We start from the raw sequence: 43,673 nt of genomic DNA on the forward strand, positions 1-43,673 counted from the left end.
GAGCAGGTGCCCGCTTCGGTTTCGGGAGCGGCCTGCCACCACGTGGCAGCTCCGGCTTTGGCCGAGTGAGGCGGTTTCCCCGGCCTTTCCGGCCGGGGAAACCCTTCTCGTTCAGTTCGTGTGCGAGATTTCGATGTAGTGCTTGCCTTTCATGGGAATGCACTCGGCACCGTCGACAGTGGGGTCCGGCGGCAGGGCGCGCAGGGCGTGCACGCAATCGTCCGGGGTTTCGTAAGGCCCTTTGTACTCGAGGTGGCTGGCGAACGCCGTGCCGCTGAGCAGCAGAGAACCGCCGGTGGCGGCGACGCAGACGGCAGCGGTGGCCCAGAATTTCCGCATGGTCATTTCGATCCCTCCGGTTGCGGCGATCATGCCGACCGCCTCCTCCCCATCCCTACCCTCCCGGATTTGCCCCGAACCGGTTCTTGCCTGTTCGGCTAAAAGGAATTGATCGAACGGGCACCGGACGCAACCCCTTGCCGGAACAGCAAGTTTCCGTGCCATCGCCGGGGCGGCCTGGCGAAACTGGGCCCCATGATCACCGCATCCCGGCTGGTGCCGCGCTCTGTCGCGGCGCTTGCCCTGTCCCTCTTGCTCACCATCGGCACCGTGGCCTGTTCCACCCCTCCCGCTGCCGCTCCTTACGCCGCCGCCACCCAGAACGATCCCGCGTTCCAAGGCACCTTCCGGCACGAGTTCGCCGACGTCGACGGCGTCCGCATGCATTACGTGACGGGTGGAAGCGGAAGCCCGGTCGTCCTGATCCACGGCTGGCCGCAGACCTGGTACGGCTGGTGGCCGGTCATGCCCGCGCTCGCGAAGCACCACACCGTCTACGCGATCGACCTCCCCGGGCTGGGCGACAGCACCGGCACCCCGAGCGGATACGACAAAGCCACCCTGGCGCGGTACGTGCACACCCTGATCGCCGAGCGGTTGAAGATCCGGGACGCCGCCGTCATCGGCCATGATTTCGGTGCGGCAGTGGCTTTTCAGTACGCGAGCCAATTCCCTCGCGACACCTCCCGGCTCGGCTATTTCGACCTGCCGCTGCCGGGTCCCGCGATCAACGCGGCTGTTTACCGGACATTGAGCTGGCACATCGCCTTCCACTCCCAGCGCCGGGTCCCGGAAGCGGTTGTCGGGGATGATGTCCGCGAGTATCTCGCGCTGTTCTATCCGCAGGTTTCCTTCGGCGGGACCGCATTCGGCGGCACCTCGGACAAGTCCCCGTTCACCGACGCCGAAGTCAACGAATACACCCGAACCTACAGCCAGCCCGCGGTTCTGTCCGGCGGCTTCGAGCTTTACCGGGCACTGGACAAGGACGTTCGCGACACGGTGGCCGCGGCACCGGTGAAGGCGCCGACGTTGCTCCTGACCGCCCAAGGCCAGCTGGATGCCATCCGGGCGACGGTGGCTCCGCGGGTGACCGACATCGTCCAGGCGGCGGACGTGCCGCACGCGGGGCATTGGCTGGTTGAGGAGAACCCACAGTTCGTTACGGGGGAGTTGGAGCGCTTCCTGAACCGCTAACCGTGCTGCTTGCGGCGGTAGATCAGCGTGGCGAAGACAGATGCGAGGGCGAGGACGCCGATACACCAGCCGAGGGCGGTCCAGATCTCGGTGCTGACTGGCTGCTGGGTCAACAGGCCGCGGATGGCGTTGACGATGGACGTCGTCGGCTGGTGTTCGGCGAAGGCGCGCACCGGCCCGGGCATCGTGCTGGTCGGGACAAAAGCCGAGCTGACGAACGGAAGGAAGACGAGCGGGTAGGAGAACGCGCTCGCACCGTCGCCGGACCTCGCGGTCAGGCCGGGGATGACGGCGAGCCAGGTCAGCGCCAGGGTGAACAGGAGCAGGATGCCGGCGACCGCGAGCCAGGCCGCTATTCCCGCTCCGGAGCGGAATCCCATCAGCACGGCGACGCCGACGACGACCGCGGCGGAGACGAGGTTGGCGACCAGCGACGTCAGCACGTGTCCCCACAGGACAGCGGACCGGGCGATCGGCATGGACCGGAACCGCTCGAAAATCCCGCTCTGCAAGTCCTGGAAAAGCCGGAACGCGGTGTAGGAGATACCGGAGGCGACGGTGATCAGCAGGATTCCGGGCAGCAGGTAGGTCACATAGCTGCCGGAACCGTGCTGGATCGCGCCGCCGAAGACGTAGACGAACATCAGCAGGAACGCGATCGGCAGAACGGCGGTCGTGATGACGGTGTCCGGGCTGCGCGCGATGCGGCGCAGTTAGCGTCCTAACAGGACAGTGGTGTCGGCGAAGAAGTGTTTGGTCATCGGTGCTCCTTGACGATCGCGAAGAAGACGTCTTCGAGCGTCGGCTGTTTCTCGACGTATTCGACCCTGGCCGGCGGCAGCAGTCGCTTGAGTTCGGCGAGGGAGCCGTTCACGATGATCCGGCCTTGGTGCAGGATCGCGATCCGGTCGGCGAGTTGTTCGGCCTCGTCCAGGTACTGGGTCGTGAGCAGCACGGTCGTGCCGTGCCCGGCGAGTTCCTTGACGGCCAGCCACACCTCGGCGCGCGCCCGCGGGTCGAGGCCGGTGGTCGGCTCGTCGAGGAAGACGACCGGCGGGTTCCCGATGAGGCTCATCGCGAGGTCGAGGCGACGGCGCAGCCCTCCCGAATACGTCGCCGCCCTCCGCGCGGCCGCGTCCTCCAAGGAGAACCGGGCGAGCAGATCGTCCGCGACGCGGCCCGGGTTTCGGAGGTGCCGCAACCGGGCGACGAGCACGAGGTTTTCCCGGCCGGTGAGGATTTCGTCCACGGCGGCGAACTGGCCGGTGAGGCTGACGGATTCCCGCACGTCCGCCGAGCGCGCGGCGACGTCGAATCCGTTGACGTGTGCCGTTCCCGCGTCGGCCTTCAACAGGGTGGCGAGGATGCGCACGACCGTCGTCTTGCCCGCCCCGTTTGAGCCGAGCAGCGCGAAGATGCTGCCCCGCGCCACGTCGAAGTCCACGCCGCGCAGCACTGGCAGTGCTTTGTACGATTTTTCCAGGCCTCGCACCCGGATCGCGGGTTCGGAGGTCGCGGGCATCGGAGCCTTCCTTCCTCGGTGCGGATGAACGGCCGGAACTTATCGGCGGTCTTCCGTGCCAGGGAAACCTCGCACCTCGCTGCGTTGAGTTATTTGCGCAGGTCAGGATGGTCTTGTTGGTGCATCAGGACTAGGGTTATTGCAACGAGGAGGTTTGAGATGCCTGGGTCCCGGCTGACTCGCCGCGACCGGCGGGTCATCGCCGCCGGTCTGGCCGACGGGCTCGGCTACGCCGAGATCGCGCGCCGGCTGGCCCGGCCGACCTCGACCGTCAGTCGCGAGGTCACGCGCAACGGCGGACGCGCCGGGTACGCGCCGGACGCCGCACACCAAGCCACGAAACGGCGCGCGCACCACCGCAAACCCGGTGCTGTCCAAAGCCGTCGCACGGAAACCACGGTCGAGCAGCAGTTGGCTGCCACGCTGATCGGCACCGGCGTGCCCGGCATGGCCGGGAGAGTGCTCGCCGCGCTGCTCGTCACGGACGACGCCGGAATGGGCGCCGCGGAGCTGGTCGAGCACCTGCGGGTGAGCCCGGCGTCGATCTCCAAAACGGTCCGGTATCTCGAAGGCGAGGGTTTGCTGCGCCGGGAGCGCACCGGGAAAAGCCGTGCGGAACGGTACGAGGTCGGTCCCGACGCCTGGTTTCAGGCCTTCCTCGCCAGCGCGCAGCGGAATCACCAGCTCGCCGACGCCGCGCGCCGCGGATCCGCTCGCCTCGGCCGGTCGACTCCGGCCGGCGCGCGGCTGCACGCCCTGAGCCGGTTCCACCAGCAGCTCGCCGACGACATCATCGAGCGGGCCCGGCATTGGCGCTCCGTGCTCCACTCGCTGGAGCCGACCCGGTGAGAAGTCAATCGGTCCAGCACTGCCGGATGAGGCGTTCCAGCTCATCCAGATGACGCCGGGCTTCCTGAGCCTGCTCGGCCTCGGCCGTGTCGAAGAGCTGCTCCAGTTCGAGAAGCGCGGCTTGCGCCCGCTGCTCCGGCGAGCGTGAGCCCGCCCAGGGCTCGCTCCACTGGCCGGACCCTTCCCGGCTCACCGCGGACCGGAAGATCAATTCCTCCACGGTATCCGTGGCCAACCCGAGTTCAGCTGCCCATGAGGTCAGCAATCCGACGTACTTCTCGTAAACGGCAGGCCGCCACGCGTCGATCATCAGGTGCTGGCCAGTGTGCGTCGAGACCCACCGGCGGACAACGGCGTCGAGGATCGGGGCTCTGTCCGAGGAACGAGCGGCGGTGACGAACCGCAGGTACTTGGTGCCGAATGCCACGCCTAGGTAGCGCAGCGGTTTCTCCGCCAGATCGCGGAACGCCGCCAACCCGCCGTGCTCACGCGCGACGACAGCTGCCTCCGCCAGCCGATCGACGGCGTGCGGGTTTTCGGTCAGCACGCGGGCGGTGCGCCATGGGCCGTAACCGACGCGTCCGTATCCCCAGATCATCGCGGCCAGGAACGCACGCTCCGCACCCTCCGGGGTCGTCGCGTCCGCCGCGTGGCGAGCGGCTTCGGCTCGGTCGATGCGCTCGGGCAGGGCGTCGAGGAACGCGTGCTGACTTGGGAAGTGCCTGCGCCAGGCCTCGCGAGACCAGCGGATCGGCGGCTGAACCGGCTCGTCCTGGTCCCGCCAGCGTTGGACGGCGCTGGTCAACGCGGCCGGAACCGGCGGCTCGCCTGCAGTGACTGTCATGTGACCCCCTCGCGTAGATGACCGTGGTACTACACGGCAATCCATCTGATCACTGGGCCTCCGCGACAACACGAGCCGGGAACCAGGCAGAGAGCTTGGAACAGGGCTGATCCAAGCCTCGGCGCTCGGGTGAAAGCCGGTCCGCCTCCGCCGATCAGGTCTAGACATCCGATGGATGCCCGACTTAGGCTCCCCGCCGTCACCGTTCGGTCACGGATCCGACAGGAGGACCGCCGTGTCGATTCCCGCGAGCCTGGCGCTTGCCGCGGTACTGGCGGCCGGGGGAACCGCCGCTCCCGCCGTCTCGGACACCACCGGCTGCCACGGGCCGATCCGCCCGGCGGCGATCCAGGCCCTGCAGTCGTGCGACGGCATGGACCGGATCCTCGCCAAAGCCGCCGCGACCGTGCCGCGCGCCGGGCAGGTCGCCTGGCAGCAGCGGCCGGTCACCGCGTTCACGCACTTCGGCATGAACACTTTCACCGACCGGGAATGGGGCTCCGGCGCGGAAAAGGAGTCGACGTTCGCGCCGACCGCAGTCGACACCGACCAGTGGATGCGGTCGATGAAGGCGGCCGGCGTGACGCAGGTGATGCTGACGGCGAAGCATCACGACGGATTTGTCCTTTACCCGACGCGCTACACGAACCACTCCGTCGTCGCGAGCCCGTGGTGGATCACGCCTGGCTGCGCCGACGATGCGGTGGCCAAGGCCCGTGCGGCCGCGCAGGATGGCCGGGCGCAGGATCCGTCCGCATATTGGCAAGTCCGGGCCTCCGGATGCGCCAATCCGCGCGGGGACATCCTGCGCGATTACGTTGATTCGGCACGGAAAGCCGGACTGAAAGTCGGCGTGTACCTGTCGCCCGCGGACGGAGCCGAGTTGCCCGCGCAGTTCTTCGCTGACCAGGTGAAGCGGGTCGAAGCGAAGGTCGCGGCCGGGCAGCCGTTGAGCATCGAGGAGCAGGCGACCTACGACGACCGGGGGAATGCGCCCGCTGGTCAGGGCCGGTACGGGACCGGCAGCGCGGCGAAGGTCCGCACGATCCCGTCGCTGGTCCCGAACGACGACCGGGCGCCGGCGCTCGCGGCTGGGAAACTGCCGAAGTTCACCGTCACTGAGGACGATTACAACACCTACTACCTGAATCAGATCTACGAATTGTTCACGCAGTACGGTCCTATCGACGAGCTGTGGCTGGACGGGGCGAATCCCTGGCGGGGCAACGGAATCAGCGAGAACTACGACTTCACGACCTGGTTCCGGATGATCCACGCGCTCTCGCCGGACACGGTCACGTTCGCCGGACCGGCGGGCGTGCGCTGGGTCGGCAACGAGCAAGGCCAAGCCCGCCAGACGGAATGGAGTTCCCTGCCGACCACCGGCGATCCGAACACCGCGCACAACGAGGAGCTGTTCGTCGGCGGTGCGGAGGGCGCCGACCTCGGTTCGCGGCAGGTGCTCGCCGACCCGTCCGTGCGGTACCTGGAGTGGGCGCCGGCCGAAGCTGATGTGTCAATCCGGCCGGGCTGGTTTTACCACCCGGACGAACAGCCGAAGACACCCGCGCAACTCATCGGCCTCTACCGCGCCTCGGTGGGCCGCAACGCCTCGCTGCTGCTGAACGTTCCGCCAGGACCGGACGGCCGCGTCGCTCCGGCGGACAGCGCGGCGTTGGCGTCCTTCGGGCAGGCTATCGCGAGGACGCAGGCGCGGAACCTCGCCGCCGGTGCGCGGGGGCTGAACGCGGTCACGGATTCCTCGCTCACCACGTCGTGGTCGCCGCCGCGCGGTGCACTCGCCGGGACGATGGACGTCGTGCTGCCTTCGGACGTCGCCTTCGATCAGATCCGGCTGGGGGAGGACATCACCCGGGGCCAGCACGTCGAAGGCGCGACCGTTCAGGCCGAAGTGGACGGTTCCTGGCGCACGATCGCGACTGTCACCACGATCGGCGCCAACCGTCTCGTCACCCTTCCCTCGCCGATCACCGCGCGCCACCTGCGCCTCGTCGTCACGCAGTCGCGGGCGACGCCGTATCTGGCTACCTTCGCGTTGTACCGCACTGTCCCCGCCGCCTGAGAGGAAGTCATGACTCTACGCCGCAGAGCTTGGCTCGCCGCTATCGTCGCGACGAGTGCCCTCACCGTCGTCCAGCCGGCTGCGGCCAGACCGGGCTCGGTGCCGGTCGTTTCCCCGACACCGCAACAGATCAACCGCGACGCCGCCGATGTGTCGTTGCCGTTGTCGGTGACGCTCGCAACGGACAGCACCACGGACGGTCCGGCCAAGGATCTTCTGATTTCCCTGTTGAAACAGCACGGGGTGAAGAAGATCGGCGCCGGCGGATTCGTCGTCCGGCTCGCCAATGGCGGGGATGCGCCGACGCAGGCGGAGGGCTATTCGCTCGCCGTGCGGCGCGGCGGAGTGACGATCAACGGCCGCGACGGTGCCGGACAGTACTACGGCGTGCAGACCCTGCGGCAGCTGTTTGTCCGAAGTGGACAGGGCTGGTCGCTGAGCGGTGTCGCGGTGCGGGACTGGCCGAACATGGCGCTGCGCGGGTCGATCGAAGGCTTCTACGGTCCACCGTGGACTAACGACGATCGGATTCGGCAGCTCAAGTTCCTCGGCGAGACCAAGGCGAACACCTATATTTACAGCGCGAAGGACGACGCGTATCTGCGCGATCGGTGGCGGGATCCGTATCCGCAGCAGGAACTGGACGCGCTCGGCCAGCTCGTGCGTACGGCGAATGCGAACCACGTCGACTTCACCTACGCGTTGTCGCCTGGCGTGTCGATCTGCTTCTCGTCGCCGCAGGATGTCGCGGCGGTGAAGGCGAAATTCCAGGCTGTCTACGACCTCGGCGTGCGGTCGTTCTCGCTGCCGTTCGACGACATCTCGTACACCAAGTGGAACTGCGCTGGCGACCAGACGGCGTTCGGAGCGCCCGGACAGGCGGCCGCGGGCAAGGCGCAGGTCTCGTTGCTCAACGAGATCACCAAGAACTTCGTGAAGAACCACGACGGCGTCCGTCCTTTGCAGACAGTGCCGACGGAGTACAGCGACCTCAAGGATTCGCCGTACAAGACGCAGCTGCGGGAGAATCTCGACCCGTCCGTCGTCGTGCAATGGACCGGCACCGCGGTCGTGCCGCCGAGCGTGACGAACGACGAGGCCCAGCAGGTGTCCACAGTGTACGGACGGAAGGTGTTCCTCTGGGACAACTATCCGGTCAACGACTACGAGCAGTCGGCCGGGCGGTTGCTGCTCGCGCCGTACGCGCATCGTGAAGCGGGGCTGTCGAAATATCTCAACGGAATCGTCTCGAATCCGATGAACCAGGAAGCGGCCAGCGAGGTCGCCGAGTTCGGTGTCGCCGATTTCTCCTGGAACGACGCCGGATACTCGCCGGAGCGGTCGTGGCCGCAGGCGTTGGCGCGGCTCGCGGGCGGCGACCCCCGCGCGACGGCGGCGCTGAAAGTGTTCGCCGACCTCGAACACCTGGCACCGGTCTTCGGGCCGACGCCATGGCAGCCGCAGGCACCGGTTCTCGCGGCTAAGGCGGCCGATTTCTGGCAGCATTGGAACTCTGGCGATCATCGTGCGCTGGACAAGCTGCGTTCGTATGCCGAACAGATCCGCAATGCTCCCACGGTAATCCGGGGCGGACAGGTGCAGAGCGCTTTCGTCACAGAGGCGGGTCCCTGGCTGGACGCGACCGCGCTGTGGGGCGACGCGATGGTGACCCGGTTGGACGCGCTCGCCGCGGCGACCCGCGGTGACGACGCCAAAGCCGAGCAACTGACGGCTGCGGCGGATGCACTGGTCACGCGTGCGGAGGCGGTCAAGACGGGCAACAGCAATAGGTGGGGCGTGCGGCAGGCACTCGTCGGCGACGGTGTGCTCGACGCGTTCCTCGTCCAGGTCCGCGCGGCGACGGCCGGCTGAGCGGGGGAGTGATGGACGTGACCAGGAGGACCTTCCTCGGCGGTGCGGCCGCAGTCGCCGCGAGCACGGTGTTCGCCGGACCGGCGGGCGCGGCCGCCCGGCGCGGGCTGACCGTGTCCGGCGACCATTTTCTGCTGGACGGCAAGCCATTCCAGATCGTGTCCGGCGCGATCCACTATTTCCGGTTGCGCCCAGACCAGTGGCACGACCGCCTGTCGCGGCTCAAAGCGCTTGGCCTCAACACCGTCGAAACCTATGTGGCCTGGAATTTCCACCAGCCGACGCCGGGCCGAGCCGATTTCCGCGGCCCTCGCGATCTCGCGGCGTTCATCCGCTTGGCCGGGGAACTCGGCTTCCAGGTCATCGTCCGCCCGAGTCCCTATATTTGCGCGGAATGGGAATTCGGCGGCCTTCCCGCTTGGCTGCTCGCGGACCGGAACATGGAACTGCGGTGCGCCGATCCGGCTTATCTCAATGCCGTCGACGCGTGGTACGACCAGCTGATCCCTCAGCTCGAGCCGTTGGAAGCGCAGCATGGCGGGCCGGTCGTCGCCGTGCAGATCGAAAACGAGTACGGCAGCTATGGCAATGACACGAGCTATCTCGCGCATTTGCGGGACAGCCTGCGGTCACGCGGAATAACGAGCCTTCTTTTCGTCGCCGACGGTGCTTCCGAGTTCTTCATGCGCTTCGGCGAACTGCCGGGCACGCTAGAAGTCGGAACCGGCGACGGCGATCCGGCTCCGAGCATTGCCGCACTGAAGGCTTTCCGCCCCGGAGCGCCGGTGATGATGGCCGAATACTGGGACGGCTGGTTCGACCACTGGGGCGAACCGCACCACACTACCGATCCGCAGCAAACCGCCGCTCACGTCGACCAGCTGCTGGCGACGGGTGCTTCGGTGAACCTGTATATGGCTTGCGGCGGTACCAACTACGGCTTCGCTGCTGGTGCCAACACGTCTGGCTTGCAATATCAGCCCACCGTGACCAGCTAGGACTACGACTCCCCCGTCGGCGAAGCAGGCGACGTCGGCGCGAAGTTCACCGCGCTGCAGCCTGTGCTTACGAAATACACCAAGCAACCGGTCGTTCCGCCGCCCGCTCGATCGCCGCGCCTGCCCGCGCAAACTGTGCGTCCGGCCGAGTCAGTGTCCCTTTTGGACTCGCTGCCCGCACTGTCCACAGTGGTCCATTCGGCGCAACCGGTGCCCATGGAACGGCTGGGCCAGTCCACGGGCTTGATCCACTACCGCACGACCGTGCAGGGCCCGCATTCCGGCCCGCTGAGCATCCACGGACTTGCGGACCGGGCGCTGGTATTCGTCGACGGTGTGCGGTTGGGAGTGCTGGACCGAAACCGTCCGGACGCGACGCTGAACCTGAAACTCGACAAACCGCGCACGCGCCTGGACATCCTGGTCGACGCCATGGGCCGGGTGAATTACGGGCCGTACCTGGCGGATCGCAAGGGCATTGACGGCTGGGTCGCGATGAACACCCAGCAGAAACTGTTCGGATGGGAGATCCGGCCGCTCCCACTGGACGACCTGTCCCGGCTGCGATTCTCGTCCGGATCGCCCGGCGTCGGCCCGGCGTTCCACCGCGCGACCGCGATGATCGCCGACCCGGCGGACGGTTTCGTGGCCCTGCCTGGGTGGGAGAAGGGCGTGGTGTGGCTGAACGGCTTCAACCTGGGGCGGTATTGGAAGATCGGGCCGCAGAAGACGCTTTACGCGCCGAAGTCGTTGTGGCGGAAGGGGGAGAATGAGTTGGTGGTGCTGGAGTTGGACCAGCCGGGGTCGGAGATCGAGATCCGCCCGGAGGCTGATCTTGGCTGAGGCTGGGGTGGTGGGGCAAGGTCGGGATGGCCGGTGAGGCGTTGTGCGGCAGGCTCGGGCTAACCGGGGAGGGCACTGTGGCGACCTCCGGTTGGCCTGGGAGGGGATAGAGGGGATATGGGACAGGCTCTAGCTGACCGCCGAGAGGCTATGTGCCGTGCGGCGAGCTTCGGCTGGCCGCTGAGAGATTGTGTGCTGAGCGGTCCGGCTGACCGCTGAGGAGCGTGTGGCGAGTTCCGGCTGGCCGGTGCCGGGTTGTGGGACACTCGGGCTCGCCGCTGAGCGGTGGTTCGGCAGGTTCCGGCCGACCGCCGACCGCCGACCGCCGAGGCGTCGTGCGGTAGCCGCGGTCGTGCGGCAAGCCCTGGCCGATCGCTGAGGGTCGGGCGGCAATCTCCGGCTGGCCGCCGAGGGGCCACCTGTGCACCTCTGGCGGCGGCCGGAAAGGCTCGCGTGAGATCCCAGCTGGCGGCCACGCCGTGATCAGCGGAGGACGAGGTGCCGAGCCTCGACGGCCCCCTCGCGGCGTCGGGTCCAAAATGGACTCTCCCATCGCTGTTCCGCCCGGTAGACCTCGCGTCGTTGCCGGAGGTAGGCGTCGAACCGGCGGCGCAGCTGCTGCCGGTGCCGGATCGAGTCGACGTGCCCGGACGCGATCAGGTCTGCCACGGCCAGCCCGGACTCGATCGCCAGCGTGACTCCGGCGCTGCTGAGCGGGTCGAGCGCCATTGCGGCGTCCCCGGCGGCTATCCAGCCCCGGCCCGCGCTCGGGGTGAGCAGATGGGAGCGGGCGTCGCGGACGGTCAGGGACGGTTCGTCCGGCGGCAGGTCGAGGTGCCGGGTTTCGCGGAGTGCCGCCAGCCATCCCGGTGGCCTGGCCCAGCCTTCGCGGCGGACGAGGTCGGCGTCGGACAGCAGGGCGAGCGTGAGCCGGCCGCCGGGTTGCGGGGAGGCGTACCACCAGCCGTTTTCCGCCGACTCGAGGATGACGTGCCTGCGGGCGTCCGGGCCGGGCACGGTTGCGGCGACGCCGACCAGCCGGTCGGCGAAACAGCGCCGGGCCCCTTGCGCGGTGCCGAACGCGGCGCGGCGGCCGGTGGCGTCGACGACGACGTCGGCGGTCAGGCGGGTTCTGTGGCAGGTGAGCGACCAGCCTTCCGCCGTGCGGCGGGCGGACGACCAGCGATCCTGGACCAAAACGGCTCCGGCGGCGACCGCGGCGGCGCGCAGCATCCGGTCGAACCGGGGGCGGTCGAGGTGCCAGCCGGGGCCGAGCCCGTCGTGGAGGTAGTCGCGGTACCGGAGTCCGGGGGCACCCCAGGCTGAGGCGGTGCCCAGCGAACGCAGGTGGTCGCGGTCGAGGGCGGCGGTGCTGAGGCCGAGCCGGGCGAGGGCTCCGGCGATCGGGGGCGGGACGGATTCTCCGGGTGCGTGCGGAGCGCCGTTGCGGAAGGACGGTCCGGCCATCGCGGGAGGTGCGGGTTCTCCAGCGGCGCGGGGGAGATCGGGGTCGAAGGGTGCATCGGCGGACGGGCCGGGTTCTCCGGCCCCGCGCGGCGACCCGGTGCTGAAGGACGCTGCGCGGGAGGAATCGGTGGTTTCGCGATTGCCGCGCGGCCCGACCGCACCGGATGGGCCGGAGGTCTCGGTTTGCGCGAATGAGGATCCGGCGTCCGGACGGCCAGACGGCGCGGTCGCGGCAGCGATGGACCCCCGGCGAGCAAGCGGCTGACCTGCCACACCGGCGGATCCATAGGCAAGGGCCGCGGCACGAGCGAAGCCATTCCCACCGCCGACCGCCGCCCGCGAAGTGCCGAGGCGAACCGCCTCGCCCGTCAAGGAGGAACCGTCCGGGTCGATCAGCACGACCTCGCACCCCGCGCGCCGCAGGGCGATCGCCGTGCTCGACCCGGCCGGTCCCGCTCCCAGCACCGCCACCTTGAGGACCCTAGGCATGCGGCTGGTTGTGGTCGTCGAGGACATACCCCGGCCGGGGCAGTGTCCGTCGTACTTCGATGAATTGCGGTTCCCGCGGCTGGGTGTCGTCGGACGGCCGGAGGCGGGTGTTGCGGGCGACGAAGCCGAGTTCGTGCCAGTGCTGGGCCATGCCGAGGTTGTCGGCGAAAGCCACGTAGCCCTTCACTGTCTGGTCGCGGACCGTGCCTACCCAGCCGACGTGGTTCCAGTCGGCCGGGCCGGGCTTGTCGCGGCGGGCGTAGACGAACATCGGGCGGTGGGCCGGCCACCACCAGAGGTAGTGGTCGTCGACCTTCAGGACCGAGCAGGTGTTGAAATCTCCTTGCCACGGAACGGAAAGGTACTTCGTGACGTCGCCGGGTTCGAGTCCGCGCGCGGGGTCGGCGATCAGGCTCAGCTGTCCTGCTTCGACCGGCAGGTGCGGGACCGGGCGGAGCCGAAACGGTGCCGAGTAGACCGCGGGGACGCGCGAGAGCCACGACATCTCGATTCCGGGCGCGAAGGGCGGGCCGCAGCAGTTGCCGAGTGCGGCTTCGGTCAGGTGGTGGCCCGGCCGGCGTTCCGCCGCGGAGCCGGGGTTCGGGGGCTGGTCGGCTGTCAGGAAGTTCCCGTCGGCCCACTGGCTCAGCAGGAAGTACTGGGTCGCGGTGAGGGAGTGGAACTTCGCGGTCAGCTGGCTGTCGCTGGCGGCGTCTTCCCCGACGATGTAGGGCATCATCCGGTAGCCGGTTTTGGCCGAGGCGAGCGTGTTGGGCGTGGTGGGCGGGCGCAGGACCTCGAAAAGCCGCCGGCGGATCTGGTCGTAGCGCGGGTCCTTGGCGCCGAGCCGGGCCAGGTCGAAGGTGTGCACCTTGGGCGGGACCGCCACGACCCACGGGAGCACGGCCGCCCGGCGCAGGATCGGTTCGATTTCCGTCGGGTAGTGCGGCTGGTAGGTCTCCTGCCACTGGCCGTTGTCGTAGAGGTCCGGGCGCAGGCCGGCGAACCGGACGGCCATGTCGAAGATCGTGTCGTACAGGGTGACCAGGTTGACGATCTCCGGCGCGTAGGCGGGCGGGGCGACGATCGCCCACGCCTTGTCGTCAAGGCGGATCTCCTGCTCCGGGCCGACCACGGCGCCGTGCTGGTCGAGTACGCGCACGACGATCGTCGCGGACACCGGGCCGTCGGAGACGTCGTCCCACCAGCCGTCGTTGTTGTCGTCGTCGGGGATGCCCGGCTCGGCGGCGGTGGAGTAGGAGATTCCGGATCCGCCGAGCAGGAGCAGGCTGCCGTCGGGCCGGACCGCGATCCGGCCGAGCGTGGTGATCCGCTGCCTCGCCGGATCCGGGCTGTCCGGCGGGAACGTGCTCCGGCCGCGGCCGTCGTTCCGGTCGAACTCGCCGATCCTGGTCCCGCGGCCGCTCACCGTGCGCGGGCCGGGGTCGATGATGAGCTTCTTGCGCGCCTCGCCCTGGACGTCCTCGTTGCGCAGCGGGTGCCCGGCCGGATAGCCGGTCTCGCCGATCCGGTCCTGGATTTGGTACCAGGACGGCTTTTTGTTCGCGAGATGCGCCGTCCAGACGATGTCGACGATCGTCGCGGTGCTGCCGTCGGACAGCGGCAGCCGGGTCCCGGTCGCGAGCGGTTCCCGGCGGTCGGCGGCGTAGAGGGCGAAGGTCGCGGCCTGTTTGCGGAGGCGGCCGTGCCGGTCCCGGAAGCCGGCCGGTTCGAAGGGCAGATCGCCCTCGCTTTCGCGGGGCAGCCGGCCGATCCCGTCCGGAGGCAGGTAGTAGTCCTCGGTGCTGTCGCCCGGGCCGGTGTTGCCGAGCCGGGCGACGCCGATCGCCGGGAAGATCGACACCGTGCGGCTGAGCTGCGCCAACGCTTCAGACATGGCCGGCCTCCGTGCTCGTCTCGGGCCGGTTCTCCTGGATCCGGCGCAGGGTGGCGGCGAGCGTCGGCGACCCGCCGGCGGCCAGATCCGCGACGAGCCGGTCGAGTTCCTGCGGTTTCCGGCGGTCTTTCACCGGCAGGTAACGGAAAGCCGGGCCGGCGGTCGGATCGTCGGCGGTGTGGCTTTCGACGGCGATCGGGGTCCGCATCAGCTGCGTGGCGAGCGACGGAAGGGTCACCCGCATCGCGGGCACGACACTGGTGAAGAAGAGATCCCGGTCGCCGCGCAGCGCTTTCTGCAGATCGTCGACCATCGCGCTGTAGGCGTGGTCGAACAGGTCGCTGAGCGCGGCCGCCGTCTGGTTTTCGTACTTGGCCTTGGCCGGATTGGCGATCATCGGATACGTCGGGGGCAGCGGGACAGTGCCGTCGGCGATCGCCTTGAACTTGAAGTAGTGCGACATTTCCAGCGGCGTGCCCAATACCGGTCCGTAGGTGCCGTCGGCGCGCGGGCCGTAGTACTCGTACTGGCCCCACGGCTCGCGAACGCGGTATTTCGGATCGTCCAGTTCGCCGCTGAGGTCGGCGCCCTCGCCCTGTTCGACGATCTCGTTGACCGCTTTCTTCGCGGACTCGAGATCCTTCACGAGGACGACCGTTCCGCCGCTGTTGCCGAAGTTCCACTGGTCGCTTTGCCGGGAGACGTCGTAGGCGCGTCCGGGCGTGCGGTCGTATTCCTCGAGTTTCTTCAGGATCGCCGAGTACAGCTGGCCGATGGTCGAGAAATCCTCCTCCTGCGCGACCGCGTCCGGCTGGGCCGGCTGTTCGATCCGCATGAAGGTGCTGCGGAACAGCTCCGGCGACGCCGCCATGAGCTGCAGATACGGCCCGCCGTCCTCCGCGTCCTCGGAAAGATGGGTGGGATAGCTCGGCGGAAACGGAGACGCGGCTCCTGGCTCGGCGACCAGGGTCGGTGTGCCGCCGACGGCATTGAGCAGGTTCGCGGCCAGATTGAGGTGGAGCATTTCCTCGAGCGCGACCCCGCGCACGAATTGGTAGGCCGGGGAAGCTTTGTCTTTGATCGAGTACATCGCGGTGAGATAGGGCGGAATGGTGGCGAACTCCACTCGCAGCGCGATGTCCAGAAGTTCGTGCAGTGTCTTGCGGTGGGGCTGGGACGGAATGAGATAGCGATGCACGGCGACAGCGGTCATGCCGACTCCCTCGGGAACTCGATTGCGCCAGTGGCTGTTCCGGGCAATTTCGCGCGACGGCGACCCCCTGCCCGTGCTGGCGACACTAGCAGCGGCCGGATCGGCCACCCAGCGTCCGAACGGGCGCACTTCGGCATGGGGAAACAGGTAAAGAATCGCACCCGACCTAATGGTCAGGGAAGCTCTAAGGTGTTCTTATCGGGAAAGCATTTCCGCGAGGTGGGTATCTTTTGGCGCGGCGGATTAATTGGTCTTTACGAAATATTGGCGACCGGCGACGCCCGGTCACTGCTCCCCGGCGAGGTTTTCGATCGCCCGCTTGCGGCTGTGGTCGAACACGATCGAACTGCGGAACTGCACGACTTCCTTGCGGCTGCTGAGATCCTCGACGAGGAACGTGTGCAGCCGGGCGACGTCCGGGACCGCGACGTGCAGCAGGAAATCGTCGCCGCCGGCGAGGACGAAGACGGCCATCACCTCCGGCATCGCGAGCGCGTCGCGGCGGAAACGGTCGATGACCGGCCGGCTGAGCGGGCGGATCTGGGCGAACACCATGGCCTGCACCGACCTGCCCAGCGCGGGCAGGTCGACCTCGGCGTGGAATCCGGTCAGCACGCGGCGGGCCTGCAGCCTGCCGATGCGCTCGGAACAGGTGGACGCGGCGACGCCGACGCGTTCGGCGAGGTCGCGCATCGGGATCCGGGCGTCCTGCTGGAGTTCGTGGACGATGAGGCTGTCGATCCGATCCAGGTTCGGAAGTTCGGGCATTTTCCGAACATATCACTGTCTGCGGGCTAGCAAGGGCGACGGAAGGGGCAGGCTTGCGGCCGTGAACCGAACAGAGAGTTTTGAAGGGGAAGTACTGCGGGTTGTTCGCGGCACCCGGTCGGGGGTCCCGATCGCCGTCGCGATTCATTCGACGGAGCGGGGGCCCGCGATCGGCGGGTGCCGGATCAAGCCGTATCCGACGTGGCGGGACGGGGTGGACGACGCGCTGCGGTTGTCGGCGGCGATGACGATGAAGTGCGCCCTGGCCGGACTTCCTTACGGGGGCGGCAAAACTGTCGCGGTCCTGCCCGCGGAGGGAGCGCGGCGGCGCGACCTGATCGCCGACATCGCCGAGGCGATTTCCGCGCTGGGCGGGCGATATCGCACCGGGCCGGACATCGGGTCGACATCCGAGGACATGGCGGAGATCCACCGCCTCGCGCACGGCTGGGCGTTCTGCCGTCCGGAGGCGCAAGGCGGCAGCGGGACGTCGAGCGCGGCCACCGCGCGGGGAGTCTTGGCGGCGCTTCGGGCCGGGGTCGCGCCGGGTTCGGTCGCGGGGTCGCGGGTGGGCGTGATCGGGTTCGGGAGCGTCGGGCGGCTCGTCTGCGAATCGCTGCTCGCCCAGGGCGCGGACGTCGTCGTGACGGACGTCGACGGCGAGCTCCGGCCGGTGGCGGAACAACTCGGGGCGAGCTGGACGACGGCGGATCTGGTGCGGGAGCGGCTGGACGTTCTCGTGCCCGCCGCGACGGGCGGACTGCTGACGGCGGAGTCGGCCGCGGCGTGCGGCGCGTCGCTGATCGTGGGTCCGGCGAACAACCAGCTCGTCGCCGACGAGGTCGCGACGGTGTTGCGGGACCGGGGAATCACGTGGATTCCGGATGTCGTCGCCAGTGCCGGCGGGATCATCCACGCGGTCGGCCGCGAGGAACTCGGCTGGGACGAGGCGGCGGCGAACGCGAAGGTCGACGCGATCGCGGACACGACGAGCGCGGTGCTGTCGCGCGCCCGCGAACGGGGGTCGACGACGGTGCGGGCCGCACGGGAACTGGCGGCCCGGCTGACCGGAACGGGCTGAGGCTCCGGGATTCGTCCCGGAGCCTCAGCCAGCGGTTTCCGTTTCCGGCGACCAGTACTGGGATCAGTACCAATGGGCACGGCCGCCGATTCGGCGCCCGGTCCCGCCGAGCACCGCCAGTATCGCGCCGATCACCACGAGGGCGATCCCGATGCTCCACAAAATCTGGATCGAGGCGACGAACCCGATCACGAGCAGAATGACGCCGAGAACAATCACGGGGAGAACCTCGTCTTCCTTCTCTCAGTGGGGAATGAGGCGTGCTCACCGTCGGATACCCTCACTCGGTCGAGTGAAACATGGGATCGGCGGGCAATTCTTCGGGGCCGTGCCCGTTTCCTGATCGCCCGGTGTGAATTTGTCACCGCATTGATCGACGGGAAGGCAAGGGATCAGGCAAACGGCGTAAGGACGAGCGTCGGCGTTAATGCTTCGGCGGAACCGGGCGGAGCGGATCGACCGCCGCTCGCCTGCGTCGTCGCGGAGGGACGGGCATCATGGTGAGGTGCCTCCCGCCTGCCCGGCCGGGCAGGGGCGACCGACGACGGGACCATGACGATGGACGAGCCGACCGATCCCGGCAGCGACCCGGTGCGCGAGTTCCGCGTCGAGCGCGACGACCGTCCTCCGGTCGCGGTGCTGACGGTCTACGGCGAGGTCGACATGGTCACCGCGCCGCTGCTGACCGCGGCGGTCGAGGAGGCGCTGGCCGCGGCTCCGCCGGTGCTGGTGGTGGATCTCGCCGCGGTGGAGTTCCTGGCCTCGGCCGGGCTGACCGCGCTGGTGACCATGACGCAGGACCGGGCGTCGCGCGCCAGCCTGCGCATCGTCGCGTCCGGCCGGGCGACGGTGCGGCCCATCCAGCTCACCGGCCTGGAGCGGAGCCTCCCGCTGTACCCGACGGTCGAGGCGGCGCTGGCCGGGTCCTGACGCCCCGGAGTCTCTTTCGGACAGACGCGACGGGTGAACCGGGCCGGGACAGGGTAACCGGGCGGGGAGAAAGAGGTTCCGGGGCGTACGCGCCCTGCGAAGAGCCCGTCGAACGGGGAGAACATGCGCATCGGCTACACCTTGATGACTGAACAGACCGGGCCGCGCGAGCTGGTCGGCTGCGCGACCGCCGCCGAGGAGGCCGGATTCGATTTCGCGGCCTGCAGCGACCACTATTCGCCGTGGCTGGCCGAACAGGGGCACGCGCCGTACGCGTGGAGCGTGCTCGGCGCGGTGGCGCAGGCGACCGAGCGGATCGAACTGATGACGCTCGTGACCTGCCCGACCATGCGGTACCACCCGGTAGTGGTCGCGCAGAAGGCCGCGACCGTGCAACTGCTGTCCGAGGGCCGGTTCACTCTCGGGCTCGGCTCGGGGGAGAACCTGAACGAGCACGTCGTGGGCCGGGGCTGGCCGTCGGTGTCGGTGCGGCACGACCGGCTCGCCGAGGCGGTGCAGATCATCGGCGGCCTGTTCGACGGCGGCACGTTCACCTATACCGGCCAGCATTATCGCGCCGACGGGGCGAAACTGTGGGACCTCTCGCCGACGCGCGTGCCGCTCGCGATCGCGGTGTCCGGCCCGAAATCGGTGCAGCGCTTCGCGCCGGTGGCTGACGCGATGGTCGCGGTCGAACCGAACGCGGAACTCTGCACTGAATGGGACCACGCTCGGCTCGGGCCGCCGACGCGCAAGATCGGCCAGCTGCCGGTCAGCTGGGACCCGGACCGCGGGGCGGCGATCCGCCGGGCGCACGAGCAGTTCCGGTGGTTCGGTTCGGGGTGGCCGGTGAACGCGGAGTTGCCGGGGACGCGAGCGTTCGACGCGGCGACGCAATTCGTGCGCGAGGACGACGTGGCGGCGGGGATCCCGTGCGGTCCGGACGCGGGGCCGATTGTGGACGCGGTGAAGGAGTTCGCGCAGGCGGGGTTCACCGATGTGGCGTTGGTGCAGATCGGCGGTGCGGAGCAGCAGCCGGGGTTCGTGGAGTTCGCGGAGCGGGAGTTGCTGCCCGCATTGCGCTGAGAGTCCACTGTAGACACGAGCTGGGCCCGGGTGTCGAGGCACCCGGGCCCAGCCATGCGCGTCACGGATGGCGCAGCAGGGCACCGAATCCGTCGGCCAGGTCGAGCCGTTCGTCCATCACCACGACATCCGCGCCGACTGCCACCGCCGCGTAGGGCAGAGCCTCGTCCGCGCGACGGCGGGCTGGGTCGTCCGCTCCGAGTGCGTCCAGGCGGGGCCGCGCTACGCCGATCTGGGTCGGTTCCGGGCCGGTGTACACGCTGGCCTCGCCGGAGTCTCCCACCAGCAGCGTCGCCACGTTCGCCTCCGCCAGCGCGGCGGTCACGGCGGACAACCCGCTCACCGCCAGCGCCGATTCGCGGGCGGCTTCGGCGCGGAAGCGTTCGGCGAGGTCGTCCAGCTCGCGCAACCGTTGCCCGGTCAGCAGTTCGTGCACGGCGCGGTCCAGTTCGGACCGATCGGCGCCGGAGGCCCGGCCGCCCGCGTCGACCTCCGCGGCGAGCGAGCGCGCCGGTTCCGGCAGGCGCTCGTGCAGTTCGGTGCGGGCCTGGACTTCGCCGGCCAGGACGATCGCTCGCGGACGCACGCGTTCGGCGGCCTTCGCGACGTGCTCGGCGACTTCCGAGAGATTGCGGTGTGCGGTCTGCTCGGCGTGCGACTGGATGTCGCGGTGCGCCGGACCGCCGCCGCGGACCTTGTGCACCGGGTGTTCCTGCCCGCGCACGGTTTCGGTTTCCACGCTGCCGTCCGGTCGGTGCACCTCGATGTCGGCGCCGGTCCGGTCGACGAGCACCACCAGATGGGCGGGCGCTTCTTCGAGATGGCTCACCGTCGGCAGGAAGTACGGCAGCGCGGAGTAACGCGCTTCCTGCGCCGGCGGCGGAGCGGCGAGCCGCCGGTCGAGCAGGACGGTGCCGTGCGCGGCGACGATGGTGCGGCCGGCCCGTCCGACCGGCGGAGGGCTTTCCTCCACGGCGCGGAGGACTTCGCCGACAGTCGGCCGGTCGGCGCCCTGGCCTTCGAGCGCGGCCTCGATTTCCTTGAGCCGCAACCGCAACTGCTTGGCCGCGTCCTCGGTGTCGTGCGATTCGTCGAAGTGCACCGAGACGAACGGGCCGTCGGTCAGCAGCGCGCGGAGTTCGTGCGTGTCCATTTCTTCCTTCCAACGTTCGGGAAAGCCTCACCGGGTCCGAGGCAGCTCGGGCGACGCGGTGTCCAGCGGGACCGCGCCCGAACGGACGAGCCCCAGCTGCACGGTCTGGCGCCGCCCGATCTTCTGCAGCGCCCAATCGGCGGCCGTGCGCAGCCGGTTTCCCGGCAGGGACAGCAGGTGATAGCCGCGGGTCACCAGCCGGGCGGGTAGGCCGGCCAGCGGGATGTGCAGCGGGTTCGCCGCGCCCTGGCCCGAGCCGAGGTCGACGGCGAAGCCGAGATCGTGGTGCCGGTACCGGCGACGGCGGCCGACACCGAGCGAAGCGGCGACGTTGTTCCCGGCGAGTTTTCCTTGCCGCTGCGCGTGTTGCGCGGTCATCGGGGTGGTCTCGCCGGGACGGGTCAGATCCGGCACCGCGGCCGCGTCGCCGCAGGCGTACACGTCGTCGCGGCCGGGCACGTTCAGCTCCGGCGTGACGATCAGCCTGCCCTTCACGGTTTCCAGGCCCAGGTCGGAGACCAGCGGATCGGGGCGGACGCCCACGCACCACACGAGCGTATGCGTCGGCACCGCGTCGCCGGTGGTCAGCGTCACGCCTTCGACGTCCGCCCGGTCCACCGACGTCTTCATCCGGACCTCGACGCCGCGTTCGCGCAGCACCCGGTCGGCGGTGGCGCCGAGCCGAGGGTCCAATTCGGGCAGTACGCGGTCGGCGATGTCCAGCAGCAGCCAGCGAATCGGCTGTCCGTCGAGTTCGGGATGACGGCGCGCGAGGGCGGCGGTGAACTCCGGGCCCTGCGCGGCGACCTCGGTGCCGGTGTAGCCCGCGCCGACGACGACGAACGTGCACCGGGCGTCGCGTTCGGACCGGTCGTCGGTCGCGGCGGCCAGCTCGATCTGCCGAGTGATGTGGTCGCGCAGGTACAACGCTTCGGGCAGGCCGCGGAAACCGTGCGCGCATTCGGCGACCCCGGGGATCGGCAGCAGCTTGTTGACGCTGCCCGCCGCGAGGATCAGCCGGTCGTAGTGCAGTTTCCGCTGCTGGTCCTCCGGGTCGGTGAAGGTCACGGTGCGGGCGTCGAAGTCGACCGACTCCGCGGTGCCCAGCACCAGCCGCACGCCGCGCAGAGTGTCCGGAATGGACACCGCGACGTGCCGGGGGTCGACGATCCCGCTGGCCACCTCCTGCAGCAACGGCAGGTACAGGAAATAGTCGGTCGGGTTCAGCACGACGATCTCGGCGCGGTCGCCGAGGGTGCGCAGCAGTTTCCGCGCGGCGTGGTATCCGGCGAACCCGCTGCCGACGATCACGACTCGCATGGGCGCCTCCTTTCCGCTGAACGGGTACCCGGCGCGCGGCCGGGCAATCGCGCCGGTTTCGCCCCGCCGCGCCCCGGGCACCCGGGGCCGGTACCCGCTTGCGAGGAGGAGTGGATGAGCAGCACGATCACCGAAATCGTGGACGTCGACGTCCCGGTGTCGACCGCGTACAACCAGTGGACGCAGTTCGAATCGTTCCCCGAGTTCATGGAGGGCGTGGAGGAGATCCGCCAGCTCGACGCGACGCACACGCACTGGGTCACCCGGTTCGGCGGCGTCGGCCGGGAGTTCGACGCGACCATCACCGAGCAGCACCCGGACGAACGGGTCGCCTGGCGCTCGGATTCCGGGCCGGACCACGCCGGGGTGATCACGTTCCACCGGCTGGCCGACACCAAAACGCGGGTCACCGCGCAGATGGAGATCGACCCGGAGGGGCTCGCCGAGAACGCCGCCGACAAGCTCGGGATCCTGGACCGGCGCGTGAAGGGGGACATGGTGCGGTTCAAGCAGTTCATCGAGCAGCGCGGACGCGAAACGGGGTCGTGGCGCGGGGACGTCGAACCTCCGGGCTGACGCGGTTTTCCCCGCGGTTCCAAGGCGCTTTTCGTCGTGGGACCGCGGGGCTGCCGTGGGACACCGCACAAGCGGCATGGCCCGGCCGGACGGCGGGTAACCGGGCGGCAACGGACGCCGTTCAGAAAGGAGACCAGCATGGCCCGCGTGGCAGTGCTCGTGGACGAGATGACCGAAGACGACGAATTCCTGGTGCCGTGCGAGCGGTTGCGCGCCGCCGGGCACGAGGCGGTGGTCGTCGGCCTGGAGCGGGGCAAGAAGCTCACTGCCTTGCACGGCACCGAAATCACCACCGACCAAGCCGCGGACGAGGCCGTCGCGGCGGACTTCGACGCGGTCGTGGTGCCCGGCGGGTATTCGCCGGACAAGATCCGCACCAGCGAGCCGATGGTCGCGCTGGTCCGGGAAACGGCCGCCGCGGGCAAGCCGGTCGCGGCCGTGTGCCACGGGCCTTGGCTGCTCGCCGAAGCCGGGCTCGCGCGCGGCCGGACCGTCACTTCGTGGCCGTCGCTGCGAACCGACCTGCGCAACGCGGGCGCGGAATGGGTGGACCGCGAGGTCGTGACGGATGACGGCGTCATCACGTCGCGCAATCCCGACGACCTGCCGGCGTTCTGCGACGCGCTGCTCGAGCGGTTGAAGTAAGCCTCAGGACAGGGCGAACCGGATAGCGAAGTGGTTCGGCGTCGCGGGGAGCCGTCCCGGCCGAAGGTCGGCGGCGGTGCCTCGCGGCGCTGAACTAGCTTGCTGCGAGAGCGCGGGCGTCGTGGGCCAGAGGACGCTATTGGCGAGTTTCCGCAGCGTTGGCGCAGGTCGAGTCGCGGCTTCTGAGCGGCGGCCATCGCGCGCGGACGTCGGCCGGGGCAGATCGGACACGTCCGGGCTCGCGGTCGTGCGGGTGGGTCACCGTCTTGTTCGGGTACCCGAGCCGGTTCGGGCGAAACCTGGGCGGGAGTGCCCGCTCCCGTTCCGGCGGCGCGGCTCGTTCAGTCCATTATGGACTTCGGATAATTGCTGGCATGGAAAGGTTTCGTCGTTGCGGCCGGGGTGTCCGAGACTGTCCATTGTCCACAGTTCCTCCGGCGAGATCGATGCTTCGGCAGGCGGCGGGCAGTGCGTCGGACCCCGTGCTGCGGTAGGGTCTTGCCAGGAGCGGTTCAGCCCACGTGCCGTCGCCTGATCCCGTGTGGCCCGTTCCTTCGGGCCCAGGGCCGGGCCGCGAACGCGGGCCCGGTCTCGCATCTGCGAGGAGGGCTCCATGGTGCATGAAACGCTTTCGTGTCTGCCGGGAACGCCGGCGAGAACCCTGATCACCACTACCGCGGGCGAGACTGTCGTCGCGGTTTCCGCCGAACTGGACCTGCGCTCCACCGATCGGCTGCGCGAGGTGCTGGCCGACGAAACGGCGCTGCGCCCGCTCGCTTTGATCGTCGACGCCACCGAAGTCACGTTCTGCTCGGTCAGCGGGCTCGAGGTGCTGACCGGCGCCGCGCGGGCGGCGGACGCGGCGGGCGTCGCGTTCGCCGTGGTCGCCGCGGGGCGCGCGGTGCTGCGGCCGCTGCGAGTTCTCGGGCTCGACCGGGAGATGCGGGTGGTCGAACGCCTTGCCGACGCCGTCGAAGCAGGCTCCGCCGCGCGGAACCTGGCGGCCGAGGTCGGCTAGCGGTTCCCGGCTCGTCCGGCCCTCCCGGTTTCCGGAGGGGCCGGGCGAAAGCCGTGCCCTCGGGCCGGATCGCGGCGGCTGTTCCCCAGCACGCGCACCTGGCTTGCACAGCCCTCGACCCGAGTAAGTTGGCAGGAACGACTGCTGGTGAACCGGGCTGGCGGGGAGGGAAACGTGGAAGCGTCGATCGACTATTCGGCCGTGGTGCGGCTGAGCGGCGACCCGGCCGGATTGCGCGCCGAGGTGGGCGAGGTGCTGGCCGCGGAGCCGCGGATGGTGGTTTTCGAGCTGAGCGAGCTGACCTCGTTCTCGAGCCAGGACCTCGCCGCGCTGCGCAAGACGGCCCGGCCGAGCGAAGCGGTGTTCGCCTGCCGGGAGGGCGGGGTGGCCCGCCGGGTGCTCGAAGAGGAGGGCGTCCCGGTCGCCGATTCCGCGTCCGCGGCGCTGGCCTTCGAGGACGAGTCGCCGCGGCCCTCGGGCGAGCAGTTCCGGACGCTCACCGAGATGCTCCTGGCCGCGCGGACCGTCGGCGAGGTCCTGCAGCTGATCGTGGACGCGACCGCGTCGCTGGTGCCCGCGGCCGAACTGGTGTCGATCACGCTGCGCGCGCCGGACGGGCATTTCCACACCGCCGCCTACACCGACCCGAAGGCCGCTGACCTGGACCGGCTGCAGTACACGCTGGGCGAGGGCCCGTGCCACGACGCCGCGATCCCCGACCGGCCCGAATTCCTCGAGAGCGCCGACCTGCGCAGCGACGAGCAGTGGCCGCGCTGGGCCCCGGCGGTGGCCGAGGCGGGCTGGCGCGCAGTGCTGGCGACGGCGCTGGCCGACGACGCCGTGGCGCGGTTCTCCGGCGCGCTCAACCTCTACTCCCGCACTCCCGGCGGCCTGGCCGACGCAGACCGCGACGTCGTGCTGCTCCTGGCCAGCCACGCGACCCTCGCGGTGGCCGAAACGGACGCGGTGACGAGGAGCGAACTGCACCAGGCGCAGCTGCGGCGCGCGCTGGACAGCCGGGACGTGATCGGCCAGGCGAAGGGCATCATCATGGCCCGCCGGGGCCTGGACGCGGAAGCGGCGTTCGACCTGCTGCGGCGGACTTCGCAGCAGTTGAACGTGAAGCTGGTGCATCTGGCGGGGACGCTCGCGGCTCGGCATGAGGAGCTGGACGGGCCGGTGGAGCAGCTGGGGGAGCCGGACCCGGTGTGAGGGCGGCTGGGCTGGCGGGGTTCTGGCCCGGCTGTCGAGTGGTGCCTGGGCCGGTGGAGCAGATCGGGGCCGGACGCGGTGTGCGGGACGGTTGGGTTCGCCCAGGGTTCGGGCCCGGCTGTCGGGTGGTTGGCAGGGTGGTGCCCGGGCCGGTGGAGCAGATCGGCGCCGGACTCGGTGTGACGGGCCGCCGAGCTGCCGAGGTTCAGGCCTCCCCGTCGAACGCCCCGGCGCGGAGGAGCCCGGGCGGCCGCGTCCGTGCCGCATCGCGCACCTCGGCCTTGTGCCTGCTGAGCAGCGGGTCACCGAGCCTCCGCCGGAACCGCCCGTGCCGCCCGAACCCCGCTGACCAGCGCGGAAGCCGCCGGACCGGGCAGCGCCCGATTGCCGTGCCAGGCGACCGGGTACCTAGCGGGAAAGCGTCGCGCGCGAACGGAGGCGGGTGATGGACGAGGAGAACCGGGCCGAGCCGGGAGTCGTCGTCGGGGACGACGGTTCCGAGGGCGCCCGGCTGGCCGTGGACTGGGCCGCCGCCGAGGCGGAGGCGCTCGGGACGTGTCTGGTCCTCGTGCGGACCATGACGTTGCCGATGCCGAACGTCGACTTCGTTCCCGGCGTGATCACCCCGGTCGCGGGCGAGATCGTGGCCGATCAGTCCGTGGTGGACTACGCGGAGAAGGAGCTGGCCGGAGTCGCCGCCGAGGTCGGCCGGAAGCGGCCGGGGCTGCCGGTGCGCACCCGGGTCCGGTTCGGGCGGGCGAGCTGGGAGCTGGCCGACATCGGGCGGCAGGCGGAGCTGATCGTCGTCGGCGCGTCCGGGCGCGGCGGGCTGCCCCGGCTGCTGCTCGGGTCGACGGCCTCGCAGGTGGTGCACACGAGCGCGCGCCCGGTCGTCGTGGTGCGGCCGGGGAGGGAGAAGGCCCGGCGGGTCGTCGTCGGGGTGGACGGGTCGCCGGCCAGCGTCGCGGCGGTCCGGTACGCGTACGACTTCGCCGACCGGCACGGGTGCGGCTTGCACGCGGTGCACGTGTGGTCGGAACCGCCGGAGGACGTCTTCGGCCCGGCCCGCTCCGGTGGCGAGGGGCAGCAGAGCCCGCAAGACGAGGGCGAGCGGCTGCTCGCGGAGTCGCTGACCGGTCTCGGCGAGCTGCATCCGGACGTCGTGGTGCGACGGGAAGTGGCGCTGGGCAGCGTGGCCGAGGTGCTCCTGGACCACGCGGAGGCGGCGACGCTGCTCGTGGTCGGCGGGCACGGCCGCGGTGCGCTGCGGGGCGCGTTCCTCGGGTCGGTGAGCCACGCGATGGCGTACCACGCGCCGTGCCCGGTGGCGATCGTGCGCGAGGGCGTCGAGGAGCACCCGGGCTAACGCCGCAGGCTTCGTCGTACCAATGCTGCCGCGAGCCTGGCCAGATCGTCGCCAGGAACCAGCTTCGCCAGCCGTTGCGGATCGTCGGGCAGACCGGCTTTCTTCGCACCGGCTAAGGCTTTGCGGTCGAAATACGGGCGCAGCCACGGCCAGACCGCCTGTGCTTCCCGGCAAAAGATCTGCGCGCCGGTCGGGCCGATCCGCGGGAACTCGGCGAGGAGTTTCTCCAGCCGTCGCGGATCTCCGTCGGCGTCGTCGGCCATCCGGCGCAGGTCGTCGCCGTAGCGGTCGCGGAGGAAATCGGCTCCTTCGCCGAGGTGGTGCGAGGTGCTTTCGTCGTACCGGACGTAGTGGGCGCGGCCGAGCGCGTCAACGCGTTGCTGCCATGTGGAATCGCGCATCGCCGCCGGGGAACGCCAGCCCGAACGCGAGAGTTCCCGCGCGGCGGCGACGGCCAGGTCGGCGCTGATTCGCGTGGACAGGAGTGTGGCGAGGACCAGCAACCGGTAGAGCGGCTGCGGTTTGTCGGCCAGCTTGATGCCCGCCTCTTCGGCGAAAGTCGTGCCGTGCTCGGCGAGAAGTTCGTCCACTCGGCGCATGCGAGCCGGATTCCCGTTCGGACGGAAGCGAAACTCAGCCCAGCGCGGGGTACGGCTCCTTGGTGAATTCGACGCACAGCCGCCAGCCGTCCGCGCCGGGCGCGGGTTCGGTCCACGCGGCGAGCGAATCGGTGAGCGCGCGCAGGATAAGCCAGCCGACCTCGTCCGGCCCGGGCGGGAACTCCGACGACGACGTCGTGGTGACGGTGACCGTTATCCGGCTGGCGCAGCGGAACGCGCATTCCAGGACCGCGCCGTCGTCCGCCCGCCGTGCCTGCGCCGCGACGGCTTCGTCGACTGCCAACCGGAGGTCGGCGACCTCGTCGAGCCGGAATTCCGCCGAGGAAGCGAGGTCCTCGGCCACCAGCCTGGCGAGGAACAGCAGCTCCCCGTTCGCCGGCAGGCGCAGCTCGACCACTGGCGCAGCCGCGGTGAGCGTGCCTCTTCCGTCCTCTTCGCGCTGAACCATGCGGTGCGGGTTACCCGGCCCCGGGCCGAGCCAATCATCACCCGCCGGACGCATCGGCGGCACCCGAAAGGCCCCGTTTCCGGCGCCGCGCCGCGGGTAACCAGGGAACGGGAGCACGGCAGGGAAAGGAGCACCCGGCATGAGCACCAACGCCTACCTCTCGTTCCTCGCGATCGGGATCGCGCTGGTCCTGGTGGACGGCCAGATCATCTACCGCAGCGGCCGCCGCTACCTCGCGAACGCCTACGGGGACCCCGGAGCCGGCGCCTCGATGACCCGCCTGGTGACCGTGCTGTTCCACCTCGGGACGCTGGGCATCCTGGCCTTGATCTCGACCGTCGACATCGGCGGGAGCGACCTGCCGGGCGTCGTCGGCCGGGTGGGCGTGCTGCTGCTGATCCTGGCGCTGGCGCACGCGGCGACGCTCGGCGCGCTGGCCCGGATCCGCGGCGAGCAGGACGTGGCGGACGCGATCGCTCATCGGGACGAGCGGCTGGCGCGGAGGTCGGAGACGGATCTGCAGGCTCCGACGGTCACGCCGGTTCCTGGTCAGGAGGGGCGGCATCCGGACGTGAGCCCGTCGTTGGAGCAGCGGTCGCCGTATACGGCGTAAGGACGGGAAACCGGTGCGTTTTCGCAGTATTCGCGAAAACGCACCGGTTCACGAGCGCCGCCGGGACCAGCTACAAGCGAGGGTCCACCGGCTCGGATTCCAGTGCCAGCACGGCGAAAACGCACTCGTGCACGCGCCACATCGGCTCGTCGCGGGCGAGCCGGTCCAACGCTTCGAGGCCGAGGCTGTACTCGCGCAGCGCCAGGGAGCGCTTGTGGCCGAGGCCTCGTTGCCGCAGCCGGGTCAGGTGGCGTTCCTCGGTGTAGTCGGGGCCGTAGATGATCCGCAGGTACTCGCGTCCGCGGACCTTCAGCCCCGGCTGCACGAGGCCGTGCGATCCCCGCACCAGGTTGGCGGCCGGTTTGACCACCATGCCCTCGCCGCCTTCCGCGGTGAGTCCGGTCCACCAGTCGACGGCCGCCGCGACTGAGGCGGGATCGGTGGTGCTGACCGAAATCCGGCCGGTCGGGGCGAGGAAGCCGTCGCTGCTTTCGACGAGCCGGTCGGCCAGCGCCAGGTGCCAGTCGTGGTTTTGCCGGTGATGCGCGCGACCAGCCGACGCCAGCACCTGGAAGGGCGCGAAGCGCACGCCGTCGAGGCCGTCGGTCGGCCAGCAATAGCGTCGGTACGACTGGGCGAACGCGTCCGCGTTGGCTGCGCGGGAAGTCGTGCGCTCCAACAAAGCCGACACGTCGAGGCCGGACGCATCCGCGGCGGCCAGCGCGCTCGCGGCGGCCGGGAGCGCGGACCGGGCGGCAGCGCCGACAGCCGCGTACTGCTCGCGCAGCAACTGCTCGGCTTTGACGCTCCACGGCAGCAGTTCGCCGTCGAGCAGCAACCAGTCCGAGCCGAGTTCGTCGAACACGCCCGCCTTTTCCGCGGCAGCACGGATCCGGTCGACTACTTCGGCGGTCAGCGTTTCGGCGAAGAAGCGCCGTCCGGTCCGGGTCCACACCGCGCCGAGCGCGTCGCCAGGCGCGCCGAAGCGGGCGCGGGCCGCGTCGAGCGAGCGGCACACGAGCGCGACCGCGCGCGAACCCATGTGCTTTTCCTCGCACACCACGGAATCCACGCCCTCCGCGCGGAAGTAGTCGAACGCTTGGGTCGGATGCTCCAGCAGCCCGTCGGCCGTCGCGGTGGCGACCGGCGACATGGTCGGCGGCAGGTAGACCAGCCAGCGCGGGTCGATCGCGAACCGCGACATCACCTCCAGCGCGGCGGCGGCGTTCTCTTCTCGGACGCCGATCCGCTTCTGATAGGCGGTCTCGATCACGCGGCGGCCCAGGACGTCGGTGACGTCCAGCACGCCCGGGTCGCGGTGCGCCACCGGCTCCGCGGCCGACGGGTTGGCCGGGAACGGTTTGGCCGGCTCGTAATAGACCTCGGCCGCCGGGACGGAGACGATCTCCTTTTCCGGATACCGCAACGCGGTCAGGGTTCCGCCGAAGACGCAGCCGGTGTCCAGGCACAGGGTGTTGTTCACCCATTCCGGCGAGGGCACCGGGGTGTGGCCGTAGACGACCATGGCACGGCCCCGGTACTCGTTCGCCCACGGATAACGCACGGGCAGGCCGAATTCGTCGGTCTCGCCGGTGCTCTCCCCGTACATGCAGAAGCTCCGCACGCGCCCGGACGCACGGCCCTGGAACCGTTCGGTGATCCCGGCGTGCGCGACGACCAGCCGGCCGCCGTCGAGGACGTAGTGGCTGATCAGCCCGTCCATGAAGTCCTGTGCCTCAGCACGGAATTCGGCCGGTTCGGCGGCGAGCTGTTCCAGCGATTCCGCGAGCCCGTGCGTGACTTGCACATTCCGCCCGCGCAACGCGCGCAGCAGCTTGTGCTCGTGGTTTCCGGTGACACAGAAGGCATTTCCGGCGCGCACCATGCCCATCACGAGCCGCAGCACGCCCGGCGTGTCCGGGCCGCGGTCGACGAGATCGCCGACGAACACCGCCCGCCGCTCCGGATGCTTCGCCCCGATCGCGCGGCCCTGCTCGTCGCGGTCGATGGCGTAGCCGAGTTCGGCGAGCAGCGCTTCGAGTTCGACCCGGCAGCCGTGGATGTCGCCGACGATGTCGAACGGCCCGGTCTCGTGCCGCAAATCGTTGTACAGCGGGACCCGCGTGATCGTTGCTTCGGCGGCCTCCTCCGGGGTGCGCAGCACGTGCACCGTCCGGAAGCCCTCCTTCTGCAGGCTGCGCAACCCGCGACGCAGCTGGTCTCGCTGCCGCCGGATCACCTGCGCGCCGAAGGTCCGGTCCGCGCGGCTTTCGTTGCGCGCGACGCAAAGCGACTCCGGCAGGTCCAGCACGATCGCTACCGGCAGCACGTCGTGCTCCTTGGCCAGAGCGACCAGCGATTTGCGCGCGTCGGGCTGCACGTTGGTCGCGTCGATCACGGTCAGCCGCCCGGCGGCGAGCCGTTTGCCGACGATGTAGTGCAGGACGTCGAATGCGTCCTTGGTCGCCGACTGGTCGTTCTCGTCGTCGGACACCAGGCCGCGGCAGAAGTCCGACGAAATGACCTCCGTCGCCTTGAACCGCGCGCTGCCGAACGTCGATTTGCCCGACCCGCTCGCACCGATGAGCACGACAAGACACAGATCAGGGATTTCCAGCGTGCTCATGCCGCACCGCCTTTCGTGAACAGAGCCAGCTGCGTCGCCGGGCCGACTTCGGGGTCGTCAGAGCCGACGGGCAGCATTCGCACGCTGTAGCCGTGGTTGTTCGCGACCCGGTCCGCCCACTCGCGGAACTCGGCGCGAGTCCACTCGAAACGGTGGTCCCGGTGCCGCAGCTTGCCTGCGGGCAGCGTCTCGAACCGCACGTTGTACTCGCGGTTGGGCGTCGTCACGACGACCGCGCGCGGGGCGGCGAACTCGAACACCGTCCGCTCCAGCGCTTCGAGCCGCGGCGGGTCGACGTGCTCGACGACCTCCATCAGCACGGCCGCGTCGAGCCCGGCGAGCCGGTCGTCGCGATAGGTGAGCGAGGACTGCAGCAGCTCCAGCCTGGCCCGGTCCCTTTCGGACATCCGCTCCAGCCGCAGCTTCCGCGCCGCGACCTGCAACGCGCGAGCCGACACGTCCGCGGCCACGATCCGCTCGACCGACCGCTCGGCCAGCAGGTCGCGCACCAGCGCGCCCTCGCCGCAGCCGAAATCGCCGACCGAGCGGACGCCCAGCGACCGCAGCACGGCCATGATCGTGCCGCGCCGCTGTTCGGCCAGCGGCACCGGACGGTCCGGCGCCTCGAGGACGGCGGGCGCGGCGAGCGCGTTGTCGATCTCCTCCGGCTCCGCATCGTCCACTTCGGCCAGCCGGGTCAGCGCGGCGGTCGTCAAGGCACGACGGTGCGCGAGATAGCGGCGGGTGATGAGCTCCTTCTCCGGATGCCCGGCGAGCCAGTCGCCGCCGGCCCGCAGCAGTTTGTCGATCTCCTCTTCGCTGACCCAGTAGTGCTTCGCGTTGTCCAGCACCGGAAGCAGCACGTAGACGTGGTTGAGGGCGTCGGCCAGCCGGAGTTCGCCGGTGAGCCGGAGGTCGACATAGCGCGAATCGCCCCACTGCGGGAACTCCGGATCCAGGGGGAGCTCCGTCGCCTCGACCGTCCAGCCGAGGGGCTCGAACATCCGGCGCACCAGTTCGATGCCGCCCGGGCACGCGGGCACCCGGATGTCCAGCGGGATCGGCCGGGCCGCCAGCTCTGGATGCGACTTGCACCGGCCGGTGAGCGCGGTGCGGAAAACTTCCTTCAACGCCACCGAAAGCAGGCTCGACGCCGCGTAGGGGCGGTCGTTCACGTACTGGCCGAGGGTGAACCCGTCGCCGGAACCCGCCTTGCCGCGCACGAGGGCGACTGGGTCGACTTCGAGCAGCAGGGCGGCGGTGCACCGCTCGTCGGACGCCTCGGGGTAGAAGACGTGCGCTTGCCCGGCGGAAAGCTCGAACGACTGCACCCGGCCTGGGTGCTTGTGCAGCAGGAATCCCAAGTCGGAGGCGGGGCGGTGGGTCGTGGTGACTGTCAGGAACACGAGAGAGGAGTATTCCGTACGGCTTTTGTCCGTGTCGCGGGAGTTTCGTGCTTACTGCCGTAACGGCGGGGTCCCCGTGCCCGATAACCGGGAACTGTATTCAGGCGAACACGGAATTGGGAAACGTGATGAACGACCGGGACACCGGTGCGGACAATGAGCCCGAGAACCCCGAGACGACAGCCCCGCCGCCGGCCGCGCCGCCGCGCGTGGCTCGCTGGTATCGGCTGGCGATCGCGGCCGTCGTGCTGGCCGCCGTCGCCGTGCTGGGCGCTTCGGGCTGGTGGCTGTTCAACGGGCGCGCGATGGACGGGTACGCGTTGCCGGACGGTGCGATACCGCTCGGCACCCACGACGTCTGCGCCCGCACCGTGACCGTCAGTCTCAAAACCGACGCCGAGATGGCGGACGTCGCCCGGGCGTTGCGCGGTGATCCCCGGGTCCTGCGGTCCTACACCGAGACTCAGCAGGAGGCTTACGCGAGGTTCCGGCGGATCTTCGCGAACCAGCCGGAGTTGTTGAGCACGACGGGGGCGGACGCGATGCCCGCCTCGGTCATGGTGGTGCCGACGGACCAGAACGCCACCGCGCGCATCGCCGACCAGTTCCGCGTCCAGTTCCCCGCGGCGCGGAAGGTCAGCGACGACAACGAAGTCCGCAGCAGGTTCACCGGGCCGGGCTACCGGGATCCGAACTGCCTGCCCAACGGCGAACACAGCCCGGACGGCACCGCCGGTCACTGACGGACGCCTCCGCTCCGCTCCGCACACAGCCAATCACCGGGAATAAACTTCCCATTAACTGGGAATACCCGCTAGGAACCCGCCCGGCCGCGACGTAGCGTGCGCGCCATGACAAGCGCGGATGCCAACCGGAAGGCCGGGACCAGGGCGGCGCGGATCCTGGCGGTGTTCGCCGAACGGGAGAGCGCCACGGCGGAGGAGATCTCCGTCGGCACAGGCATTCCGTCCAGCGCCGTTTACCGGTACCTGACGACGTTCGTCGAGATCGGCCTGGTCCATCAGGCGCGCACCCGCGGCCGGTACTGCGCGGGCTCGCTGACCGTCCAGATGGCCGAAAACTACCGCCGCGAGGCGCTCGGCCAGGGCGGCGTCAAGCGGCGGCTGCGGCAGCTCGCGGCCGACACCGACGAGCTCGCCGCGTTCCTCATCGCCCGCGACAACGACGTGCTCTGCGTCGAAGCGGCCGAGGGGACCCGGGTGATCCGGTGCAGTTTCTCGCCGGGGCTGAGCAAGCCGCTCGTCTTCGGGGCGAGTGCGCAGGCCTTGCTGGCGTATCTGCCGGAGGACCGGGTCGCGGCGACGGCCGAGGCGCACGGGCTGGACGGCGAGCAGGTCGGGAAGCTGGAGAGCGAGCTGCGCCGGGTGCGCGACCAGGGGTTCGCGGAGAGCGTCGGCCAGGTCGACCCCGGGGTGTGGGGCGTGAGCGTGCCGGTGCTGGACCGGCACCGCAAGCTCGTCGGCGCGGTGAGCACGATGGCCCCGGATTTCCGCGTGCGCCCGCGCCGCGACTCCCTCGTCACGCTCACCCACGCCGCCGCGCAGGACATCAGCCGATTGCAGGAGCACGTGTGAGCACCATCCCATGGACCGGCCGCGAGGACGGCAACGGTCCGGAACATCGCCGATGGCACCACGCCGTCAACGAATTCTCCAGCGGCCGCGGCGTTTCGCTGGTCGGGTTCGCCAGCGACGCCGGGGTCCGGCGCAACGGCGGACGGCCGGGAGCGCAGGCGGGGCCCGAAGCGATCCGCAAGGCGCTGGCGTCGTTCGCGATCCAGCCCGAGTTCGTCATCAGAGACGCGGGCGACGTCTCCGTCGAGGGCGACGCGCTGGAAGCGGGGCAGGAAAACCTCGGCGAGCTGGTCGCGAAGCAGCTCGCCGACGGGCATCTGCCGCTTGTGCTCGGCGGCGGCCACGAAACGGCGTACGGCTCCTACCTCGGCCTCGCCCGCAGCGGTCTGCTGGACGGCCGACGCCTCGGCGTCCTCAACCTCGACGCGCACTTCGACCTGCGGACCGCCGACCGGGCGTCCTCGGGCACCCCGTTCCGACAGATCGCCGCCAGGGAAGCCGAGCGCGGCGCGGAATTCGCCTACGCCGTGGTCGGGATCAGCGAACCCGGCAACACCGCCGCGCTGTTCGAGACGGCCGCCGAGCTGAACGTCCGCCACCTCCTGGACGTCGACTGCCAGGAACGCCGTCTCGAGCCAGTTCTCGACTTCGTCCGGGCCTTCGTCGCGGACGTCGACGCGCTGTACCTGTCGATCGATCTCGACGTGCTCCCCGCCGCGCAGGCGCCAGGGGTCAGCGCTCCCTCGACCCTCGGCGTACCCGCCGCGGTCGTCCTCGAGGTGTGCCGGCTGGTCGCGAGAGACCCGAAGCTCGCCCTCGCCGACATCACCGAACTGAACCCCGTCTACGACGTCGACACCCGCACAGCCCGGATCGCGGCCCGCCTCGCGCACACGCTCGTGACGAGCCGTCCGGTCCCGGAAGGACACTGAAATGCCCCCTCAGCGAATCTGGCCGCGGCTCGGCGCCGTGCTGCTGGCCTGTCTGCTCGCGTTCTTGCCGACGAGTGTCGCGACCGCGGCCGAACAACAGGGCGGGAAGCTCGCCGCGCTGCGGTCCGGGCAGACGACGCTCCGGGTCGGCACCGACGCCACGTTCCCGCCGTTCGAGTTCACCGACGCCAAGGGCGGCCAGCTCGGCTTCGACATCGACCTCGTCCGGGCCCTCGCGCAGCGGGCGGGCATCAAGAAGGTCGACTTCGTCCAGATGCCGTTCGGCAACATCGTCCCGGCGCTGCAGGCGAACCAGATCGACGTCGGCGCGTCGGCGATCTACATGAGCCCCGCGCGGGAGAAAGCCGTCGACTTCTCGGACATCTACTACCCGGGCGGCCTCGCGGTTTTCGTGTCCGACAAGGACAACTCCGTCGGCTCGCTCAAGGATCTCGCCGGCAAGCGGGTCGCGGTCCAGGTGGGCACCAAGTCCGTCGACTGGCTCACGCAGCACCAGCCCGCCGCGCAGCTGATCACGGCGCAGACCAACGAGCAGATGTTCTCGTCGGTCAAGCTGGGCCAGGCCGACGCCGTCGTGACCGGGGCTCCGGCCGGGAAATACTTCATCGCGCAGCAGGGCGGCCTCAAGCAGGTCGGCGACCGGCTGACCGAGGAGAACTACGGCTACGCCTTCCAGAAGGCCGACACCGAGCTGCGGACCGCGTTCAACACCTCGCTCAAGCAGATGCACGACGACGGTTCGTACAAGCAGGCCACCGAAAAGTGGTTCGGCGCGGAGAGCACCGCGGCGAAATCGGGCGGGCATTCGCTGTTCAACTTTTCCACCATCGTCGATTCCTCGGGACAGCTTTGGCAAGGCCTGCTGGTGAGCCTCCAGGTGATTTTGCTGGCGCTGGCATTGAGCCTGCTGCTCGGCACGCTCGGCGGATTCGCCAAGCTCAGCAAGATCGCACCGATCAGGTGGATCGGCAACGTCTACGTGTCGGTGATCCGCGGGACGCCGTTCGTGGTGCAGCTGTTCTTCATCTACTTCGGACTGCCGCAGCTCGGCGTGCAACTTCCGCCGATGACCGCGGGCATCATTTCGCTCGGCCTCTACAGCGGTTCGTACGTGACCGAGATCTTCCGCGGCGCAGTGCAATCGATCGACCGCGGACAGCTGGAAGCGGCGCGATCGTGCGGCATGTCGCAGGTGTCGGCGATGCGGCATGTGATCATTCCGCAGGCGTTCCTGCGGATGCTTCCGCCGCTGGGCAACGAATTCGTGTCGCTGACGAAGAACTCGGCGCTGGTGTCCTTCGTGACCATTCACGAGCTGTTCCTGGTGGGGCAGACCATCATCTCCCGCACCTTCGACGCGCTGACCGTGTACCTGTTCATCGGCCTGCTGTATTACCTGCTCACCAACCTGATCAGCTTCACGACGCGCACCCTCGAGAAGAAGATGGCGGTGTACATCTGATGGCGCTCCTGGAAGTCCACGGGCTGACTAAGTCCTACGGCGACGTCAAGGTGCTCGACGGCATCGACTTCGCGATCGAGCCCGGCCAGGTGGTCGCGGTGATCGGCCCCAGCGGCGGCGGGAAGTCCACCTTCCTGCGCTGTCTCAACCTGCTGGAGACCCCGACGTCGGGCAGCGTCTCGTTCGACGGCGAGGAACTGACCGGCCGCGGCGTCGACCTCGACCGGCTGCGGTCCCGGATGGGCATGGTGTTCCAGCACTTCAACCTCTTCCCGAACATGACCGCGCTGCGCAATGTCGTGCTGCCGCAGATGAACGTGCTGAAGCGGAGCAAGGAAGAGGCCGAGGCGAAGGCGCGCGCCCTGCTGGAGCGCGTCGGCATGCTCGAACGCGCTGGTGCTTATCCGAACCGGTTGTCCGGCGGGCAGAAGCAGCGCGTGGCGATCGTTCGTGCGGCCGCGATGGATCCGAAGCTGATGCTGTTCGACGAGCCGACGTCGGCACTGGACCCCGAGGTGGTCCAGGACGTCCTCGACATCATGTCCGAGCTGGCCAAGGACGGCATGACGATGCTCGTGGTCACGCACGAGATGGGGTTCGCTCGCAAGGTTGCCGACCGGGTGGTGTTTGTGGACGGCGGGAAGATCGCGGCCGACCTGCCGCCCTCGGAGTTCTTCTCTGACAGCAACGAGAATCCCCGCGCTCAGGCTTTCCTGAAGAAGGTGCTCTGACGAACGCGCGCTCGCGGGCAGCTTGACGCCCGCGAGCGCGCCGCTTAATCTTGCGTTCTCAGACAGGCACAGACGAAGAGCCACTGTCAGCGGTCTTCGTCGTGTCTGTTTTTTCGTATGCCGGGATCGCTGACAGCCAGCGCAGAAAGTTGGCGGTCCATGAGTTCTCCCACGGTCGCAACGCCGCGATCGATCGCGAATGTTTCGCAGGTCACCGCGCTGATCAACACGTTGTCGAAGTTGCCGCGCAAGGCGAACCTGCTGTGGTACCTGGTCCTGGGCGGACTGTTCCTGGACGCCTACTCGAACGCCGCGCTCGGCGCCGGCCTCGCGCCGATGACCAAGGAACTGGGGCTCGGCGCGGGCCAGGTCGGCCTGCTCACCGCGACCGCGCCCGCGGTCGCCATCCTGTTCAACCCGGCGGGCGGCTGGCTGGCCGCCCGGATCGGCCGGGTCAAACCGCTGATCGCGGCGAAGGCGATCGCCGGGCTCGGCGCGGTGCTCACTGCCACCGGCGGCAGTTTCGAGGCGGTCTGGGCCGGGCGCGGCCTGGTCGGCGTCGCCTACGGCATCGACTTCGCGGTGGCGATGGCCCTGCTCGCCGAGTACACCCCGGCGAAGCTGCGCGGACGGCTGAACCTGTGGCAGTCCGTCTGGTACGTCGCCACCACGGTGAACCTCGCGCTGACGCTGGCGTTCTACCAGGCCGGGGTCTCGGTGGAGATCTGGCGCTGGTCGGTCGGTTCGGCCGGGGTCTTCGCGCTCGCGCTGCTGGTGCTGCAGATCGCCTTCCTCGCCGAAAGCCCGTCGTGGCTCGCGGCCAAGGGACGGCTGCCGGAAGCCGCGCGCAGCCTTCGCCGGATCTACGGTTTCCAGGTGACGCCGGGAACCGCGAGCGACGAAGCGGCCGAGGAACAGAAGATCGGGTTCCGGCAGGCGGGCGTGCTGTTCCGCAAGCCGTACCTGCAGCGCACCTTCCTGTCCACGGCGATCTCGCTGACCCAGGCGATGCAGTACTTCGCGATCGGCTGGTACCTGCCGGTGATCAGCCTCGCGATCTTCGGCGACAAGTTCGAGACGGCCACGCTCGGGTCGATGATCTTCAACGTCGCCGGGATCGCCGGCGGCGCGCTGTCGGCCTACTTCGGCCGGAAGATCGGGCTGCGGGTCAGCTCGGCGATCGGCTACGCCTTCGCGTTCGCCATCCTGCTGGTGATGGGGCTGGGCTTCGGGAAGCTGCCGATCGCGATCGGGTTCCTGCTGCCGTTCCTGTTCATCTTCTTCCATTCGGCAGGCCCCGGCGCGAACGGCAAGTCGATCGCGGCGCTGTCCTACCGCAGCGACATCCGCACCCTCGGCACCGGCGTGACCGGCATGCTCGGGAGCTTCGGCAGCGTCGTCGGGCTGTACGTGTTCCCGCAGATCAAGGAGGCGATGGGCCTCGGCCCGACGATCGCGCTGCTCGCCGCGGTGCCGCTGCTCGGCCTGGTGTCCTGCCTGATCGTGCGCTGGGACCCGACCCGCAGCGGCGTCGACCCGGACGACGAGGAGATCTCGCTGCCGGGGAGGCCGGCGTGACGCGGCGCGGGATCCTGGCCGTCGACGAAGGTTCGACCGGCACGCGGGCCGCGGTGGTCGGCGAGGACGGCGGGTGCGGGCCGTCGTTCTACACCTCGGTCGACGTCGTCCATCCCGAACCGTCGCGTGTGGAGCAGGACGCGGCGCAACTGCTGGAGCGCACCGTCGACGTCGCCCGCCAGGCGATCGCGTGGGCGGGGGAGAACGGCGTCGAGATCGTCGGGATGTCGGTGTGCACGCAGCGCGCCACCGCGATCCTGTGGGACCGCGAGACCGGGCAGCCGCTGGCTCCGGCCGTGGTCTGGCAGGACACCCGGTACGCGGACGAGCTCGCGAAGCTGTCTCCGGATTGGGATCCGGTGCTGTGGGAGCGGACCGGCCGCCCGGTCGGTACTCGCGCCCCGTTCCTGTGGGCGGCGCGGCAGCTCGACCAGCTCGACGTGCCTGCCGAGCGGGTGCTGTTCGGTTCGGTGGACACCTGGCTCGTGTGGCATCTCAGCGGACGCACCAGATATGTCATGTCGGCGACCAACGCGGTCGCGTTCGGCGGGTACCGGCTGCGCGAACACGCGTGGGACCAGGAATGGCTGGCAGCGCTCGGTTTCCCGCCTGAGCTGGCCCCGCCGCCGGTCGACGACGATGGCGATTTCGGCTACACCGACGAGAAGCTGCTCGGCATCGAGGTGCCGATCGCGGCGGTGATGGGCGATCAGCACGCCTCGCTGATCGCGCTCGGCGCGCTGACTCAGGGGCAGGGCACGTGCGTGCACGGGACCGGCACCTTCGTCGGCGCGCTGGCCGGTGACGAACCGCCGGACGGGCTCGGCAAGGTCGACGGTGTGCTGTGCCTGGTCGGCTGGCGCAGTGCGGGCCACAGCCGGTTCAGCCTGGAGGCCTACACCTCGACCACCGGTTCTGCCTTGCGGTGGCTCACCGAGGACCTCGGGCTGTTCCGCTCCGCCGCCGAGATCAGCGAACTGGCCGCGGCTCAGCCGAGAAGCACTTCGACCTGGTTCGTGCCGACGCTGGCCGGGCTGCGCACACCGGTGCAACGGCCCGGCGCGCGTGGGGTGCTGACCGGGCTGAGCCTGGCAACCACCCGCGATGTGGTGGCGCGTGCGGTGCTCGACGGGATCGCGCACGCGGTGAGCGACACCGTTGACGCGCTGCGGACGACGATGAACCGGCCGGTGACCCGCCTGCGCGCCGGCGGCGGATTGGCCGCCAGCGACGTCCTCCTGCACAGCCAAGCCGATTTCGCCGGTGTCGAGATCGAACGAGTAGCCGATTCGGCGACCGCCAGCCTGCGAGGCGCCGCGTATCTCGCGGGCGTCCGGCTGGGCGTGTGGCCGTCGCTGGCCGAAGCCGTTGCGCACCTGGGGAAAGGCGAGGTCTTCGAGCCTCGGCTGCCCGAGGACGAACGGCGCGAACTGCGCGCACGCTGGCAGGACGTGCTCGCGGTGTCGCTGTCCTGACCGTCCTTTGTGGACGTTTTCAACTTTGAGTGGAGAGACAAGCTCATGTTCACACTGCCGTCCCGACGGCCGAACGCCGTCGCCGCGAGGGCGACCCTGTCCGCGCCGCTGCGGCTGGACCGCCGCGCGGCACTCGCCGACCTCGAAACCGGCACGTTCGACGTGCTGGTGATCGGCGGCGGCGTCACCGGCGCCTACACCGCGCTGGACGCCGTCTCCCGCGGCCTGAAAGTGGCGCTGGTGGAGCGCGACGACTTCGCGTCCGGAACCTCGTCCAAGTCGTCCAAAATGGTGCACGGCGGCCTGCGCTACATCGAGCAGGGCAACCTCGACCTGGTCCGGCATTCGCTGCTGGAGCGGCAGCGGTTCCGCCGCAACGCCCCGCATCTGGTGCAGCGGCTGCCTTTCCTGTTCCCGATCCTGGCGAAGGACGGAGTGTTCGACGCCCGGATCGCCAAGGCCTTCGAGAGTCTCTTGTGGACCTACGACCTCGCGGGCGGCTGGCGGATCGGGAAGCTGCACCAGCGGCTCACCGTCGACGAGGTGCTCTCGCACGCCCCGACGCTCCGTGCGGAGAACCTCAAGGGCGGCCTGATGTATTACGACAGTCGCGCTGACGACGCACGGCTGACGCTGGCGATCGTGCGCAGCGCCGCCCGGCACGGCGCGGTGGTCGTCAACGGCGCCGAGGTGACCGGGCTGCGCACCGCCGGCGGACGGGTCACCGGTGCGACGGTGCGGGCCGACGGGGAGGAGATCGACATCCGGGCGCGCGTCGTGGTCAACGCGACCGGCGTGTGGGCCGACCGGGTCGAGGGCATGGCCGATCACGGGCATCAGCCGCAGGTTCGTCCGGCCAAGGGCGTGCACATCGTGCTGCCGTGGTCGAAGATCCGCAACGACTGCACGGTCACCGTGCCGATTCCGGGCCGCGCGCGGCGGGCCACCTGCACGCGGTGGGGCGACGTCGTCGTGGTCGGCACCACCGACACCGACTACACCGGCTCGACCGACGACGTGCACTGCACCCGCGAGGAAATGGACTTCCTCCTCGAAGGAGCCCAGATCGCCTTCGACACCAAGCTGGACGCCAGCGACGTGCTGGGCAGCTACGCGGGCCTGCGCCCGCTGGTCGGCGGCAAGGAGGGCGCGACGCTCGACATGCGCCGCGACCACCACATCACGGTGTCCGCGGGCATGGTCACGGTGACCGGCGGCAAGCTCACCACGAGCAGGCACATGGGCGAGCTGGTCGTGGACAAGGCACTCGGGCTGCTGGGCCGGAAAGCCAAGTGCCGCACCAAGAACCTGCCGCTCATCGGCGGTGCCGGATACGACGCGGAGGCGACGGCCGCGACCGGCGGCGTCGCCGCGCACCTCGGCGGCCGGTACGGCACCGAGGCGCGGTTCGTGAGCGCGCTGGTCGACGAGAACCCGGAGCTGGGGGAGCCGCTCATCGACGGGCAGCCGTTCCTCAAGGCCGAGGTCGTGTTCGCGGCGCGTTCGGAGATGGCGCGCTCGGTGGACGACGTGCTGTCGCGGCGGACCCGGCTGCGGCTGTTCGCCCGGGACGCGTCGGTCGAGGCCGCGCCGCTGGTGGGCGAACTGCTCGGCGCGGAACTCGGCCTCAGCCCGGAAACCGTTGCGGCGCAAGTGGAGCAGTACCGGGCGGACGTCGCCCGGGAGAAGTCGATCCTGTTCGGAGACAACCTGTTGGGAGCCAACGCATGATCAGCCGCCAGACCGTCACGCACCCGTTCAACCGGGGCAATTACGTGGTCGGCGCGCCGACGCCGCCGCGCTGGGGCGGACGCACCGAACCCGGCAAGGGCGACGCGTCGCTGCAGACGGCGGCCGTGGCCGTGCCCGCCGCGCTGACCGAGGCGCTGCGCGAACTGGCCGACTCGGTGCACACCGAACGCGACGAGGTCGTGCTGCGCACCCGCGACTGGTGGGCAGGCTCGATGATCGGTGAGACCGCGGGCGCCCCGGCGACGCCGGACGCGGTGATCGCCGAGGTGAGCACCGTCGAGCAGATCCAAGCCGCGGTCCGGCTGTGCGGCGAGCACCGGGTGCCGCTGACCGTGTCGGCGGGCCGCAGCAATGTCACCGGTGCCGCGCTGCCGGTGTACGGCGGGGTCGTGCTGGATGTGTGCGGGCTCAACAAGATCGTGTCCTTCGATGCCGAGTCGCAGATCGTCGAAGTGCAGGCGGGCATGTTCGGCGACCTGTTCGAGAAGGAACTGCAGGAGACGCACGGTGCGACCACCGGGCACTGGCCGTCCGCGTTCGCGATCTCGACGGTCGGCGGCTGGGTGGCCTGCCGCGGCGCCGGTCAGCTGTCCACTCGGTACGGGAAAATCGAGGACATGGTGGTCGGCCTCGACGTCGTCCTCGCCGACGGCACACTGGCCCGCTTCGGCGACTACCCGCGCGCCGCGACCGGCCCGGACCTGCGGCAGCTGTTCGTCGGCTCGGAAGGCACGCTCGGCGTGATCACCTCGGTGCGGCTGCGCACGCACCCGCTGCCGACGTACTCGAAGGCCATCGCCTACGGCTTCGAGACCTTCGCCGCCGGGCTCGACGCCTGCCGCCGGATCATGCAGCGCGGCGCGACTCCCGCCGCGATGCGGCTGTACGACAAGCACGAGAGCGGCACGCACTTCGGGCAGCCGGACACCAACCTGCTGCTCATCGCCGACGAGGGCGACCCGGTGCTGGTCGACGCGATGATCAAGGTCAGCGCGGAGGAATGCGCGGCCGGCGGGTCCGAATTGGACGGTCAGCCGGTGTTCGAACGCTGGCTGGACGAGCGGATGCTGGTCGGCAAGTCCGCCGATGGGTTCACGCCCGGTCCAGGTTTCGTCGCCGACACTCTCGAAATGGCCGGTTCGTGGTCCGCGCTCCCGGCGATCTACGACGAGGTAGTGGCCGCTATTCAGGCGGTGCCGGGGACTCTGGCTGCTTCAGCGCACCAGTCGCACGCTTACACCGATGGAGCTTGCCTGTACTTCTCGCTGCGCGGTGATGTCGAGCCGGAGAAGCGCCGGCACTGGTACCGGTCGGCGTGGGACGCCGCGAACGCGGTGCTGGTGCGGCACGGGGCAGCGCTGAGCCACCACCACGGGTCAGGGCTGCTGCGGGGGCCTTACCTGGCGGACGCACTCGGCACTGGGTTCGGCACGTTCGTCGACGTGAAGCGCGCTCTGGACCCCGCAGGCTTGCTGAACCCCGGCAAGCTCGGCCTGCCCACCGACCTGGGCCCGAACCCGCTGGACTCGGCCAGCTGACCGGTCCCCGAGGTCCGTGAAGGGCTCCTTGAGGGAATCAGATTCCCTCAAGGATCCCTAAACCCACGGTCCCCGCCGCTATCCCCCTGCCAGGCCGAGCCGGCGCGG

The 43,673-nt window shown here is 69.8% G+C and carries 40 protein-coding genes (1 of these 40 cut by a window edge); 25 read left to right on the plus strand and 15 right to left on the minus strand.

Annotation, left to right across the window (positions count from 1 at the left end):
• Positions 1 to 69 carry the 3' end of an ABC transporter ATP-binding protein gene (locus tag ACFXI3_RS20025; protein ID WP_378401144.1) on the plus strand. It extends 921 nt beyond the left edge of the window, so the window shows 69 of its 990 coding nt (coding positions 922–990); its start codon lies off the left edge, out of view; it ends in the stop codon at positions 67 to 69.
• Between the two features lie 42 nt (positions 70 to 111).
• Here the strand turns inward: ACFXI3_RS20025 and ACFXI3_RS20030 are convergent, their stop codons facing one another.
• Positions 112 to 372 (minus strand): hypothetical protein, encoded by a 261-nt coding sequence (locus tag ACFXI3_RS20030; protein WP_378401146.1) that lies wholly within the window; start codon positions 370 to 372, stop codon positions 112 to 114.
• Positions 373 to 534: 162 nt separating this feature from the next.
• Here ACFXI3_RS20030 and ACFXI3_RS20035 point away from each other — a divergent pair, with 162 nt between their 5' ends.
• Entirely contained in the window at positions 535 to 1,536 is a 1,002-nt protein-coding gene (locus tag ACFXI3_RS20035; RefSeq protein ID WP_378401148.1) for an alpha/beta fold hydrolase, read from the plus strand.
• Here ACFXI3_RS20035 and ACFXI3_RS20040 read toward each other — a convergent pair.
• Complete coding sequence (locus ACFXI3_RS20040) at positions 1,533 to 2,249, minus strand: ABC transporter permease (RefSeq protein WP_378401209.1); 717 nt, start codon at positions 2,247 to 2,249, stop codon at positions 1,533 to 1,535. The two genes, ACFXI3_RS20035 and ACFXI3_RS20040, sit on opposite strands and share 4 nt — an antisense overlap.
• Before the next feature lie 44 nt (positions 2,250 to 2,293).
• The gene (locus ACFXI3_RS20045) at positions 2,294 to 3,058 is read right to left on the minus strand and encodes an ABC transporter ATP-binding protein (protein ID WP_378401150.1); all 765 of its coding nucleotides are present in this window, start codon (positions 3,056 to 3,058) and stop codon (positions 2,294 to 2,296) included.
• 159 nt (positions 3,059 to 3,217) lie between these two features.
• Here ACFXI3_RS20045 and ACFXI3_RS20050 point away from each other — a divergent pair, with 159 nt between their 5' ends.
• Positions 3,218 to 3,907, plus strand: a complete 690-nt coding sequence (locus tag ACFXI3_RS20050; RefSeq protein ID WP_378401152.1) for a helix-turn-helix domain-containing protein — start codon at positions 3,218 to 3,220, stop codon at positions 3,905 to 3,907.
• Positions 3,908 to 3,911: 4 nt separating this feature from the next.
• Here the strand turns inward: ACFXI3_RS20050 and ACFXI3_RS20055 are convergent, their stop codons facing one another.
• On the minus strand, positions 3,912 to 4,751 hold the full coding sequence (locus ACFXI3_RS20055) for a hypothetical protein (RefSeq protein WP_378401154.1): 840 nt from the start codon (positions 4,749 to 4,751) through the stop codon (positions 3,912 to 3,914).
• A 235-nt stretch (positions 4,752 to 4,986) separates the two neighbouring features.
• On the opposite strand from ACFXI3_RS20055, the gene ACFXI3_RS20060 reads away from it, so the two are divergent.
• From ACFXI3_RS20060 to ACFXI3_RS20075, 4 genes are all read left to right on the plus strand, one after another.
• Positions 4,987 to 6,834, plus strand: a complete 1,848-nt coding sequence (locus ACFXI3_RS20060) for an alpha-L-fucosidase (RefSeq protein ID WP_378401156.1) — start codon at positions 4,987 to 4,989, stop codon at positions 6,832 to 6,834.
• Between the two features lie 99 nt (positions 6,835 to 6,933).
• The gene (locus ACFXI3_RS20065; RefSeq protein WP_378401158.1) at positions 6,934 to 8,706 is read left to right on the plus strand and encodes a beta-N-acetylglucosaminidase domain-containing protein; all 1,773 of its coding nucleotides are present in this window, start codon (positions 6,934 to 6,936) and stop codon (positions 8,704 to 8,706) included.
• A gap of 17 nt (positions 8,707 to 8,723) precedes the next feature.
• The gene (locus tag ACFXI3_RS20070; RefSeq protein ID WP_378401160.1) at positions 8,724 to 9,704 is read left to right on the plus strand and encodes a beta-galactosidase family protein; all 981 of its coding nucleotides are present in this window, start codon (positions 8,724 to 8,726) and stop codon (positions 9,702 to 9,704) included.
• Between the two features lie 153 nt (positions 9,705 to 9,857).
• Positions 9,858 to 10,547, plus strand: coding sequence for a hypothetical protein (locus ACFXI3_RS20075; RefSeq protein ID WP_378401162.1), 690 nt, complete (start codon positions 9,858 to 9,860; stop codon positions 10,545 to 10,547).
• A 483-nt stretch (positions 10,548 to 11,030) separates the two neighbouring features.
• Here ACFXI3_RS20075 and ACFXI3_RS20080 read toward each other — a convergent pair whose 3' ends face one another.
• The 4 genes from ACFXI3_RS20080 to ACFXI3_RS20095 form a co-directional block, all read right to left on the minus strand.
• Entirely contained in the window at positions 11,031 to 12,485 is a 1,455-nt protein-coding gene (locus ACFXI3_RS20080) for a tryptophan 7-halogenase (RefSeq protein ID WP_378401163.1), read from the minus strand.
• Positions 12,486 to 12,495: 10 nt separating this feature from the next.
• Entirely contained in the window at positions 12,496 to 14,400 is a 1,905-nt protein-coding gene (locus ACFXI3_RS20085; RefSeq protein WP_378401165.1) for a LodA/GoxA family CTQ-dependent oxidase, read from the minus strand.
• Complete coding sequence (locus ACFXI3_RS20090) at positions 14,393 to 15,613, minus strand: ferritin-like domain-containing protein (RefSeq protein ID WP_378401167.1); 1,221 nt, start codon at positions 15,611 to 15,613, stop codon at positions 14,393 to 14,395. The genes ACFXI3_RS20085 and ACFXI3_RS20090 overlap by 8 nt, the downstream gene beginning before the upstream one ends.
• A 285-nt stretch (positions 15,614 to 15,898) precedes the next feature.
• Entirely contained in the window at positions 15,899 to 16,381 is a 483-nt protein-coding gene (locus tag ACFXI3_RS20095; protein ID WP_344272890.1) for an Lrp/AsnC family transcriptional regulator, read from the minus strand.
• Positions 16,382 to 16,442: 61 nt separating this feature from the next.
• Here ACFXI3_RS20095 and ACFXI3_RS20100 point away from each other — a divergent pair, with 61 nt between their 5' ends.
• Positions 16,443 to 17,462 (plus strand): Glu/Leu/Phe/Val dehydrogenase dimerization domain-containing protein, encoded by a 1,020-nt coding sequence (locus tag ACFXI3_RS20100; RefSeq protein ID WP_378401170.1) that lies wholly within the window; start codon positions 16,443 to 16,445, stop codon positions 17,460 to 17,462.
• 63 nt (positions 17,463 to 17,525) lie between these two features.
• On the opposite strand, the gene ACFXI3_RS20105 is transcribed toward ACFXI3_RS20100, so the two are convergent.
• Positions 17,526 to 17,681: a hypothetical protein gene (locus tag ACFXI3_RS20105; protein WP_344272896.1), complete on the minus strand. Its 156-nt coding sequence runs from the start codon at positions 17,679 to 17,681 to the stop codon at positions 17,526 to 17,528.
• 333 nt (positions 17,682 to 18,014) lie between these two features.
• Here ACFXI3_RS20105 and ACFXI3_RS20110 point away from each other — a divergent pair, with 333 nt between their 5' ends.
• Complete coding sequence (locus ACFXI3_RS20110) at positions 18,015 to 18,392, plus strand: STAS domain-containing protein (RefSeq protein WP_344272899.1); 378 nt, start codon at positions 18,015 to 18,017, stop codon at positions 18,390 to 18,392.
• A gap of 123 nt (positions 18,393 to 18,515) precedes the next feature.
• Positions 18,516 to 19,478 carry a TIGR03557 family F420-dependent LLM class oxidoreductase gene (locus ACFXI3_RS20115; RefSeq protein WP_344272903.1) on the plus strand — a complete coding sequence of 321 codons (963 nt, stop codon included), beginning with the start codon at positions 18,516 to 18,518 and terminating at the stop codon, positions 19,476 to 19,478.
• A gap of 61 nt (positions 19,479 to 19,539) precedes the next feature.
• On the opposite strand, the gene ACFXI3_RS20120 is transcribed toward ACFXI3_RS20115, so the two are convergent.
• Positions 19,540 to 20,631 carry a Vms1/Ankzf1 family peptidyl-tRNA hydrolase gene (locus ACFXI3_RS20120; protein ID WP_378401172.1) on the minus strand — a complete coding sequence of 364 codons (1,092 nt, stop codon included), beginning with the start codon at positions 20,629 to 20,631 and terminating at the stop codon, positions 19,540 to 19,542.
• 27 nt (positions 20,632 to 20,658) lie between these two features.
• Positions 20,659 to 21,951, minus strand: coding sequence for an NAD(P)/FAD-dependent oxidoreductase (locus ACFXI3_RS20125; protein WP_378401174.1), 1,293 nt, complete (start codon positions 21,949 to 21,951; stop codon positions 20,659 to 20,661).
• Between the two features lie 114 nt (positions 21,952 to 22,065).
• Here ACFXI3_RS20125 and ACFXI3_RS20130 point away from each other — a divergent pair, with 114 nt between their 5' ends.
• From ACFXI3_RS20130 to ACFXI3_RS20150, 5 genes are all read left to right on the plus strand, one after another.
• On the plus strand, positions 22,066 to 22,527 hold the full coding sequence (locus ACFXI3_RS20130; RefSeq protein ID WP_378401176.1) for an SRPBCC family protein: 462 nt from the start codon (positions 22,066 to 22,068) through the stop codon (positions 22,525 to 22,527).
• Positions 22,528 to 22,665: 138 nt separating this feature from the next.
• Positions 22,666 to 23,172: a type 1 glutamine amidotransferase domain-containing protein gene (locus ACFXI3_RS20135; RefSeq protein ID WP_344272915.1), complete on the plus strand. Its 507-nt coding sequence runs from the start codon at positions 22,666 to 22,668 to the stop codon at positions 23,170 to 23,172.
• 613 nt (positions 23,173 to 23,785) lie between these two features.
• Entirely contained in the window at positions 23,786 to 24,190 is a 405-nt protein-coding gene (locus tag ACFXI3_RS20140) for an STAS domain-containing protein (protein WP_378401179.1), read from the plus strand.
• 174 nt (positions 24,191 to 24,364) lie between these two features.
• On the plus strand, positions 24,365 to 25,402 hold the full coding sequence (locus ACFXI3_RS20145; protein ID WP_344272921.1) for a GAF and ANTAR domain-containing protein: 1,038 nt from the start codon (positions 24,365 to 24,367) through the stop codon (positions 25,400 to 25,402).
• A gap of 445 nt (positions 25,403 to 25,847) precedes the next feature.
• The gene (locus ACFXI3_RS20150) at positions 25,848 to 26,768 is read left to right on the plus strand and encodes a universal stress protein (protein WP_378401181.1); all 921 of its coding nucleotides are present in this window, start codon (positions 25,848 to 25,850) and stop codon (positions 26,766 to 26,768) included.
• On the opposite strand, the gene ACFXI3_RS20155 is transcribed toward ACFXI3_RS20150, so the two are convergent.
• Together ACFXI3_RS20155 and ACFXI3_RS20160 are read right to left on the minus strand one after the other, a co-directional pair.
• Positions 26,765 to 27,367: an endonuclease gene (locus ACFXI3_RS20155; protein ID WP_378401183.1), complete on the minus strand. Its 603-nt coding sequence runs from the start codon at positions 27,365 to 27,367 to the stop codon at positions 26,765 to 26,767. The genes ACFXI3_RS20150 and ACFXI3_RS20155 overlap by 4 nt on opposite strands.
• Before the next feature lie 34 nt (positions 27,368 to 27,401).
• Positions 27,402 to 27,836 (minus strand): hypothetical protein, encoded by a 435-nt coding sequence (locus tag ACFXI3_RS20160; protein ID WP_378401185.1) that lies wholly within the window; start codon positions 27,834 to 27,836, stop codon positions 27,402 to 27,404.
• Between the two features lie 139 nt (positions 27,837 to 27,975).
• Here ACFXI3_RS20160 and ACFXI3_RS20165 point away from each other — a divergent pair, with 139 nt between their 5' ends.
• Positions 27,976 to 28,449: a hypothetical protein gene (locus ACFXI3_RS20165; protein ID WP_344272932.1), complete on the plus strand. Its 474-nt coding sequence runs from the start codon at positions 27,976 to 27,978 to the stop codon at positions 28,447 to 28,449.
• A gap of 70 nt (positions 28,450 to 28,519) precedes the next feature.
• On the opposite strand, the gene ACFXI3_RS20170 is transcribed toward ACFXI3_RS20165, so the two are convergent.
• Complete coding sequence (locus tag ACFXI3_RS20170; protein WP_378401187.1) at positions 28,520 to 31,075, minus strand: polynucleotide kinase-phosphatase; 2,556 nt, start codon at positions 31,073 to 31,075, stop codon at positions 28,520 to 28,522.
• Positions 31,072 to 32,481 carry a 3' terminal RNA ribose 2'-O-methyltransferase Hen1 gene (locus ACFXI3_RS20175; RefSeq protein ID WP_378401189.1) on the minus strand — a complete coding sequence of 470 codons (1,410 nt, stop codon included), beginning with the start codon at positions 32,479 to 32,481 and terminating at the stop codon, positions 31,072 to 31,074. The genes ACFXI3_RS20170 and ACFXI3_RS20175 overlap by 4 nt, the downstream gene beginning before the upstream one ends.
• 128 nt (positions 32,482 to 32,609) lie before the next feature.
• On the opposite strand from ACFXI3_RS20175, the gene ACFXI3_RS20180 reads away from it, so the two are divergent.
• The 9 genes from ACFXI3_RS20180 to ACFXI3_RS20220 all read left to right on the plus strand — a co-directional run bounded on the left by ACFXI3_RS20180 (position 32,610) and on the right by ACFXI3_RS20220 (position 43,565).
• A complete protein-coding gene (locus ACFXI3_RS20180) occupies positions 32,610 to 33,224 on the plus strand; it encodes a permease-like cell division protein FtsX (RefSeq protein ID WP_378401191.1) in 615 nt (204 codons plus the stop codon).
• Between the two features lie 108 nt (positions 33,225 to 33,332).
• Positions 33,333 to 34,076, plus strand: coding sequence for an IclR family transcriptional regulator (locus tag ACFXI3_RS20185; RefSeq protein ID WP_378401193.1), 744 nt, complete (start codon positions 33,333 to 33,335; stop codon positions 34,074 to 34,076).
• Positions 34,073 to 35,008: a formimidoylglutamase gene (gene hutG / locus ACFXI3_RS20190; RefSeq protein WP_378401195.1), complete on the plus strand. Its 936-nt coding sequence runs from the start codon at positions 34,073 to 34,075 to the stop codon at positions 35,006 to 35,008. Before ACFXI3_RS20185 ends, hutG begins: the two co-directional genes overlap by 4 nt.
• A 1-nt stretch (position 35,009) precedes the next feature.
• The gene (locus ACFXI3_RS20195; protein ID WP_378401197.1) at positions 35,010 to 36,491 is read left to right on the plus strand and encodes an ABC transporter substrate-binding protein/permease; all 1,482 of its coding nucleotides are present in this window, start codon (positions 35,010 to 35,012) and stop codon (positions 36,489 to 36,491) included.
• Positions 36,491 to 37,222 (plus strand): amino acid ABC transporter ATP-binding protein, encoded by a 732-nt coding sequence (locus ACFXI3_RS20200; protein WP_378401199.1) that lies wholly within the window; start codon positions 36,491 to 36,493, stop codon positions 37,220 to 37,222. Before ACFXI3_RS20195 ends, ACFXI3_RS20200 begins: the two co-directional genes overlap by 1 nt.
• A 159-nt stretch (positions 37,223 to 37,381) precedes the next feature.
• Positions 37,382 to 38,800, plus strand: a complete 1,419-nt coding sequence (locus ACFXI3_RS20205; RefSeq protein WP_378401201.1) for an MFS transporter — start codon at positions 37,382 to 37,384, stop codon at positions 38,798 to 38,800.
• On the plus strand, positions 38,797 to 40,275 hold the full coding sequence (locus ACFXI3_RS20210) for an FGGY family carbohydrate kinase (protein ID WP_378401203.1): 1,479 nt from the start codon (positions 38,797 to 38,799) through the stop codon (positions 40,273 to 40,275). The genes ACFXI3_RS20205 and ACFXI3_RS20210 overlap by 4 nt, the downstream gene beginning before the upstream one ends.
• Before the next feature lie 45 nt (positions 40,276 to 40,320).
• Positions 40,321 to 42,006, plus strand: coding sequence for an FAD-dependent oxidoreductase (locus ACFXI3_RS20215; RefSeq protein WP_378401205.1), 1,686 nt, complete (start codon positions 40,321 to 40,323; stop codon positions 42,004 to 42,006).
• Entirely contained in the window at positions 42,003 to 43,565 is a 1,563-nt protein-coding gene (locus ACFXI3_RS20220; RefSeq protein ID WP_378401207.1) for an FAD-binding oxidoreductase, read from the plus strand. The genes ACFXI3_RS20215 and ACFXI3_RS20220 overlap by 4 nt, the downstream gene beginning before the upstream one ends.
• Positions 43,566 to 43,673 lie beyond the last annotated feature (108 nt).

It is taken from the genome of Amycolatopsis sp. NPDC059235 (assembly GCF_042754125.1).
Classification (GTDB): Bacteria; Actinomycetota; Actinomycetes; order Mycobacteriales; family Pseudonocardiaceae; genus Amycolatopsis; species Amycolatopsis albidoflava.

Excerpts from the sequence above, each read along its gene's own strand:
- ACFXI3_RS20030 (WP_378401146.1), bottom strand. The coding sequence starts at position 372 with ATGATCGCCGCAACCGGAGGGATCGAAATGACCATGCGGAAATTCTGG.
- ACFXI3_RS20035 (WP_378401148.1), top strand. The coding sequence starts at position 535 with ATGATCACCGCATCCCGGCTGGTGCCGCGCTCTGTCGCGGCGCTTGCC.
- ACFXI3_RS20045 (WP_378401150.1), bottom strand. The coding sequence starts at position 3,058 with ATGCCCGCGACCTCCGAACCCGCGATCCGGGTGCGAGGCCTGGAAAAA.
- ACFXI3_RS20050 (WP_378401152.1), top strand. The coding sequence starts at position 3,218 with ATGCCTGGGTCCCGGCTGACTCGCCGCGACCGGCGGGTCATCGCCGCC.
- ACFXI3_RS20055 (WP_378401154.1), bottom strand. The coding sequence starts at position 4,751 with ATGACAGTCACTGCAGGCGAGCCGCCGGTTCCGGCCGCGTTGACCAGC.
- ACFXI3_RS20085 (WP_378401165.1), bottom strand. The coding sequence starts at position 14,400 with ATGTCTGAAGCGTTGGCGCAGCTCAGCCGCACGGTGTCGATCTTCCCG.
- ACFXI3_RS20090 (WP_378401167.1), bottom strand. The coding sequence starts at position 15,613 with ATGACCGCTGTCGCCGTGCATCGCTATCTCATTCCGTCCCAGCCCCAC.
- ACFXI3_RS20095 (WP_344272890.1), bottom strand. The coding sequence starts at position 16,381 with ATGCCCGAACTTCCGAACCTGGATCGGATCGACAGCCTCATCGTCCAC.
- ACFXI3_RS20110 (WP_344272899.1), top strand. The coding sequence starts at position 18,015 with ATGACGATGGACGAGCCGACCGATCCCGGCAGCGACCCGGTGCGCGAG.
- ACFXI3_RS20115 (WP_344272903.1), top strand. The coding sequence starts at position 18,516 with ATGCGCATCGGCTACACCTTGATGACTGAACAGACCGGGCCGCGCGAG.
- ACFXI3_RS20120 (WP_378401172.1), bottom strand. The coding sequence starts at position 20,631 with ATGGACACGCACGAACTCCGCGCGCTGCTGACCGACGGCCCGTTCGTC.
- ACFXI3_RS20125 (WP_378401174.1), bottom strand. The coding sequence starts at position 21,951 with ATGCGAGTCGTGATCGTCGGCAGCGGGTTCGCCGGATACCACGCCGCG.
- ACFXI3_RS20130 (WP_378401176.1), top strand. The coding sequence starts at position 22,066 with ATGAGCAGCACGATCACCGAAATCGTGGACGTCGACGTCCCGGTGTCG.
- ACFXI3_RS20135 (WP_344272915.1), top strand. The coding sequence starts at position 22,666 with ATGGCCCGCGTGGCAGTGCTCGTGGACGAGATGACCGAAGACGACGAA.
- ACFXI3_RS20140 (WP_378401179.1), top strand. The coding sequence starts at position 23,786 with ATGGTGCATGAAACGCTTTCGTGTCTGCCGGGAACGCCGGCGAGAACC.
- ACFXI3_RS20150 (WP_378401181.1), top strand. The coding sequence starts at position 25,848 with ATGGACGAGGAGAACCGGGCCGAGCCGGGAGTCGTCGTCGGGGACGAC.
- ACFXI3_RS20155 (WP_378401183.1), bottom strand. The coding sequence starts at position 27,367 with ATGCGCCGAGTGGACGAACTTCTCGCCGAGCACGGCACGACTTTCGCC.
- ACFXI3_RS20160 (WP_378401185.1), bottom strand. The coding sequence starts at position 27,836 with ATGGTTCAGCGCGAAGAGGACGGAAGAGGCACGCTCACCGCGGCTGCG.
- ACFXI3_RS20165 (WP_344272932.1), top strand. The coding sequence starts at position 27,976 with ATGAGCACCAACGCCTACCTCTCGTTCCTCGCGATCGGGATCGCGCTG.
- ACFXI3_RS20170 (WP_378401187.1), bottom strand. The coding sequence starts at position 31,075 with ATGAGCACGCTGGAAATCCCTGATCTGTGTCTTGTCGTGCTCATCGGT.
- ACFXI3_RS20180 (WP_378401191.1), top strand. The coding sequence starts at position 32,610 with ATGAACGACCGGGACACCGGTGCGGACAATGAGCCCGAGAACCCCGAG.
- ACFXI3_RS20185 (WP_378401193.1), top strand. The coding sequence starts at position 33,333 with ATGACAAGCGCGGATGCCAACCGGAAGGCCGGGACCAGGGCGGCGCGG.
- ACFXI3_RS20195 (WP_378401197.1), top strand. The coding sequence starts at position 35,010 with ATGCCCCCTCAGCGAATCTGGCCGCGGCTCGGCGCCGTGCTGCTGGCC.
- ACFXI3_RS20200 (WP_378401199.1), top strand. The coding sequence starts at position 36,491 with ATGGCGCTCCTGGAAGTCCACGGGCTGACTAAGTCCTACGGCGACGTC.
- ACFXI3_RS20205 (WP_378401201.1), top strand. The coding sequence starts at position 37,382 with ATGAGTTCTCCCACGGTCGCAACGCCGCGATCGATCGCGAATGTTTCG.
- ACFXI3_RS20215 (WP_378401205.1), top strand. The coding sequence starts at position 40,321 with ATGTTCACACTGCCGTCCCGACGGCCGAACGCCGTCGCCGCGAGGGCG.
- ACFXI3_RS20220 (WP_378401207.1), top strand. The coding sequence starts at position 42,003 with ATGATCAGCCGCCAGACCGTCACGCACCCGTTCAACCGGGGCAATTAC.